General features: G+C 71.3%; 53 protein-coding genes (1 of these 53 cut by a window edge). 26 read left to right on the top strand and 27 right to left on the bottom strand.

Translation table 11 applies throughout. The annotated features are described in order from the left end of the window. Both K4S16_RS32190 and K4S16_RS32185 read right to left on the bottom strand, forming a co-directional pair. Positions 1-303 carry the 5' end (the start) of a sulfotransferase domain-containing protein gene (locus tag K4S16_RS32190; protein ID WP_149262833.1) on the bottom strand. It extends 696 nt beyond the left edge of the window, so the window shows 303 of its 999 coding nt (coding positions 1-303); it begins with the start codon at positions 301-303; the stop codon falls past the left edge of the window. Positions 304-605: 302 nt separating this feature from the next. Then, complete coding sequence (locus K4S16_RS32185) at positions 606-848, bottom strand: hypothetical protein (RefSeq protein WP_149262832.1); 243 nt, start codon at positions 846-848, stop codon at positions 606-608. 361 nt (positions 849-1,209) lie between these two features. On the opposite strand from K4S16_RS32185, the gene K4S16_RS32180 reads away from it, so the two are divergent. Genes K4S16_RS32180 through K4S16_RS32160 form a run of 5 tightly spaced genes read left to right on the top strand, consistent with a single transcriptional unit; the run spans position 1,210 to position 5,749 of the window. Beyond that, a complete protein-coding gene (locus K4S16_RS32180; protein ID WP_149262831.1) occupies positions 1,210-2,361 on the top strand; it encodes a branched-chain amino acid ABC transporter substrate-binding protein in 1,152 nt (383 codons plus the stop codon). An 8-nt stretch (positions 2,362-2,369) separates the two neighbouring features. After that, complete coding sequence (locus K4S16_RS32175) at positions 2,370-3,263, top strand: branched-chain amino acid ABC transporter permease (protein ID WP_149262830.1); 894 nt, start codon at positions 2,370-2,372, stop codon at positions 3,261-3,263. Continuing rightward, complete coding sequence (locus K4S16_RS32170; protein ID WP_149262829.1) at positions 3,263-4,258, top strand: branched-chain amino acid ABC transporter permease; 996 nt, start codon at positions 3,263-3,265, stop codon at positions 4,256-4,258. Before K4S16_RS32175 ends, K4S16_RS32170 begins: the two co-directional genes overlap by 1 nt. Continuing rightward, positions 4,258-5,055, top strand: a complete 798-nt coding sequence (locus tag K4S16_RS32165; RefSeq protein ID WP_149262828.1) for an ABC transporter ATP-binding protein — start codon at positions 4,258-4,260, stop codon at positions 5,053-5,055. The genes K4S16_RS32170 and K4S16_RS32165 overlap by 1 nt, the downstream gene beginning before the upstream one ends. Then, positions 5,039-5,749 (top strand): ABC transporter ATP-binding protein, encoded by a 711-nt coding sequence (locus K4S16_RS32160; protein WP_149262827.1) that lies wholly within the window; start codon positions 5,039-5,041, stop codon positions 5,747-5,749. Before K4S16_RS32165 ends, K4S16_RS32160 begins: the two co-directional genes overlap by 17 nt. A 64-nt stretch (positions 5,750-5,813) precedes the next feature. Here the strand turns inward: K4S16_RS32160 and phoA are convergent, their stop codons facing one another. The 4 genes from phoA to K4S16_RS32140 all read right to left on the bottom strand — a co-directional run bounded on the left by phoA (position 5,814) and on the right by K4S16_RS32140 (position 9,803). After that, positions 5,814-7,193: an alkaline phosphatase gene (gene phoA / locus K4S16_RS32155; protein WP_149262826.1), complete on the bottom strand. Its 1,380-nt coding sequence runs from the start codon at positions 7,191-7,193 to the stop codon at positions 5,814-5,816. Positions 7,194-7,381: 188 nt separating this feature from the next. Further along, entirely contained in the window at positions 7,382-8,227 is an 846-nt protein-coding gene (locus K4S16_RS32150; protein WP_149262825.1) for a hypothetical protein, read from the bottom strand. After that, complete coding sequence (locus K4S16_RS32145) at positions 8,224-8,727, bottom strand: SigE family RNA polymerase sigma factor (RefSeq protein WP_160161103.1); 504 nt, start codon at positions 8,725-8,727, stop codon at positions 8,224-8,226. The genes K4S16_RS32150 and K4S16_RS32145 overlap by 4 nt, the downstream gene beginning before the upstream one ends. Before the next feature lie 104 nt (positions 8,728-8,831). Next, entirely contained in the window at positions 8,832-9,803 is a 972-nt protein-coding gene (locus K4S16_RS32140) for a helix-turn-helix domain-containing protein (protein WP_149262823.1), read from the bottom strand. A gap of 52 nt (positions 9,804-9,855) precedes the next feature. Between K4S16_RS32140 and K4S16_RS32135 the strand changes: the two genes are divergently transcribed. Beyond that, on the top strand, positions 9,856-10,245 hold the full coding sequence (locus K4S16_RS32135; protein WP_149262822.1) for a cupin domain-containing protein: 390 nt from the start codon (positions 9,856-9,858) through the stop codon (positions 10,243-10,245). Between the two features lie 13 nt (positions 10,246-10,258). Here the strand turns inward: K4S16_RS32135 and K4S16_RS32130 are convergent, their stop codons facing one another. Together K4S16_RS32130 and K4S16_RS32125 are read right to left on the bottom strand one after the other, a co-directional pair. Beyond that, the gene (locus K4S16_RS32130) at positions 10,259-11,209 is read right to left on the bottom strand and encodes a hypothetical protein (protein ID WP_149262821.1); all 951 of its coding nucleotides are present in this window, start codon (positions 11,207-11,209) and stop codon (positions 10,259-10,261) included. A 366-nt stretch (positions 11,210-11,575) separates the two neighbouring features. Further along, positions 11,576-12,496 carry a LysR family transcriptional regulator gene (locus K4S16_RS32125; protein ID WP_149262820.1) on the bottom strand — a complete coding sequence of 307 codons (921 nt, stop codon included), beginning with the start codon at positions 12,494-12,496 and terminating at the stop codon, positions 11,576-11,578. Between the two features lie 185 nt (positions 12,497-12,681). Between K4S16_RS32125 and K4S16_RS32120 the strand changes: the two genes are divergently transcribed. Both K4S16_RS32120 and K4S16_RS32115 read left to right on the top strand, forming a co-directional pair. Next, positions 12,682-12,963 carry a hypothetical protein gene (locus K4S16_RS32120; RefSeq protein WP_149262819.1) on the top strand — a complete coding sequence of 94 codons (282 nt, stop codon included), beginning with the start codon at positions 12,682-12,684 and terminating at the stop codon, positions 12,961-12,963. A 194-nt stretch (positions 12,964-13,157) separates the two neighbouring features. Continuing rightward, the gene (locus K4S16_RS32115) at positions 13,158-13,592 is read left to right on the top strand and encodes a hypothetical protein (RefSeq protein WP_149262818.1); all 435 of its coding nucleotides are present in this window, start codon (positions 13,158-13,160) and stop codon (positions 13,590-13,592) included. On the opposite strand, the gene K4S16_RS32110 is transcribed toward K4S16_RS32115, so the two are convergent. The 4 genes from K4S16_RS32110 to K4S16_RS32095 all read right to left on the bottom strand — a co-directional run bounded on the left by K4S16_RS32110 (position 13,589) and on the right by K4S16_RS32095 (position 16,298). Continuing rightward, on the bottom strand, positions 13,589-14,017 hold the full coding sequence (locus K4S16_RS32110; protein ID WP_149262817.1) for an MmcQ/YjbR family DNA-binding protein: 429 nt from the start codon (positions 14,015-14,017) through the stop codon (positions 13,589-13,591). The two genes, K4S16_RS32115 and K4S16_RS32110, sit on opposite strands and share 4 nt — an antisense overlap. A 91-nt stretch (positions 14,018-14,108) precedes the next feature. Next, positions 14,109-15,122, bottom strand: a complete 1,014-nt coding sequence (locus K4S16_RS32105) for a CU044_5270 family protein (RefSeq protein WP_149262816.1) — start codon at positions 15,120-15,122, stop codon at positions 14,109-14,111. After that, positions 15,119-15,673 carry an RNA polymerase sigma factor gene (locus tag K4S16_RS32100; RefSeq protein WP_149262815.1) on the bottom strand — a complete coding sequence of 185 codons (555 nt, stop codon included), beginning with the start codon at positions 15,671-15,673 and terminating at the stop codon, positions 15,119-15,121. The genes K4S16_RS32105 and K4S16_RS32100 overlap by 4 nt, the downstream gene beginning before the upstream one ends. 232 nt (positions 15,674-15,905) lie before the next feature. Then, on the bottom strand, positions 15,906-16,298 hold the full coding sequence (locus K4S16_RS32095; RefSeq protein ID WP_149262814.1) for a nuclear transport factor 2 family protein: 393 nt from the start codon (positions 16,296-16,298) through the stop codon (positions 15,906-15,908). Between the two features lie 117 nt (positions 16,299-16,415). Here K4S16_RS32095 and K4S16_RS32090 point away from each other — a divergent pair, with 117 nt between their 5' ends. From K4S16_RS32090 to K4S16_RS32080, 3 genes are all read left to right on the top strand, one after another. Then, positions 16,416-16,982 (top strand): PadR family transcriptional regulator, encoded by a 567-nt coding sequence (locus K4S16_RS32090; RefSeq protein ID WP_149262813.1) that lies wholly within the window; start codon positions 16,416-16,418, stop codon positions 16,980-16,982. A gap of 358 nt (positions 16,983-17,340) precedes the next feature. Continuing rightward, positions 17,341-17,676 carry a hypothetical protein gene (locus K4S16_RS32085; protein WP_149262812.1) on the top strand — a complete coding sequence of 112 codons (336 nt, stop codon included), beginning with the start codon at positions 17,341-17,343 and terminating at the stop codon, positions 17,674-17,676. Next, positions 17,666-18,247 carry a carboxymuconolactone decarboxylase family protein gene (locus K4S16_RS32080; RefSeq protein WP_149262811.1) on the top strand — a complete coding sequence of 194 codons (582 nt, stop codon included), beginning with the start codon at positions 17,666-17,668 and terminating at the stop codon, positions 18,245-18,247. The genes K4S16_RS32085 and K4S16_RS32080 overlap by 11 nt, the downstream gene beginning before the upstream one ends. Positions 18,248-18,260: 13 nt before the next feature. Here the strand turns inward: K4S16_RS32080 and K4S16_RS32075 are convergent, their stop codons facing one another. Next, positions 18,261-18,662 carry a MerR family transcriptional regulator gene (locus tag K4S16_RS32075; RefSeq protein ID WP_149262810.1) on the bottom strand — a complete coding sequence of 134 codons (402 nt, stop codon included), beginning with the start codon at positions 18,660-18,662 and terminating at the stop codon, positions 18,261-18,263. 49 nt (positions 18,663-18,711) lie between these two features. Here K4S16_RS32075 and K4S16_RS32070 point away from each other — a divergent pair, with 49 nt between their 5' ends. Further along, positions 18,712-19,581 carry an NAD(P)-dependent oxidoreductase gene (locus K4S16_RS32070; RefSeq protein ID WP_149262809.1) on the top strand — a complete coding sequence of 290 codons (870 nt, stop codon included), beginning with the start codon at positions 18,712-18,714 and terminating at the stop codon, positions 19,579-19,581. Between the two features lie 366 nt (positions 19,582-19,947). Here the strand turns inward: K4S16_RS32070 and dnaB are convergent, their stop codons facing one another. Further along, positions 19,948-22,569 (bottom strand): replicative DNA helicase, encoded by a 2,622-nt coding sequence (dnaB, locus tag K4S16_RS32065; protein WP_200842241.1) that lies wholly within the window; start codon positions 22,567-22,569, stop codon positions 19,948-19,950. A 338-nt stretch (positions 22,570-22,907) separates the two neighbouring features. Here dnaB and K4S16_RS32060 point away from each other — a divergent pair, with 338 nt between their 5' ends. From K4S16_RS32060 to K4S16_RS32050, 3 genes are all read left to right on the top strand, one after another. Next, a complete protein-coding gene (locus tag K4S16_RS32060; RefSeq protein ID WP_149262807.1) occupies positions 22,908-24,233 on the top strand; it encodes an MATE family efflux transporter in 1,326 nt (441 codons plus the stop codon). Between the two features lie 102 nt (positions 24,234-24,335). Then, a complete protein-coding gene (locus K4S16_RS32055; protein WP_149262806.1) occupies positions 24,336-25,928 on the top strand; it encodes a hypothetical protein in 1,593 nt (530 codons plus the stop codon). 53 nt (positions 25,929-25,981) lie between these two features. Continuing rightward, a complete protein-coding gene (locus tag K4S16_RS32050; protein WP_117397984.1) occupies positions 25,982-26,170 on the top strand; it encodes a hypothetical protein in 189 nt (62 codons plus the stop codon). Positions 26,171-26,342: 172 nt separating this feature from the next. Here K4S16_RS32050 and K4S16_RS32045 read toward each other — a convergent pair whose 3' ends face one another. From K4S16_RS32045 to K4S16_RS44595, 7 genes are all read right to left on the bottom strand, one after another. After that, positions 26,343-27,215, bottom strand: coding sequence for a peptidoglycan recognition family protein (locus tag K4S16_RS32045; RefSeq protein ID WP_235037201.1), 873 nt, complete (start codon positions 27,213-27,215; stop codon positions 26,343-26,345). Positions 27,216-27,393: 178 nt separating this feature from the next. Further along, positions 27,394-27,540, bottom strand: a complete 147-nt coding sequence (locus K4S16_RS44600; protein WP_160161102.1) for a hypothetical protein — start codon at positions 27,538-27,540, stop codon at positions 27,394-27,396. Positions 27,541-27,691: 151 nt separating this feature from the next. After that, positions 27,692-28,138 carry a 50S ribosomal protein L9 gene (gene rplI / locus K4S16_RS32040; RefSeq protein WP_149262805.1) on the bottom strand — a complete coding sequence of 149 codons (447 nt, stop codon included), beginning with the start codon at positions 28,136-28,138 and terminating at the stop codon, positions 27,692-27,694. Positions 28,139-28,156: 18 nt separating this feature from the next. Next, a complete protein-coding gene (gene rpsR, locus K4S16_RS32035; protein ID WP_019631633.1) occupies positions 28,157-28,393 on the bottom strand; it encodes a 30S ribosomal protein S18 in 237 nt (78 codons plus the stop codon). A gap of 77 nt (positions 28,394-28,470) precedes the next feature. Further along, complete coding sequence (locus K4S16_RS32030) at positions 28,471-29,055, bottom strand: single-stranded DNA-binding protein (RefSeq protein ID WP_149262804.1); 585 nt, start codon at positions 29,053-29,055, stop codon at positions 28,471-28,473. 37 nt (positions 29,056-29,092) lie between these two features. After that, positions 29,093-29,383: a 30S ribosomal protein S6 gene (rpsF, locus tag K4S16_RS32025; RefSeq protein ID WP_131877633.1), complete on the bottom strand. Its 291-nt coding sequence runs from the start codon at positions 29,381-29,383 to the stop codon at positions 29,093-29,095. A 500-nt stretch (positions 29,384-29,883) separates the two neighbouring features. Further along, the gene (locus K4S16_RS44595) at positions 29,884-30,060 is read right to left on the bottom strand and encodes a hypothetical protein (RefSeq protein WP_160161101.1); all 177 of its coding nucleotides are present in this window, start codon (positions 30,058-30,060) and stop codon (positions 29,884-29,886) included. 208 nt (positions 30,061-30,268) lie between these two features. On the opposite strand from K4S16_RS44595, the gene K4S16_RS32020 reads away from it, so the two are divergent. The 3 genes from K4S16_RS32020 to K4S16_RS32010 all read left to right on the top strand — a co-directional run bounded on the left by K4S16_RS32020 (position 30,269) and on the right by K4S16_RS32010 (position 31,978). Then, positions 30,269-30,583, top strand: coding sequence for a hypothetical protein (locus K4S16_RS32020; RefSeq protein ID WP_149262803.1), 315 nt, complete (start codon positions 30,269-30,271; stop codon positions 30,581-30,583). 55 nt (positions 30,584-30,638) lie between these two features. Then, positions 30,639-31,406, top strand: a complete 768-nt coding sequence (locus K4S16_RS32015; RefSeq protein ID WP_149262802.1) for a deoxyribonuclease IV — start codon at positions 30,639-30,641, stop codon at positions 31,404-31,406. 185 nt (positions 31,407-31,591) lie between these two features. Then, positions 31,592-31,978, top strand: coding sequence for a DUF4190 domain-containing protein (locus tag K4S16_RS32010; protein ID WP_149262801.1), 387 nt, complete (start codon positions 31,592-31,594; stop codon positions 31,976-31,978). A 4-nt stretch (positions 31,979-31,982) separates the two neighbouring features. Here K4S16_RS32010 and K4S16_RS32005 read toward each other — a convergent pair whose 3' ends face one another. Beyond that, on the bottom strand, positions 31,983-32,450 hold the full coding sequence (locus K4S16_RS32005; RefSeq protein WP_149262800.1) for a barstar family protein: 468 nt from the start codon (positions 32,448-32,450) through the stop codon (positions 31,983-31,985). A 350-nt stretch (positions 32,451-32,800) separates the two neighbouring features. Here K4S16_RS32005 and K4S16_RS32000 point away from each other — a divergent pair, with 350 nt between their 5' ends. Both K4S16_RS32000 and K4S16_RS31995 read left to right on the top strand, forming a co-directional pair. After that, positions 32,801-33,268 (top strand): hypothetical protein, encoded by a 468-nt coding sequence (locus tag K4S16_RS32000; RefSeq protein WP_149262799.1) that lies wholly within the window; start codon positions 32,801-32,803, stop codon positions 33,266-33,268. Between the two features lie 152 nt (positions 33,269-33,420). Beyond that, on the top strand, positions 33,421-34,365 hold the full coding sequence (locus tag K4S16_RS31995; protein ID WP_149262798.1) for a MerR family transcriptional regulator: 945 nt from the start codon (positions 33,421-33,423) through the stop codon (positions 34,363-34,365). 34 nt (positions 34,366-34,399) lie between these two features. Here K4S16_RS31995 and K4S16_RS31990 read toward each other — a convergent pair whose 3' ends face one another. The 3 genes from K4S16_RS31990 to K4S16_RS31980 all read right to left on the bottom strand — a co-directional run bounded on the left by K4S16_RS31990 (position 34,400) and on the right by K4S16_RS31980 (position 41,405). Then, positions 34,400-35,809, bottom strand: a complete 1,410-nt coding sequence (locus tag K4S16_RS31990; RefSeq protein ID WP_149262797.1) for a glycosyltransferase family 87 protein — start codon at positions 35,807-35,809, stop codon at positions 34,400-34,402. Between the two features lie 123 nt (positions 35,810-35,932). After that, on the bottom strand, positions 35,933-38,389 hold the full coding sequence (locus tag K4S16_RS31985; protein ID WP_305790877.1) for a transglycosylase domain-containing protein: 2,457 nt from the start codon (positions 38,387-38,389) through the stop codon (positions 35,933-35,935). A gap of 436 nt (positions 38,390-38,825) precedes the next feature. After that, on the bottom strand, positions 38,826-41,405 hold the full coding sequence (locus tag K4S16_RS31980) for a transglycosylase domain-containing protein (protein WP_160161100.1): 2,580 nt from the start codon (positions 41,403-41,405) through the stop codon (positions 38,826-38,828). Positions 41,406-42,719: 1,314 nt separating this feature from the next. On the opposite strand from K4S16_RS31980, the gene K4S16_RS31975 reads away from it, so the two are divergent. From K4S16_RS31975 to K4S16_RS31960, 4 genes are all read left to right on the top strand, one after another. Further along, the gene (locus K4S16_RS31975; RefSeq protein ID WP_149262795.1) at positions 42,720-43,352 is read left to right on the top strand and encodes a PadR family transcriptional regulator; all 633 of its coding nucleotides are present in this window, start codon (positions 42,720-42,722) and stop codon (positions 43,350-43,352) included. Between the two features lie 68 nt (positions 43,353-43,420). Then, a complete protein-coding gene (locus K4S16_RS31970; protein WP_149262794.1) occupies positions 43,421-44,500 on the top strand; it encodes an inositol-3-phosphate synthase in 1,080 nt (359 codons plus the stop codon). 260 nt (positions 44,501-44,760) lie between these two features. Beyond that, positions 44,761-46,533, top strand: a complete 1,773-nt coding sequence (locus K4S16_RS31965; protein ID WP_235037200.1) for an ABC transporter substrate-binding protein — start codon at positions 44,761-44,763, stop codon at positions 46,531-46,533. Between the two features lie 378 nt (positions 46,534-46,911). Next, on the top strand, positions 46,912-48,549 hold the full coding sequence (locus K4S16_RS31960) for an MFS transporter (protein WP_149262793.1): 1,638 nt from the start codon (positions 46,912-46,914) through the stop codon (positions 48,547-48,549). On the opposite strand, the gene K4S16_RS31955 is transcribed toward K4S16_RS31960, so the two are convergent. Together K4S16_RS31955 and K4S16_RS31950 are read right to left on the bottom strand one after the other, a co-directional pair. After that, positions 48,546-49,835, bottom strand: coding sequence for an adenosylmethionine--8-amino-7-oxononanoate transaminase (locus tag K4S16_RS31955; RefSeq protein WP_149262792.1), 1,290 nt, complete (start codon positions 49,833-49,835; stop codon positions 48,546-48,548). The genes K4S16_RS31960 and K4S16_RS31955 overlap by 4 nt on opposite strands. 20 nt (positions 49,836-49,855) lie before the next feature. Then, positions 49,856-51,334: a CCA tRNA nucleotidyltransferase gene (locus tag K4S16_RS31950; RefSeq protein ID WP_149262791.1), complete on the bottom strand. Its 1,479-nt coding sequence runs from the start codon at positions 51,332-51,334 to the stop codon at positions 49,856-49,858. A gap of 381 nt (positions 51,335-51,715) precedes the next feature. Here K4S16_RS31950 and K4S16_RS31945 point away from each other — a divergent pair, with 381 nt between their 5' ends. Together K4S16_RS31945 and K4S16_RS44590 are read left to right on the top strand one after the other, a co-directional pair. Further along, a complete protein-coding gene (locus K4S16_RS31945; protein WP_149262790.1) occupies positions 51,716-52,255 on the top strand; it encodes an aminoacyl-tRNA deacylase in 540 nt (179 codons plus the stop codon). A gap of 73 nt (positions 52,256-52,328) precedes the next feature. After that, positions 52,329-54,920 (top strand): DUF6049 family protein, encoded by a 2,592-nt coding sequence (locus tag K4S16_RS44590; RefSeq protein WP_268843289.1) that lies wholly within the window; start codon positions 52,329-52,331, stop codon positions 54,918-54,920. Positions 54,921-54,940 lie beyond the last annotated feature (20 nt).

Raw genomic sequence — 54,940 nt, 5'->3', positions numbered from 1 at the left:
CCGCTCCCGCAGCGCCTCCGTGAAGTGCCGGCACTCCTTGCCGAGCAGCGAGCAGGGCCCGCAGCCCTGCCCGGCGTCCTTGTGGCTGTACTCGGGCATCTGCGTGAAGTTGTTCAGCTCGCCGACGTAGTGGGCGCCCCGGATCCGGGTGGTCATGTCGCGCCCGAGCAGGGTCGAGCCCGAGAACAGCGTGCCGACGACGAAGACCGAGGTCGGCGGGCGGTCCTGCCCCTCGCGGAACCTGGACCGGAGGTTCGCGAGCCGGCCAGGCTGAACGGGGGCCCCTTGCTTCTCAGCGTCCATGTGCATGCCCACGGGAAAGTCGAGTACCAGCCGGTCGGAACGAGATGACCGTGCAGAGCATTGTGCCCGGTACCGCCGCCCACTTCGAACGGCCGGCCACCACCGCCCCGAACACCTGGCCGCCCCCGCTGCGGCCAGTCGCGCAGGCGAAGGGGCAGTCCGCAGGTGACGGGCCTCGCAGCAACCCGCCGCTTTCGGCCCCTCGGGGTCGGCGCAATGGACCCCGACCTGAGCACAAATTGCGTGGCGAAAAGCAGTTGAAGCAGCAGCGGAGGGGCTTGTGCCGGGTAACTGATTCGTCGTCAATAGGCCTTTGCGGCAGGGTGGCCTGGATGCTCGTCCAGGTCGGGAGGGTTGCGGCGATCGCGCAGCCAAACTCGCCACGCGAGTGCGCTTGCCACTGCCATCACTGCGCTCAGGACGAGGACGAAGAACCACCGCCACCAGGTGCTCGGTCCCGCCGGGGGATAGACCGCAGCCGGTGAGCCGGTGTCGATGGCGCTCGCCGTGGCGCCCTTCGACAGGCCGTCTTTGCCGACGTCCATCAGATAGACCTCAGTGATCCTGAGACGTCGGCGGTGTCGCCGCGGTTTACCCGCGCCGTTCGGACCTGGATGCCGGAGTTATCGATATAGATAAGGCGCGCAATGCCGAGTCCTCCCGTGCGGTGCGCTCGGCGGCGGATGGGCGCGGTGGTGAGGCCCTCACCAGTTGGATGCTCCTCATCCTGAGCGGTGCGCTGAACGCATGACCCGGTGACCGGGGGTCCCGGCGGGCAGGGCTGTGACCTGGGCGTTATGTCTGGCCTGCCTCTTGACGTGGAACGTTCTGGACAGTGCAATGTCACACGTCATGTGTACAAGGTCACATCGGGGCGGCGTTCGCCGCGTCGGGAGGGGAGACCCGATGAGAAGAATCGCGCTAGGCTGCGTGCTCGGAGCGGCGGCCCTGGCGGTGTCCGCCTGCGGTCAGGGGCTGCTCGGTTCGGACGACGCCGAGGACTCCGGTCCGATCACGATCGGCATGGCCATCCCGCTCTCGGGGTCCAGCGCCGACATCGGGCCCTACATGAAGAACGGCGCCCAGATGGCGGTGGACGAGATCAACGCCAGGGGCGGCGTCGGCAAGCGCAAGCTGCGCCTCCGGGTGGAGGACGACGCCTGCGACCCGAAGACCGCGGTGGCGGCGGCCAGCAAGCTGGTGGCCGCGAAGATCGCCGTCTCGGTGGGCGGCTACTGCTCGGGGGCGACGCTGCCGACCCTGCCGGTGTTCGACCGCGCGAAGATCCCGATGATCATTCCGGCGGCCAACTCCACCGAACTGGTCGCGCAGCGGCTCAGGCACGTCTTCCTGATCAACGGGACGGGGGACCAGCAGGCCGTGGCGGCGATGAACTGGATGACCAAGAGCGGGCCGAAGAAGGTCGCGGTCCTGCACGACAACACCTCGTACTCCAAGGACATCGCGACGCGGACGGCGACGGCGCTCGACAAGCCGGGCGGCCCCGACAAGGCGACCCTGGACGCCGTCAACCCAGGCGAGAGCGACTACTCCGCCAACATCGCGAACGTCCTCAAGACCCACCCCGACTTCATCTACTGGACCGGCTACTACCAGGAGGGCGGCCTCCTGCTGCGGCAGTTCCGGCAGGCCGGGTACACGGGCGGGTTCATGGTGGGGGACGGCTCGGTGGACGCCAAGCTCATCAAGATCGCCGGAGACAGGGCGGCGGACGGCGTCTTCGCCACCATGACGCAGACCCCGGACACGATCGAGGGCGCGAGCGGCTGGATCAGCACCTACAAGAAGAAGTTCGGCAGCGATCCCGGTCCGTACTCCACCCAGTCCTATGACGCCGTCCGGGTGGCGGCCGAGGGCATCGCGAAGGCCGGCGGCACCGACGGCGACAAGATCGCGAAGGAGCTGGAGGCGGTCGACGGCTTCCCGATCTTCACCGGGCCGCTGAAGTTCACCCCGCAGCACACGCTCAGCAACGGCGGCTTCGTGATCCTCGTGGTCAAGGGCGGCGCCTTCACGCTGCGCGACGCCCTGAAGTAGGCGCGGCCATGGCACAGCTGATCTGGAACGGGCTGTTCGTCGGCTCGTTCTACGCCCTGGTCGCCCTCGGCTACAGCATGGTCTACGGGATCATCAAGCTGCTCAACTTCGCGCACGGCGACCTGTACATGCTCGGGGCCTTCACCGGGTTCGCGATGCTCGGCGCGATGGGCGGGCTGGTGCACTCCTCCTCGCTGGCGGCGCTGCTGATCGTCCTGGTCCTCACCATGGTCACCACGGGGACGGCCGGCCTGGCGGTCGAGCGGGTGGCCTACCGTCCGCTGCGCGGCATGCCCCGGCTGTCCCTGCTGATCACCGCGGTCGGCGCGTCCTTCGCGCTGGAGTACGGCACCCGGATCGCGGCCGGTCCGAACCCGCGGGTCTACCCGGTGCGCCTGGACGGGGCGTCCTTCACCGTCCTCGGTGCGCGCGTGACGATGCAGCAACTGCTGCTGATGGCCGTCTCCGTGGTGCTGATGGCGGGCCTCACGGTGCTCATCGGACGGACCCGGCAGGGCCGGGCGATGCGGGCCATCGCGCTCGACCCGAAGGCGTGCCTGCTCATGGGCGTCAACGTGGACGCCGTCATCGCCCGCACCTTCTTCATCGGCTCCGCGATGGCCGGCGCCGCGGGCGTGATGGCCGGGGGCTACTACGGAAAGATCGACTTTCTGATGGGTTTCATCATCGGGCTCAAGGCGTTCACCGCGGCCGTCATCGGCGGGATCGGGAACGTTCCCGGCACGATGCTCGGGGCGCTCGTGCTGGGACTGCTCGAATCCTTCGGCACCCACTGGGTGGGCGGCGAGTGGCGGGACGTGTTCGCGTTCGGCTTCCTCATCCTCTTCCTCACCGTGCGGCCGACCGGGCTGCTCGGCGAGCGCGTCACGGAGCGGGTGTGATGGCGGCCGTTCCCGAACGCGCGGCGAAACGCCGCGCGGCGACGCTCTCGCGTCTGCTGGAGAGCCGCCACCTCGGCTGGGCCGGCCTCGCCGTGGGGCTGGCCGCCCCGTTCGCGATCGCGACGCCGTACGCGATGAACATCATGACCAGCGCGGTGATCTTCGTGATGCTCGCGGTCGGCCTGAACATCGTGGTCGGCTACTGCGGGCTGCTCGACCTCGGATTCGCCGCGTTCTTCGCGGTCGGCGCCTACACCAGCGGCCTGCTGGCCACCCGGCTGGACTGGCCGCTGGTGGCGACCGTCCCCTTCGTCATCGCCGCCACCGTGATCGCCGGCATCGTCATCGGCGGTCCCACGCTCCGGCTGCGCAGCGACTACCTCGCGATCGTGACGCTCGGCTTCGGGGAGATCGTCCGGATCGTCGCCAACAACCTGGACGTCACCGGCGGCCCCTCCGGCATCTACGGCATCCCCGGCCTCTTCGGCGACCATGTCGCGAACCCGGTGGTGTTCTACTACGCCGCGCTGCTGATCGTCGCGGTGGCGGTGCTGCTCGCCGCCCGGCTGGGACGGTCCCGGCTCGGGCGTGCGTGGCGGTTCGTCCGGGAGGACGAGGACGCCGCCGAGGCCATGGGCGTCCACACGTACCGGGTCAAGCTGGCCGCCTACATCGCCGGCGCGGTCTGGGGCGGGCTCGCGGGCGTGCTGTTCGCCGCGCAGTTGTCGGCGATCTCCCCGGCCAGCTTCACCTTCCTCCAGTCGGCCCTGGTGCTGATGGCGGTCGTGCTCGGCGGCATGGGCTCCACCCCCGGCGTCGTCCTCGGCGCCGTCGTGATCAGCCTGCTGCCCGAGATGCTCCGCGGGCTGGCCGACTACCGGTTCTTCGTGTTCGGCGTCCTGCTGATCGCGATGATGATCGGCCGTCCGCAGGGGCTCTGGCCGCACCGGTCGCGCGAGACCGCCCGCATGGCGGCCCGGTCGGGAGGTGCCTGATGCTGGACGTGCGAGATCTCCGGCTGGCGTTCGGCGGCGTCCAGGCGGTCGGCGGGCTCAGCTTCCGCGTCGACGCGGGCGAGATCGTCTCGATCATCGGTCCGAACGGGGCGGGCAAGACCTCCGCCTTCAACTGCGTCACCGGCTTCTACAAGCCGACCGGTGGCCGGATCGTCCTGGACGGCACCGACATCACCGGGCGGCGCCCGTCCGCGATCGCCGCGCGCGGCCTGTCGCGGACCTTCCAGAACCTCCGCGTCTTCGGCGAGCTGTCGGTGCTGGACAACGTGCGGGCCGGGACCCACCTGTGGCTGCGGCAGCGGATGTTCGACGTGCTGCTGCACACGCCCCGCTACCGGCGCAGCGAGCAGGAGGCCACCGACGAGGCGCACAAGTGGCTCGACTTCGCCGGGCTCCGCGGCGACCGGACGGGCCTCGTGCGGCACCTTCCGTACGGGGAGCAGCGCCGGGTGGAGATCGCGCGGGCCCTGGCCCGCCGTCCCGCCCTCCTGCTGCTGGACGAGCCCGCCGCCGGGCTCAACCACGGGGAGAAGGCGGAGCTGCTCGACCTGATCCGGAGGATCAGGGAACTCGGCATCGCGGTCGCGCTCATCGAGCACGACATGGGCCTGGTCATGGAGATCTCCGACCGCGTGGTGGTGCTCGACCACGGCAAGGAGATCGCCGACGGCACGCCCGCCGAGGTCCGCGCCGACCCGGCGGTGATCGAGGCGTATCTCGGGCGCGACGCCGCCCCGGAGGAGACCGAGGAGGTGCGCGGTGCTCGAAGTGACTGACCTGACGGTGAAGTACGGCGGCGTGACCGCGCTGGACGGCCTGTCGCTCACAGTCGGGGAAGGCGAGACGGTCGCGCTCCTGGGCAGCAACGGGGCCGGTAAGACGACGACGCTGTCGGCGATCTCCGGCCTGGTCCGCCCGTCCGGCGGCGACATCAGGTACGAGGGCGCGTCGGTGGCGGGGGCGGCGCCGTCCGCGATCGTGGCGCGCGGCGTGGTGCACGTGCCCGAGGGGCGGCGGATCTTCAGCACCCTGACGGTCCACGAGAACCTGCTGCTCGGCGGGTACCTGGTGCGGGACGGCCGCGAGCTGGCCAGGCGCATCGACCGGGTCTACGGGCTGCTCCCCCTGCTGGCCGAACGGCGCGGGCAGGAGGGCGGGACGCTGTCGGGCGGCGAGCAGCAGATGCTGGCCATCGGCCGCGCCCTGGTCGCCGGACCCCGGCTGCTGATGCTGGACGAGCCGTCGATGGGCCTCGCCCCGCTCGTCGTGGCGGCCGTCATGGAGGTCATCCGCGACGTCGCCGCGGACGGGACGGCGGTCCTGCTGGTCGAGCAGAACGCGAGGGCGGCGCTCGGGATCGCCCGGCGCGGCTACGTGATCGAGAACGGCCGCTGCGCCCTGGAGAGGCCCGCGGCCGAACTCGCCGTAGATCCGCGCGTGGTCGAGGCCTACCTGGGCGGCGCGGCCTGAAGACGGCATCAAGGCCGGTCACACGAGTGTGACCGGCCTTGAACGCGGCGCGCCCGGGGATGGGTTACCGGATGGCGAGGGCGCGGGTGAGGGTGCGGAACAGGTCGGTCTGGTCGGTCACGCCGAGGACGCTCGCGGCCTGCGGGCCCTTGGCGGCGATCCGGACCTGGGTGCCGGTGTGCTCCTGGGACTGGCCCGGCGTGTTGGTCGCGTAGTTGAGCTTCATGGGGGCGCCGTCGGCGGTGATCAGCGTGGCGGTCTGGCCCGGGCTCTGCGCCTCCAGCGGGATGATCTGACTGGTGTGGCCGTGGTCGGCGGTCACGACCACCAGGGTGTCGGGGTGCCGGCGGGCGTAGTCGAGCGAGGCCCGCACCGCCTTGTCGAACTCGGCCGTCTCACCGATCTGGCCGCAGGGGTCGGCGGCGTGGTCGCGCTTGTCGATCGAGGCGCCCTCGATCTGCAGGAAGAAGCCCTTGCGGCTGTGCTTGGTCTGCGCGTCCAGCAGGCCGATGGCCTTGGACGCCATGGTCGACAGGTGCGGGCCGCCGAAGGAGCCGTTCGGCGTGCACCTGGACGGGTCGGTGCCGCCGACCTTGGCCGCCGGACCGGTCCACTCCTGCGGCATGTTGCCGTCGGCGAACAGACCCAGCAGCTTGCCGCCGGGCTTGGCCGCGTTCAGCCCGCCCTCGTCGGTGACGACGGTGTATCCGGCGGCCTTGGCCTGGTCGATCACGGTCTTGCCGGCGAAGGGCCCCGCCTTCACCGTCTGCGCGAAGCGGGCCTTCCCGCCGCCCAGGTAGAGGTCGGCGCCCGTCTGCACCTGCTGCTCGGCGATCGAGCCGGGCCCCCCGTTGACCTTGTCCTGCGCGGGGCACTTGGCCATGTCGGCCGGGCCCTGGCAGCCGCGGTCCGCGACGTGCGCGGCCAGCACCGCCGGGGTGGCGTCGCCCAGTTCGGCCGTGGACACGTCGCCGGTGCGCAGCCCGGCCCGCTTGGCCAGTTCCAGGACGGTCGGGACCGGCTTGCCGTCCGGCGTGACCGAGATGGCCCCGTTGTAGGTCTTGTGACCCGTCGCCCAGCCGGTGCCGCTGGCCGCCGAATCGGTCACGTAGTCGATCTGGCGCGGGTCGGCCTTGTTGACCGAGTACGTGGTGTACGCACCGGTCAGCGGCAGCGTGTCCATGGCGAGCCGCCCGGCGGCGCCCTTGACGTAGTTGCGGGCGGCGGTGATCTCCGAGTCGCCCATGCCGTCACCGATCAACAAGATGACGTTGCGCGCCTTGCCGCCCTGCACGGCCTGCCGGACCTCCTGGGTCCGGTCCCCGCCGGACGCATCCGCGAGCCCCGAGCCGAGCGCGGCGGCCACAGCCCCCGTGGTGAGGACGACCGCGGCCGTCCGCCGTATCTTCGCAGCCGGAATCATAAGGCTGGCCTCCTGGCTCATGAGTGACGAACAGGCACAGATCACCAGGTCAAGATGAGGCCGACGCCCGTCGATCACGACGAACACGTGAACGGTCGGCGAACGGTGGCGCGACGCGGTCGACAGCACCTCTCGCCGGGTGGACGCCCGAAGGCGGACCCGGGCCTTCGCGCCGGGGCCGCCTTCGTCCGGAGACGCCCGCTTCGCCGCTACAGGGGCGGACGCGTCACGTGCACCGGCGTCCCGTAGTCGGAGAACTCGGTGACCGAGGTGAATCGGACGGGGTCCCGGTCGGCGATCTCGGGGTGCGGGCTGGTGATGACGGTCGTCTGCACGATCTTCTGGATCTTGCGGGTGGCGAGCCCGACCGTGACCGTCCCGGTGACCCGCCGCCCGGCGGGCGACCCCTCGGAGGGACGGGCCACGTGGGCGAAGGCGTAGGTCTGCACCTCCGCCGCCCCGCTGCCCGTCCGGCCCTGGGACACCACCTTTCCGAACGTGGCCAGCATCCGCAGCGTCCGGCCGACGTCGGCGGTCAGCTCCTGCGGGCCGGTGGTGCCGCGCGTCAGCCCGTTCAGCCCGTGGTCGAGCTTGCGCCATGTCCTGCCGCGCTGCACGTAGGTGTCGTCGCCGATGAAGCGCTGCTCCATCGGCACCGATCCGGGGCCGCGCAGGTAGCCGCGCCGGTTGGGGGCGTCGAAGGCGCCCCGGTAGGTCTCCACGGTCTCGCGCCGGCCGCGCGAGCTGAGCGTCCAGGTCAGTTTCACGTGGAACGTCGTGCCCGCCGTGGCTTCGGTCGCCGCGGCGAGGGTGACGTCGCCGCCGGGTTCGGTGGTGATCGTACGGTCGGCGTCGTCGCCGGGGACGAGGTTCCCGCCGACGGTGGCGGCGGCCACGACCAGCGCGACCGCGCCGGTGCCGAGCGCTCCGGCGGCCGTGCGGCGCCTGCGCCTGGCGCGTCGGCCGCGGTGCATCACGGTCTCGATCGGCGCCTCGGGGATCGGGTGCCCGTCGGTCGCCGACCGCAGCATCTGGGTCAGCCGGTCCTCGCTCATCGTGTGATCTCCTCGGTCTGTGAGAGGGCGAGCGTCGAACGGAGCCGTTTCATCGCCCGGGAGTGCTGGCTCTTGACGGTGCCGACGGAGCATCCGAGAAGGTCGGCCGTCGCCGCCTCCGTCAGGTCGGCGTAGTGCCGCAGCACGACGATCGCGCGCTGCTGGCGGGGCAGGACGAGCAGCGCCCGGCGCAGCTCGTCGTCCGGCTCCCGCTGGGAACTGGAACGCGCGTCGAGCCGTTCGGGGGCGTCGGTCAGCAGCTCCCGCCGCCTGCGCCGCCACCAGCTGACGTTGCCGTTGACCAGCATCCGCTTCAGGTAGGCGTCCGGGTCGCCGTCGGCGACCCGGCGCCAGCGCACGTACAGCTTCACCAGGCAGTCCTGGAGGAGCTCCTCGGCGCGGTGGGCGTCGCCGGTCAGCAGTGTGGCCAGGCCGTAATGGCGTTTCCACGCGGCGGCCGCGAACGTGGCGTACGCGGTTTCCTGCGTCGGTTCACTCACGAGCATTGAACGCCGCAGAGCGCGCGGATGGTTGGCAGGATCGTCCGGCGAATCCGCGGGCATGATCTCGCTTCCCGGCCTCGGGGACGGGCGGGCGCCGCGGCTCAGCCCTCGGCGTTCGACGCGGCGAAGCGGGCCCGGTAGGCCGACGGGCTGAGGCCGGTCTGGCGGCGCACCTGGACGCGCAGGTTGGCGGGGGTGCCCAGGCCGCTGGCGCGCGCGACGGCCTCCAGCCGGAGCTCGCCGTTCTCGATGAGCCTGCACGCCAGCGCGGCCCGCTCGGCGTTCAACCAGGCCAGCGGGGTCGTGCCGAGCTCGGCCTGGAAGCGGCGGTGCAGCGTGGCGGCGCTGGTAGCGGCGCGGGCGGCCAGGTCGGCGACGGTCAGGGGCAGATCGAGCCGCTCCCGCGCCCAGGCCAGAACGGGCGCGAGCGAGGTGTCCGGGATCGCCGGGACGGGACGTTCGACGAACTGCCGCTGGCCGCCGTCGCGGTGCCCGGCGAAGACCAGGCGGCGGCCGACCGCGTTGGCGATCTCCGCGCCGTGGTCGCGGCGCACGAGGTGCAGGCCCAGGTCGAGCGCGGCGGCGCTGCCCGCTGCGGTCAGCACGTCGCCGTCGTCCACGAACAGCACGTCGGGTTCGAGCCGCACCGCCGGGAAGCGGGACCGGAAGAGATCGGCCCAGCGCCAGTGGGTGGTCGCCGGGCGGCCGTCGAGCACCCCGGCGGCCGCCAGCGTGAACGCGCCGGTGCAGAAGCTCACGAGCCGTGCGCCACGGCCGGCGGCCCCGCGGATCGCGGCGAGGACCCTCTCGTCGGGAGTGTTCTCGGGGTCTGGGCGATTGGGGACGATCACGGTGTCCGCGGTCTCGACCGCCTCCAGCCCCGAGATCCCCGACATCGTGAACATGCCCGCATGCATCACCACCGGGCCGGGCGCGCAGAGCGTGAAGTCGTACCACGGGACGCCCAACTCGGGCCGGCGCAGGCCGAACAACTCGGTCGTGACGCCCATCTCGAACGGGTTCGAACCCCGGTCGACCATCATGACCACGCGATGCGAGGATCCTTGCGGCATATGCGATTCCTAGCACTCACGCCGGACAGCGGCCAGCCGTGACAGTGGACGGATGAACGAACCGATCGATCTGCACTCCGCGCTAGCCTCCTTCTCCGATCTCTGGAGCCCGCGCATCGTCTCGCAGGTGAACGACTACGACGTCCGCGTCGCCAAGGTCGCCGGGGACCACGTCTGGCACGCCCACGACGACACAGACGAGTTCTTCCTGGTACTCGACGGCGAATTCGCCATCGCGCTCCGCGACGAGAGCGGCGAACGCGCCGTGACCCTTCCCAAGGGCTCGGTGTTCGTCGTGCCTCGCGGCGTGGAGCACAGGCCCTCCGCCCCGGGCGGCGCGTCGATCCTCATGTTCGAACCGGCCGGGACGCTGAGCGTCGGCGACCGGCACGACGACGTCCCGGACCACGTCGACGCGACCATCGGGCGGGCCCTCGGCTAGCACCCGGACCGGGTCACGGACCGGTTTGTGGGCTCCAGCGCGGTCCCGCGTGTCGGACCAGGGCGGCGATGAAGGCGTCGTGCTGATGCTCGTACATGGGGCCCAGGACGCAGACGGGTCTGCGCTTACCCTGGCCCTTCTCCAGGTCGGGCATCGACACGTCGAGGCCGATCCACCCGGCGGGGCGGAGCCGGGTGTGCGGGCTCCCCCTGCGAAACCGGACGCGGAGGGTGTCGCAGCGGTGGTACCGCCCGGCCGCCGTGCGTTCGAGCGAGACCGTCTCGATCTCGTTCCAGAGGAATGTGCGCCGCCCGGCGGGGCCCGTGGACGGGGTGGCGCACCGAGAATCCGTGGTGGTGATGCCGCGCGAGTCGATGCGGAGGGACCATGGGCGGCGGTGCGCCAGTCCGCGGGAATGCCGGTACCAGGCCGGAGTACGGAAGGCGAGATAGATCCCGTACAGCACGGCGCCGACCCCGCAGAAGAATGCCGGGTATGCGGCAATGAAGGCCGCGAACCCCCACGGATCGCTCGTCGAATCGTCTCCCCACTTCACTGCCAGCCAAATGATCAGCAGCGTGAGGACGACGAGCGTCCCGACAAGGATCCAGCGGGGGCCCGGAGCCTTTTTGAGTGCTTCCGTATAGGAGGAAGGGGGCTCCTCTCCGGTCCAGCCGATCTCGAACCCATCTCCGGCCTCCGGTGGAGCCTCGCGCGCGGTGACCTTTGCAGACGGCTCACCGGCGAGGAGCGCGAACAGGACGCCGCCAAGGGCGTAGAGGTCGGAGCGTTCGTCGCCGCGCTGGTCGAGGAACTGCTCCGGCGCGCCGTAAGAGGCGGTGCCCGCCGGCGCGAGCATGGTGGTCGGGGCGACGGTGAAGGTGTACGCGTGGGAGTCCCGCTCGAAGCGGTGCGGCAGGTCGGGAGAGGTGTCGGCGTCGTCGGGGAGGAACTTGACGGCCACGTCCCGGTGCAGGTCGCGGTCGCGTCCCGCCCACCTCGCCCATTCCGCCGCGACCGAGCCGCTCGACCAGCTCGTACCTGCCCGCGATCAGCGTGCCGCGATCCACCCGCCGCCCCTCACGTGCGCACCCCTGCCGTCGTGATCATTGTCACGCACCCTTCCGCTTCATGCAGACGGTTCTGTTCCTTTGTCCGTCGAGCGCACGCCTCCAGGGTCTGCCGTGGGCGGCCGCTCCATCGGCCGGAGCTGGACGCTCGCCTCGGCCTCGCCGCCGCCGGAAGGCCTGCCGCCTCTGTTGTGAGACCGCCGCCAGGTCGGGGCGCTCAGCATCACGTGATCTCGATCAGGGCACGTACCCGCGTTCCCTCAGGTCGCCGGGCCGTTGTTCGCGTCGGGCTGGCCGGGCAGGAGGCGGCGGTGGGCCATGGCGAGGAAGGCGCGGCCTGCCGGACTGGCGTGGTGGGGACGGGCGGCGAGGATGATCCGGCGTTCCAGCGAGGGGCGGGCGAGCGGCACCTGGGCCAGTGCGGGCGGCCCTTGGAGCGCGGACTGCGGGAGAACGGCCAGGCCGATCCGCTGGAGGACGAGCTGCCGGACGAGGGTGAGGTCGCGGGTCTCGGCGACCACGTTCGGGACGAACCCGAGGCGCTGGCAGGCGGCCTCGATGTTGGTCCGGAGCTTGCCGCTGCGGGGCGCGGTCACGAGAGGCTCGTCCCGCAGGTCGTGGAGGGTGAGCGAGTCCCGGGCGGCGAAGGGGTGCTCGGGGTGCAGGGCGACCACGACGTCCTCCCGGGCGATCACGTGCGGGGCCATCTCGGCGGCGAGCGGGGTGTCGGCGGGGCCCTGGCCGACGACCGCCACGTCGAGCTCACCGGTGGACAGGGCCGCGACCAGGCCGTCCGTCTCGTCCTCGCGGAGGGTGAGGCGGATCCGCGGATGACGCCGGTGGAAGGCGCCCAGCAGCGCGAGCACGCGCTGGTCGGGCAGCGGTTGCACCAGACCGACCGCGAGACTGCCGGTGAGCAGGCCCGACAACGCGGCGATCGACTCCTTCGCGTTGGCGGCCTCGGCGAGCATGGCGCGGGCGTGCGGCAGCAGCGCCTCCCCAGCGGCGGTGAGGGCGACGGAGCGGCGGTCGCGCCGGAACAGGGGCTCGCCCACCTCGGCCTCCAGCCGGCGGATCTGCTGGCTGATCGCGGGCTGCGCCACCTGGACGCGCTCGGCCGCGCGGGTGAAGTGGCGTTCCTCGGCGACGGCGACGAAGTACCCGAGCTGCCGAAGTTCCATAAACAAACGCTATTACAGCAAGCGCAAGCCTGTCTTGGACTTATCACTGCCGACCGCCTTAGCGTCGGTGTCATCGGACGAACCGACCGGAAGCGAGGTGCATGATCATGGGCAAGCTGGTGGTGTCGGAGATCCAAGGCCCCCAAGGTCCTGGCCGCGTACGCCGTCCGGCAGGGCGGGCAGCGGTGAGTCCCCCGGTCCGGGTCCGGCTCGCGATGACCCTCGCCGCGTGGCTGGTGGCGTTCGCCGTGGTCATGCTGCTGCTCGCGCTGTTCGGGGACCTGCTCGCCGCGCTGCCGATGGCCGGCCGCGCCGCGGTCATCAGCGGGGTTCTCGTCACCGTCATGGTCAACCTGGTCATGCCGAGGCTGGCCGGCCTGGTCAACCGGTGGGCCGCCTCCGGACCGGTGACGGCCCCGGCGGGCAGCGCGACCGAACCCTCCGACCGCGAGCCCGTCCACACGTGACAGGCCGGAGGACCTGGAGGTCGACCGGCCCGGGGCGGCGGTGGCCCCGGCCCACGGGCCGGGGCCGCCGCCGCCCCGACACGTCCACCGCTTCCTCGATCATCCGGAGGCGGGAAGAATGTGAGCGAAGCCGGAGGCAGCCGGTTCGAGTCCGGTCCGCGCTCCGGGAGTTCACGGGAACCGGAGGAGACGCGATGGCGACGATGCCGCCGAACCCGGCGTTGGAAGCGCTGGACGTGCTGGTCGGCGAGTGGACGGCCGAGGTTCCGCAGTTCGGTGACGCGCAGGGCAGGGTGACCATCGACCGGTCGGAAGGCGGCGCCTTCCTGCGGATCCGGTCGGAGCCGCCGGCTCCCGCACCGACCGCCGTCCAGCTGGTCGGTCCCGACGACTCGTCCGACCTCTACACCGTCCTGTACTACGACGCGCGCGGCGTGTCCCGCGTCTACCGGATGACCTTCGACGGCGGCGTCTGGAAGATGTGGCGGGACGCCCCAGGGTTCGATCAGCGCTTCACCGGGACGGTCGGCGCCGACGGCCGCACGATCCAGGCGGCCTGGGAGAAGTCCTTCGACAACCAGACCTGGGAGCACGACTTCGACATCACCTACACGAAGGTCGCCGACTAGGGCTCCAGGCCGGGACGGTCGCGCAGCCAGGCCTCCGCGCGCCTGCGCGACGCCTGCGACAGCCACGCGTCCTGGACGACCTCCGCGAGCTCCCGCCGCGTCAGCTCACCGAGGCGGCTCGCCCGGACGAGCACCGAGCGGTGGCCGTTGAAATGCGGGGTCGTGAAGAACGGCGACGCCTCGTCCTGCACGAGCGCCTCCTTGTCGGACTCGGAGGGCACCCAGAAGACGATCACGTCCGGGTAGCGCTCGCCCGTGACGGGGTCGACCGCGTCGGGGCGAGGGGTGCGGAAGAACACGAACGACTTGCGTCCCACCTGGTAGACGGGATTCCCGCTCTTGCCGTGCTCGACCGTGACATGAGGCATCGCCTGTGCCAGCTCGTGCACGTCCTCCACCCGGGCAGGACGATCGTCTGCCTGCATGCCGGGCAGCGTACTCCGGTTCACTGTCCCAGCCCTGGATTGCCCAAGCCCCGCCGCGGCGCATGCCGGTCGGCGGGGCCCACGTTGGCGGTCAGGGCGTCTGGCCGGGCTTGTCGACGATTCCGATGGCGACGCGGACCATGATGCGCTGCACGGTCCCCGCCCTCAGCGTCCTCCTGGGCTCGCCCTCGGACTCGAACGTCCGGTCCTTGATCGTCACTGCCCGTTCCCCAAGGTAGGCGTAGGTGCTCGGGTCGAGCAGCACCTCCTGGTGCAGCCAGCCGTCCACCAGCAGGCCCAGCGCGATCGCCGGACGGCCGTCGGCGTCAACCTCGCCCTCGACCAGCGTCACGCCCGGGATCCGCTTGATGGCCCGGAAGATCGCCGCCTCCTGCGCAGGGGAATGGACGCTTTCACGCAGGATGGTGGCCAGGATCTCGTAGGTCAGCTCATCGCCGCCGCCGCCCGCGCTGATCTTCCGCAGGAGCGCATCGGGATCGCTGGGCAGCGGGTCGTACCTGGCCGCGGCGGCCGAGTCCACCGTTTCGTGCCCGAGCCGCACCCTGCCGTCCTTGAGCGCCGCGTTCTGCCTGCCGTCGACCCGCCGCCAGGAATCCCAGGTATCCGTCTTGTACGGACCGCCCCAGGCGGCCCCGCCCGCATTGGCCGACGTCGTCAGCCGCATCCTCGTGTAGATCCACTGGTGGGGGCGGGGTGTGCGGAAGTGCCCCTTCTCGGCGGCCGCGGCGGCCCGGTCGAGCACGTGCGCCGCCTCGGCGACCGAGCTCAGCGAGACGGCAGGGGATGGCGGACCGGGAGGTTCCTCCTCGCCGCCTCCGAGGACGCCCGCACCGGCGACGGCGGCCACCGCCAGTGCGCCTACGGCGGCGAGCCGGACACCCGGCCCCGGCAGTGAGAACCGGCGGCGCTGCCGCTCCGGGTCCCTCCGGGCCGACGGCCCGGCGTCCACGACATCGGACGGGTCCAGTGCCGTGACGGCCTCCGCCAGGCGGCGCGCGCCCGGTCGGTCGGCGAACCCGGCCAGCGTCTCGTCGTGCACGCGGGCCATCGACCGCACGAGGCCATCGGTGGAGTGGTGCTTCATGCCAGGGACCTCCGTTCGCCGGTGGGACGCTTGGTGACCGCGGGCGCCACCTCGGCCTGGGCCGAGCGCAGCGCGCGGGAGAAGCGCTTGCGCGCCCGGTGCAACCGGACGCGCGCGGCCCCGACCGAGCAGCCGAGGACCGCGGCGACGGCGGAGTGGTCGAGTCCCTCCCAGGCGACCAGGCCGAGCACCTCGCGGTCGTCGTCCGACAGGTGGCCGAACGCCTCGGCGATGGCCGACGCCTCGGCCGGATCCGAACCGACCGCGGCGATCTCGTCGCGGAGGTCGTGGCGCAGGCTCGTGGTGCGCCGCCGGCGCTGCGCCTCCCCGCGCCAGTGGTTGGCCAGCACCCGGCGCGCGACGCCGTACATCCACAGGCGCGCCCGGCCGCCGGGCGGGATGTCGTCCAGCCGCCTCCACGCGATCGTGAAGGTCTCCGCGACGACGTCGGCGGCGTCGTCCGGGGACGGGCACCGGCGCAGCACGTACCCCAGGATCGGTTCGTACGTGGCGGCATAGACGGCCTCGAACCTGGCCTTGCGGTCATCCATCGAAGCCCCGATGGCGTGGTCTCTCCAGTCGCACGTGGCCCTCCTTGACTGCGGGAACACCCCGTACGTGTCGAGAGGGACGCCGGTGTTACCGCCCAGGGGGCCGCGGCTCGGGCACCGGCCCTGCCGCCGGTTCGCGCGGGCCCGCGGACGTCTTCGACCGAGCAGGACGAGCTTCTGCCCGGATGCCCGCAGCGTAACGCCGGGATCATCGGCCGCGCCCGCGAGACGTTCAGGAGCTGAGGGCCTCGCGCTCGATCCGCTCGAACTGCGCGGCCATCGCCTCGGCCAGCGCGGTGGCCCCCGACAGCGGGCGCACCATCACGGTCAGGTCGTCGATCAGCCCGTCCTCGTCCATGTGGAGGAAGTCGCACCCGTGCACCTGGCGCCCGTTCACGGTCGCCTCGAACATGAGCGCGTGGTCGCGGCCATCGGCGCTGGCGATCTCCCGCACATAGCGGAGGTCCTGGAACACCCGCGCCGCGCCCCGCACGATCGCCGCCGTGATCGCCTTCCCGTGGTACGGCTTGAACGCGACCGGGCTGGTGAACACGGCGTCGTCGGCCAGCAGCCCCTCGATCGCCGCCGTGTCCCCGGCCTCCACCGCTCGCCGGAACGGATGCATCCGACACCCCCGAATATCCAACTTGTTGATTAGGTGCAAATTACACTAGCCATGTCGTGGGAGGTCGTCCACCGGTCGGGGACGTGGCGGCGATCACGGGCCGATACGCTCGGGACCATGTCGTTGCGGAACGCGGTGCTGGCCACGCTTCTGGAAGGCGAAGCGTCCGGGTACGACCTGTCCAAGAGCTTCGACGCCGGCGTGGCCAACTTCTGGATGGCCACCCCGCAGCAGCTCTACCGGGAGCTCGACAAGATGGCCGCCGAGGGCCTGATCCAGGCGCGGGTCGTCCAGCAGGAACGCCGTCCCAACAAGCGCCTGTTCTCCCTCACCGACGCCGGCCGCCGCGCCCTGCACGACTTCACCGCGAGGCCCCCGCGCCCCGGCGCGATGCGCGAGGAGCTGATGGTCCAGGTCCAGGCGGTGGACGCCGGGGACGTCGAGGCCGTCATGTCCGCCCTCCGCGAGCGCCGCACCTGGGCCGAATCCAAGATCGCCCGCTTCGAGCGGCTCCAGGCGCGCTTCCTGAACGGCCGCTCCGAAGAGGAGTACCTGGCCACCGCCGACCGGATCGGCCCCTACCTCACCCTGATGCGCGGCCTGGCCTTCGAGCGCGAGAACCTCCGCTGGTGCGAGGAGACCCTGACCGTCCTCGACCGCCGCACCAGCTCCCTCAAGCCCTGATCTCAGCACCCCGGAGACCGCACCCAGCGCCGGCGGCCGCCTTGCGGCACGCGGAGCGGAATGCCTCGGGCCGGGCCGGCAGTCATCAGGCTGGTCGGCAGTGGAGCAGGACGTACGGGGAAAGTGGTGAAGGAATCCTTGCGGGCGTGGACGGGGTGCAGCGCGGCGCCGACGGGAATGCCTGTGTGGGCGTCCAGAGGCAGGGACGCCAGGCCGCGCTCGGCCTCGGCTCGGCGACCGCCCGGACGTCGGATCGGGACACATCTCGATGCTCAGTTCTTCGGCCGCATGTCTTGTTCGGCGGGGCGCCGATCGTCTTGTAGATGAGGGCGGACGAACCGGCTGCGAAGGAGGAGCCATGCCGGACGAGGACGTGAAGCGGGCAGCGCACCGAGCCCTGGTGGATCGCGTGCTGAAAGGGGAGGGCCGGGCGCCTGCGGACCAGCGGGCACGCGCCTTCGGCAACGATGGGCTCGCCCCGCCGCTTGACACATTGATCGGCAAGGTCGTCGACACCCCGGCCCAGGTCACCGAGGCGGACCTTGCCGCGGCGAAGGCGTCGGGCTGCACGGAGGACCAGGTGTTCGAGCTGGTGGTCTGCGCCGCGGTCGGCCAGTCCGACCGGCTGTACGAAGCCGGGCTGGCCGCCCTGGCCGAAGCTACCGGCGAAGGGAGGCCGGGCCATGCGTCTTGACATCCTCGACCACGGCTACGACCGGCGAACCAAGCTGCTGTTCGCGCTCATCCGGCTGCTCTCCAGGCATCCGGTGCCGGACGCCGCCAAGCTGGTCTTCTACCGGCCCGACTTCTACGGCACCCGGGCGAAGGAGTTCACCCACGAGGCGATGCGCGGGCCGTCCGACTGGTCGGTGGGCGACCGGGAGTTGATGGCGGCCTACGTGTCCAAGGTGAACGAGTCGGCATTCTGCGTCGCCGCGCACACTGCGACAGCGAGCCGGGCATACCAGGACGAGTCCCGGGTCGCGGCGGTGCTGGCCGACCTGGACTCGGCCCCCGTCGAGGAGCCGCTGCGGGCGACGCTGCGAATGCTCGGCAAGCTGACCCGGGAGGGCGAGGTCGGCGCCGACGACATGCGGGACGTGCTGGCCGCCGGTGTCTCACCCCGGCAGGTCGAGGACGCGCTCGCGGTCTGCGCCGCGTTCACCGTCACCGCCCGCCTCGCCAACGCCTTCGGATTCGAGTTGCTCACCCCGGAGGACTTCGAAGCCGGAGCCGGCTACCTGCTCAAGCGCGGCTACCGGTAACCCGGCGGGCGCCTCAGGCGGGAAGCGGCTCCACGCAGGCAAAGAGGGGAGGGCTCTCGCCGTCCGTCCGCTCGGCCGCATCGATGTAGTCGGCGAGAGCGCCGCGGGACCGAGCCAGCCTCTCCATCTGATCGTCGATGCGCCGCAACCGCGTCCGCATCGCGGCCAGCAACTCGGGACACCCGAGCAGTTCCGGGGCCTCCCCGACCGCGCAAGGCAGCAGGTATGCGATGTCCTCAGAGGACAGACCCGCGTCGAGCAGGTGCCGGATCTGCTTCACCCGGACCACGGCGCCCTCGTCGTACTCGCGGTAGCCGTTCGCGCCGCGGTCCGCCTCCAGCAGGCCCTGCGCCTCGTAGTAGCGCAGCTGATGGGCCTTGACGCCCGTCCGGCGGCTCAGCTCTCCGATCCGCATCGCATCCTCACTTGACCTTCAGACCGGTATCAACGTTGACGATGCTGCCATGAGCGACAACACCGACATCCCTGTGACGGTCCTCGGGCTCGGCCTGATGGGCCGGGCTCTCGCCGGCGCGTTCCTGAAGGCCGGGCTTCCCACGACCGTGTGGAACCGCACGGCCTCCAAGGCCGACCGGTTGGCGGCCGAAGGCGCACGACCGGCGCCGACGGTCGGCGACGCACTCAAGGCGGGCCCGCTGACGATCATCTGCCTCACCGACTACCAGGCCGTGCACGAGGTGCTCGACGCTAACGAGCTGGACGGCACGACCCTGGTCAACCTCACCTCCGGCAGCTCGGCCCAGGCTCGCGAAACCGCCCGATGGGCCGAGCAGCGCGGCGCCCGCTACCTGGACGGCGCGATCATGGCCGTCCCGCCGGCCATCGGGACCGCCGAAGCGCTGATCCTCTACAGCGGGCCGCGAGCGGACTTCGAGGCGCACGAGCCGACACTCGGCGCGCTCGGCACCGCCACCCACCTCGGCGCGGACCACGGGTTGGCGTCCCTGTACGACGTGGCGGGCCTGGCGATGATGTGGAGCGTGCTGAACGCCTGGCTCCAGGGCACCGCCCTGCTCAGGACGGCTCGTGTCGACGCCGTGACGTACGCGCCGTTCGCACAGCAGATCGCCACCGTCGTGGCCGGGTGGCTCCCCGGGTATGCCGCGCAGGTCGACCAGGGCTCCTTCCCCGCCGAGGTGTCGGCCCTGGAGACCGACGCGCGGGCGATGGCGCACCTCGTCGAGGAGTGCGAGGCGGCAGGCGTCAACGCCGAACTCCCCAAGCTGTTCAAGGCAATGGCCGACCGCTCCATCGCCGCCGGACACGGCCACGAGCAGTACCCCGTCCTGATCAAGGAGTTCACCACCCCCTGACCGACCTCCACCACCGTTCGCGGCCCGCCGGCCCGCTCAAGGCCGGCCCGCCCCCGCCTCACCGCCGAACAATCCCCGCGCCTGAAGCAACTGGAGCGCTTGGACAACGAAAGGCGGAACCCGCAGCCGCACCAGACAAGGCCGCGGACAGAACTCCAACCGCAGATCGCCGACGCCCACCAGCCCCCACCCCCGTCAACGGATCGGAAGTCTCATCCCAGGAGAGCACGCCACCGCTGTGAGCGACATCGCCACCAGGGAGAGGTCGCCGGGCTACGCGACGGTGAGCCAGGCCTCGCTACGGCAGGCGTCGGGATTCGGCTTCCCGGGCGTTCGCGTGGAGCGCACCTGTGCTGCTGGATCGTGTTACTGGGCCATGTCCACGAAGCGGCTGTAGTGGCCCTGGAAGGCGACCGTGACGGTGGCGGTGGGGCCGTTGCGGTGCTTGGCGACGATCAGGTCGGCCTCGCCGGCGCGCGGCGACTCCTTCTCGTAGGCGTCCTCGCGGTGCAGCAGGATCACCATGTCCGCATCTTGCTCGATACTGCCCGATTCGCGAAGGTCGGACACCATGGGCTTTTTGTCGGTTCGCTGTTCGGGGCCTCGGTTGAGCTGGGAGAGCGCGATGACCGGGACGCCCAGTTCCTTGGCGAGGAGCTTCAGCGAGCGGGAGAACTCCGACACCTCGACCTGGCGGCTCTCGACGCGCTTGCCCGAGGTCATCAGCTGCAGGTAGTCGATGATCACCAGGCGAAGGTCGTGCTGCTGCTTCAGGCGCCGGCACTTCGCGCGGATCTCCATCATCGACATGTTCGGCGAGTCGTCGATGAACAGCGGCGCCTCGGCGACCTCGCTCATGCGCCGGGCGAGGCGCGTCCAGTCCTCGTCCTGCATGGTGCCGGACCGCATCGCGTGCAGCGCCACCCGCGCCTCCGCGGACAGCAGGCGCATCGTGATCTCGTTGCGGCCCATCTCCAGGCTGAAGAACGCCGAGGTCAGCCCGTGCTTGATGGACGCGGCACGGGCGAAGTCGAGGGCGAGCGTCGAGTTGTGCGTGGGGATGCAGGAGCGCCCCGCCAGGTACATGTGGTCGGCGTTGTCGACCTGGACGCACCGGACGGGCACGCTCTCTACGGGCCGCACGTCCACGATGTACCGCACCTGCGCCTTCGGATGGACGGACTGCCGCTGCCGAGCCGCCTTGCGCGGCAACCGGAACACCGTCTCCGCAGGTGTGAAGTTGATCCGGTAGAACGTCGATGTCTCCTCGGACCGCCCCTTCACACGCCTGGTCCGCATCGTCGCGCGGTAGCCGAGGCTGAGGATCAGCTCGTGCGCGTCATCGGCGAGCCGCTTGTTCACGAAGCCGAGTTGGACCTGCCCGATCTCCGAGACATAGCCGTCCGTGTCGAGCATCCCCGCGAGCAGCGCCCGCCGTTGCGCCTCCGAAGCCCGCAGGTATGGCGCAGGAATGTGCTTGTTCCGCCAGAGCCCGAGGGCCTTGATCTTTGTGGTGACGCCGGGCAGACCGAACCGCCCAGACGTCTTGCGTCGCACGACCGGCTGCCCTGCCGCTTCGATCTCCTTGAGGATCTCCTCGTCGAAACAGGTGAGAGAGCCACTCCGGCTGTCTCCGTCACCGAGCCACGCGCCCAGGACATACGGGGCTATGGGCAGGTCCACATTCGGGAGTTGGAACGGTGCGGCGACCTCGACCGCATGGTTGGGGCGGTTGTCACCGTCACAGCGCAGCGTCGCGGCGATCTCTTCGGTGGTCTTGATGGGACGGTGCTGCGCCGTGGTCGTGGCATTCTTCGGGCGCACCGCGCGCCCGAGCAGCCCTCGGTAGAGACTCGTGCACTCGTAGCGGGGCCGGCGCTTGGAGAGGCTCACGTCGGCTTCGCCGCGATGCCCCAGCTCACGCGTGACCGCGTAGAGCGCATGCTTGAACTCGGCGCCGACCTTGGCCACCGCTTCACCATGGGTGATGAGTTGACGAGGCCCCTCGTTGGCATCCGCCGTCGCCCAGCGGACGCGGTCGACGGCCTCCCGCGGCCAGTAGTAGGCCGTGCTGTTCCCGCTCTTCTGGCGACGGGCAGCACGGGTCGTCGTCCGCCACTGATGCTGGGCGTCCGCGACGATCACTTCGCCGTCGGAGAACTCGATCTCGTAGCACGGACGGCCGTGCATGACGTCGGTTGCGGCCACGACACGAGTCGGCTTCCCATCGGCTCCGATCAGATAGTCACCAACGGACACTTCGCCCATCGTGGTCCAGCCAAATGGGGTCGGAAGAGGCGTATCTAGACTAGTCGCCTTGCCCATCGCGGGCCGGGCAGCGACCACTACCATCTGGCCGGGGTGCAGGCCGTTGGTCAGGGCGTCGAGGTCGGCGAAGCCGGTGGGGCAGCCGACCATCTGGCCGCCGCGGCTGCCGATCGCCTCGATCTCGTCCAGGGCGCCGGGCATGATCTCGCTGAGCGCGACGTAGTCCTCGCCGGCGCGCTTCTCGGCGATGGCGAAGACCTCGGCCTGGGCGCGGTCGAGGACCTCGTCGGCGTCGGCGCCGTCGGCGGCGTAGCCCATCTGGACGATGCGGGTGCCGGCCTCGACCAGGCGGCGCAGGACCGCGCGCTCGTGGACGATCTTGGCGTAGTACCCGGCGTTGGCCGCGGTGGGCACCAGGGAGATCAGGGTGTGCAGGTAGGGCGCGCCGCCGATGCGGCCGATCTCGCCGTTCTTGGTGAGCTCGCCGGCGACGGTGACCGCGTCGGCGGGGTCGCCGCGGCCGTAGAGATCGAGGATGACGTCGTAGATGATCTGGTGGGCGGGGCGGTAGAAGTCGGGGGTGCGCAGCATCTCCACGACCTCGGCGATGGCGTCCTGGGAGAGCAGCATGCCGCCGAGGACGCCCTGCTCGGCCGAGATGTCGTGCGGGGGGGTGCGCTCGAACTCATGCTCCTGCGGCCCGATATCCGCCACGCTCACCGCCGACACCCCCTTCATCTGGCCCGCCGGCGGCCCCGTCCGCCCATCGCCGACCGTTCACCTCACGTCTATCTGACGCGTCGGACATTCTCCCGAGCCCGCGCCGCCGCGGGCAAAGCGAGCTGTGGACAAGCCTGTGGACGGCCTGTGCAGACACGCGGGTCAGGTTGTGCACGACCTGTGGACAACTCTGTGGATTCGTCGTGGACGAGGCCCGATCAACCCCGCTGAACTGCGGTAACGTCGTCCACCGGGTGTGCGGGAAAGAAAGTCGGCCGAGTGGGGCGATGTAAGGCTCTTATTTTATTTGTGAGTTACACGCTGGTACCCTCGGCGCGGTGACGACTCCCCGGCGGCTCGCGTCCGCGCACGACCGCGAGATCCTGCGCCTCGCCGTGCCGGCCTTCGGCGCGCTCGTCGCGGAACCCCTCTTCCTGCTCTCGGACTCGGCCATCGTCGGGCATCTCGGCACCGCCCAACTGGGCGGGCTCGGTGTCGCCGGGCAGGCCCTGAACACGCTCGTCTACCTCTGCGTCTTCCTCGCCTACGGGACGACCGCGGGCGTGGCGCGCCAGGTCGGGGCGGGCGACCTGCGGGCGGCGATCAGGCAGGGCATCGACGGCATGTGGCTCGCGATCGCCATCGGCGCCGCGCTGATCGCGGTGGGCTGGCCGCTGATCCCCTGGATCGTGGACGCCTTCGGCGCGTCCCCGGGCGTGGCGCCCTACGCCGCGACGTACCTGCGGGTCAGCCTGTTCGGGATCCCGTCGATGCTGGTCGTCCTGGCCGGGACGGGCGTGCTGCGCGGCCTCCAGGACACACGCACCCCGCTGCTCGTGTCGATCGGCGGCTTCTCGCTGAACCTGCTGCTCAACATGGTGTTCGTGATCGTGCTCGGGTGGGGCATCGCCGGATCCGCGTGGGGCACCGTCGTCGCGCAGACCGGCAGCGCCGCCGTGTACGTGGCCGTGGTGCTGCGCGCGGCCCGCCGGCACGGCGCCCAGGTCCGTCCTGACCTGGACGGGTTGCGCACCTCCGCCACGGCGGGTCTCGGGCTGCTCGTCCGGACGGCGGCGCTGCGCGTCGTCCTCATCGTCGGGACGTCGATCGCGGCGCGCATGGGGGACCCGGAGATCGCCGCCTATCAGGTCGGGTTCCAGGTGTGGACGCTGCTGGCGTTCGCGCTCGACGCCATCGCGATCGCCGGCCAGGCCATCACCGGGCGGTATCTGGGCGCGTCCGACATCACCGCCACGCGGGCCGTCACGCGCCGGATGGTGTGGTGGGGCGTCGGCTGCGGCGTCGTGTTCGGCCTGGCCATCCTGGTGGTCCGGCCGTGGCTGCCCGCCCTGTTCACCGCCGACGGCGACGTCCGGGACCTCCTGCTCGCCTCACTGCTCGTCGTGGCGGTGCTGCAACCGGTCGCCGGTGTGGTGTTCGTCCTGGACGGCATCCTGATCGGGGCCGGCGACGGCGCCTACCTCGCCGTGACGACGCTGGTCGCGACCGCGGTCTTCCTGCCCGCCGCCATCGCCGTCTTCCGGACGGACACGGGCCTGGTCGGCCTCTGGTTCGCGATCGGGCTGTGGATGCTCACCCGGATGGTCACGCTGGGCCTGCGGGCCCGCGGCGACCGCTGGATGGTCACCGGCGCCGTCCGCTGACACCGGAAAGATCATCCGATGCCGAAATGCTCGCCGTCCTGCGGACATGCGGAGGTAGACGCCCGAGCAGGAGGTATCCCCTTGTCCCTGAAGAAGACGGCCGTGGGAATCGGTCTCGCGCTCACGCTGGCCGGCACGGCGGCCGCCGCCATGGCCCCGGCCCACGCCGATCCCGGCCCTGCGCGGCCGCGGGATGCCCGCGCCACCCCGCATGACGGTTATCGCGCCACGCAGATCCACGGCGAGCGGCCCCGTCCCGTCCGTCCGCTCGCTTCGGCGCGGTTGGCCAAGGGGGAGCAGGTCTCCATCACGGTCCTGGACCGCGTCGGGAAGGCCCCCGAGGAAGTGTTCGTCACGCTGGCCCCGCTGGACGGCGGCGACTGGCTGGGCGGCACGGTGGTGAACGGACGCCTGGAGAGCGAGGTGCCCGCCGGCCGTTACGCGGTGATGGCCTGGGTTCCGACCGGCACGTCCAACACCCTCGTCTACCTGCCGGACGTCCAGCCCGGCGACCTCGTCCTGGACGCCCGCGAAGGCCGCCCCATCCTGCCCCGGATCGACCGCGCGGACGCCGGGCTGGCCTCCGCGGGCATCACGGTGACGCAGCGGATCGGCGGCGAGCAGTCCCTCATGACCTTCAATGACGGCCTGGACCTCTACGTGACGCCCACCGGCTCCGCACCCGGACTCGCCCTGCGCGCGCAGGCCATCATGACCAAGCAGGGTTCCACCGAATCCAGCCCCTACGTCTACAGTCTCGCGAGCCTCACCGAAGGACGCCTGGACGAGCCGTTCGCCCAGCCGATCCGTACGGGCGACCTCGCGGCGGTCCGCACCAGGTACGGCGCCGAAGGACGTCCCGCATGCGGCGGCGGGCACGTCGGCGTCGACTGGGGCGACGTCGGCATCGGCGCCTGGGTCGGCGTCGGCTCGCTGCCCACGACCCGCACCGAGTACTTCACCCCGGGCTTCACCTGGTCGCTCGACTCGGGCGTCACCACGCCGGACTGCTCGTACGACAGCATCGACGAGCGCTCCCGGTCGCTGATGCCGCCGCGTGCCGGGGAGTACACCCAGGAGTGGAACATCGGGCCGTTCACGTCCGGCCAAGGCACGGCCATCTGGTCGACCGCAGGCCAAGAGCCCTCGATCGCGGTCCCGATGCTCTCGACCTGGGACAGCCGGAGCGCGCTCGGGCCCTACGCCGGGACGACCGGCCGCTCGGTGCTGCGGGACGCCCAGGACCGCGCCGTCTACCAGAGCGACGAGCCCGGCGCCGCCTACGACTGGCCGGCACCGCCTCCCGGCGACTACTCGCTCACCTTGGACGCGACCCGGCAGGCTCCCTGGTCGGACCACAGCTCGACCGAGCACACCGTCCTGCGCTTCACGGTCCGTGACGACAAGCCGGTGTCGCTGCCGGGGATCCGCCTCCGCACCCCGCTGGACGACCAGAACCACGCGCGGCCGGGAGCCCGGCAGCCGATCACGCTGAACGTCCCCGGCTCGACCGCGGCTCCCTCGCTCCAGTTCTCGGTCGACGAGGGTCGCGCGTGGCGGAAGGTCGCCGTCCGCAAGTCCGGTGCGAACTGGACGGCGACGATCCGCAACCCTTCGGCCGGGCAGGTCTCCCTCCGCATGACCGTCCCAGGCCTGGTCGACCAGACCGTGATCGGTGCGTACACGATCGGTTAGCGCGTTTCCCGGATCGCCCCCGCCTCGCCGGCCACTCCCGCTACTATTCGAACATGTGTTCCACACACGGCGAGCGGATGGCCCGGCTGACTCAGGCGATCGACGACCTGGCGGCGGAGGGCCTCACCGGTCTGCCCCCGGAGACCCTGGTCGAACGGGTGGCGGGCATCTGGTCGCTCGTCGAGGGCATCGACCCCGAGATCGCCCGCCGACGCACCCGTTATACGACCCCCGAGACCTAGCGCCTGTCTCGAAGTGTTCTCGGCCACGCGCGAACGCGTGACCTGCCCGGTGCAGTGAAGCCGAAGGCGAGTGAAACCGGGCAGGTCACGAAGCGGTGCCGCGTTCGCCCAGGCCCGGTCACGCAGAGCCGCCAGGCGAGCGAAGTGGGCCGGGACTTTGAAACCCAGACGCTCAGTCCAGGTCGTCGAGGGACGGCAGCAGGGGCGGCAGGATCAATCCGCCGTCGGAGTCGTTCGGGCCCGTGGAGTCCTCGCCCGTCGTGTCGGGGCTCGTCGAGTGATGGCTCGACGAGCCCTCCAGGCGGTAGGCCACCGAGCGCCGCAACGCGGGCAGTCGCGCGTAGAGGGCATCGCCGGGGCACAGGGTCCTGTTGTAGTCGCGGTGCCCGACGATGGCCTTGGCCGGGTCGAGATCGTACTTCCGGCACAGCCAGACGCAGACCTCGACCAGCGACTTCCACAGGGCGCCCGGCACCCGGCCGGACATGTAGGTGCCCTCGTTCTCGATGCCGATCGTGTGCTGGTTGTGGTGCAGGACCTGGGCGCCGATGGCGAGGTCGCCCGACCGGATGGCCCGCAGGCTCCGGTTCCGGCCCTCCATCACGATGCCGCCCCGGCTGATCGTGAGCTGCTGGCCCGCGTCGTCCCAGCGGTTCCGGTTCATGTGGATGTTCTGGATGGTCCGCGACAGGGCGAACGCATGGGCGAGCGAGCGGCCCCGCGAGTTCGTCGTCGCCGTGTGGTGCACGACGATGTGGTCCGGTGCCCTGTCGACGACCTTGGCCGGGCGCCTGGGCGGCCTCGCATGCCACTGCGCCCGCGTGTACACGTGCGGAGCGTCGGCCGTGAAAAGAACGCGCTGGTCGACCCCGCCGTACGGCCCGGCTGCAAGCTCCTCCGCCATGGCTTCATTCTGGCGGGACGTCCCGAGGGGCAGCATCTCCACCAGGCCGGCCCCCATGACGCCGCCGATCAGCGCCCGGCGCGTCAGGGCCCCGGCCCTGCGATGCGGCTCGTCCGCGCCCTCCCCCGAATGCGTGCTCACCACCGCCCCCTTCGTCCCGCGACATCGTGGTCACGGAACGTAATCGCCGCAAAGGCGATCACTCAAACGCACGCCGGTTCACGGACGTTTCACGGGAAACCCAAACATCAGCGGCCACGCGAAACGTGGACAGACTCCGCATCCAGGGACCCGCCACGGCACCAACGTCCCGCGCGGATCACCCACCGCCGCATCGGCGGTCCCGCCACGTGCGCCACAGCAGCAGGATGATCGACGAGAGCACCGGCCCGGCGGTGCCGAGCGGCACGTCGCCCAACGCGATCACGGCGGCGCACGCCGTGGCGGTCAGCCCCGCGACCAGCACCAGCCCGCGGCCCCCGGAGGGCGCGACTCGGCCGCGGGAGGGGCGGCTCGGGGCCCGTCGGCGGCGGGGGCGCGCACGAGGGTGGGAGCTTCCGGGGGTACGACGACGACCCCCGGCCCTGGCGGGCTCGGGGGTCGTCGGGTGGTGCGTGTCAGGCCTCGAGGACGTTGACGTCGATCGTGGCGTTGACGTCGCTGTGCAGGCGCACGCTGACCCGGTGGGTGCCGACGGTCTTGATCGGGTTGCCGATCTCGATGCGGCGGCGGTCCAGGTCGGGGCCGTCGGCGGCGCGGACCGCCTCGGCGATGTCGGCGGCGGTGACGGCGCCGAACAGGCGGCCGTTGCTGCCGGTGCGGGTGCGCAGCGTGACGCGCAGGCCGCCGAGGCGGTCGGCGACCTCACGGGCGTGCTCGACGGTCGCGATCTCGCGGGCCGAGCGCGCCTTCTTGATCGACTCGACCTCCTTCTCGGCACCCCGGGTCCACTTGATCGCGAACCCGCGGGGGACGAGGTAGTTGCGGCCGTAGCCGTCGCGGACGTCGATGACGTCACCGGGCTCGCCGAGCCCGGAGACCTGCTGGGTCAGGATGAGCTTCATGATTCTTTACCCCCTGCCTCAGCGCGCGGTGCTGGTGTACGGCAGCAGCGCCATCTCACGGGCGTTCTTGATCGCCGTGGCGACGTCCCGCTGGTGCTGGGTGCAGTTGCCGGTCACCCGCCGGGCACGGATCTTGCCGCGGTCGGAGATGAACTTCCGCAGCAGGCCCGTGTCCTTGTAGTCGACGTAGGAGATCTTCTCCTGGCAGAAAACGCAAACCTTCTTCTTCGGCTTGCGGGGAGGTGGCTTCGCCATCGTGGTGCTCCTTTGGGAGAGCCCCGCTCACGCGGGAATGGACGTGTACTCGTTGTTGCGTGGTCGTGCCGGAGGCCTTAGAAGGGCGGGTCGTCGGAGAATCCGCCGCCGCCACCGCCACCGCCGGTGGCCCAGGGGTCGTCGGCCGGAGCGCCGCCCTGCTGGCCGCCGCCGAAGCCGCCGCCCTGCTGGCCGCCCCCGAAACCGCCGCCGCCCTGGCCGCCGCCGCCGAAGCCGCCGCCGCCCTGGCCGCCGCCGCCGCCGAAGCCGCCGCCGCCTTGACCGCCACCGCCCTGCCGCTGGGTCTTGTTGACCTTGGCGGTGGCGTTGCGCAGCGACGGGCCGACCTCGTCGACCTCGACCTCGAAGACGGTGCGCTTCTCACCCTCGCGGGTCTCGTAGGAGCGCTGCTTGAGGCGTCCCTGCACGATCACCCGCATGCCGCGCTGCAGGGTCTCGGCCACGTTCTCGGCGGCCTGCCGCCAGACGTTGCAGGTCAGGAACAGCGCCTCCCCGTCCTTCCAGTCGCCCGACTGGCGGTCGAAGAACCGCGGGGTCGAGGCGAGGCGGAACGACGCGACCGCCTGGCCGCTCGGGGTGAAGCGCAGATTCGGGTCCTCGACGAGGTTCCCGACGATCGTGATTACGGTGTCGCCTGCCATGGGGCTCGCTCCGGCTGGTGTGAGGGCTGAGCCGGGCTCAGTGGACCTCGGGGCGGATGACCTTGGTGCGGAGGATGGACTCGCTCAGGTTGAGCTGCCGGTCGAGCTCCTTGACCGTGGCAGGCTCAGCCGACAGGTCGACCACCGCGTAGATGCCTTCGGACTTCTTCTGGATGTCGTACGCCAGGCGCCGGCGGCCCCAGACGTCGACCTTCTCCACGCTGCCGCCGCCGTCCTTGACGACCTTCAGGAACGGGTCGAGCGCCGCACCCGCGGTGCGCTCGTCGATGGCGGGGTCGAGAATGGTCATGAGTTCGTAACGACGCATGCTGTGTCCCTACCTCCTCTGGACTGATGCGGTCACGGTCTCTCCGTGACAGGAGGGCTCTTGCGTCCGCCGCGGCGGCACCGGCCCGGATCGCCGGGCGGACCTGCCGCGAGACCGATACAGGCTACCAACACTGAGACGTGCGCAAGCCGGTTCCTGCAGCGGAGCGCAGGGAATCGGCTCGTACCCCGCCCTTCCCGGGGTGTGGGGATCGACCCACAGGCAGCTCGTGCCGGTTCCCGGAGCAGAACGCACGCCGCCGGTGTGCGCCATGGGCTTCCAGTGCCTGTCTCGAAGTGGCCTCGGCCACGCGCGCGAACGCGTGACCTGCCCGGTGGAGCGAAGCCGGAGGCGAGCGGAACCGGGCAGATCGCGAAGCGATGCCGCGTTCGCCCAGGCCCGGTCACGTAGCGAGCCGCCAGGCGAGCTACGTGGGCCGGGACTGTGGCAAACACAGCCGCCAGGCGAGCGAAGTGGGCCGGGACTGTGGAAAACACAGCTCAGTGCCTCGCCTTGGGTTGGGCGGCCCGGGCGGTACAGCGGCGGCGTTCCAGTTCGGCCATGATGTCCGCCATGCGGGCTCGCATGCGGGCGGCCTGGGTCGTCAGCATCGACAGCTCCTCGACGAGCTCCGCGTCACCGATGAGCCCCAACTCCGCTTCCCTCACGGTCTGCACCTCCTGCTCCTCCCCGCTTCCCCTCGGGGGCGGACCCGAGCCGGTGTTCTCGAATCCGTGTTCGACCGTACCGGGTGCCGCCGACATTCCGTGCCCGGCCCCGATTGATCTTCGTCTCGGCTGGGCATTCCTTTACCCGCATGGTCCGTCCGGTCCCGCGCGCACCGTCTGGCCCGAGGCGCGGGAGCTGAGCTGGAGGAGGATCCCGATGTCCCAGCAGGCGACCGGCAGCGGCGCGCAGCGCGAGCGCGCCTCCCGCGCACAGAGCGAGGCCGGCCCGCACCGGCGGCAGGACGTGCTGGCGGTGGCCGCGCTCACGCTCGGCATCGCGGCGCTGATCCTCGGCTGGATCCCCGCGACCCACTTCGCCGGGGCGCTCCTCGGCGTGATCGGCCTGCCGGTCGCCCTGTACTCCCAGATGATCTCCGCGACGACGAACGAGCGGTGGCTGAACGTGATCGGCATGGTCGCCGCGTTCGTCGGCGCCGGCTTCGCGCTGAGCCACGGGGGCTTCTCGCTCTGACCGCCGGCCCGGGATCCCGCCCGCCCTGTCCGAGGGCGCGGCTAGTCTCGTGAGCATGCGCATCGGAGCCCACGTCGACCAGACCAACCCGCTCGACAACGCCCGCGCGGTCGGCGCCGACGTCGTCCAGTTCTTCCTCGGCGACCCGCAGGGGTGGAAGAAGCCGGTCCTGCCCGAGGGCGTGGAGGCGCTGGAGGGCTCCGGCGTGGACGTGTACGTGCACGCCCCGTACACGATCAACGTGGCGACGTCCAACAACCGGATCCGGATCCCGAGCCGCAAGAACCTCACCCAGCAGCTGGAGGCGGCCGCGTCGATCGGCGCCAAGGCGCTGATCGTGCACGGCGGGCACGTGCTGAAGGACGACGACCCGGAGACCGGCTTCGAGAACTGGCGCAAGGTGTTCGAGCGGGTCGAGTGTCCGATTCCGGTCTACATCGAGAACACCGCGGGCGGCGGGAACGCGATGGCGCGCAAGTTCGACCGGATCGCGCGGCTGTGGGAGGTGCTGTCGGGCGTCCCGGGGCTGGAGTCCAAGCTCGGTTTCTGCCTCGACACCTGCCACGCGCACGCGGCGGGGGAGGAACTGGTCGACGCCGTCGACCGGATCAAGGCCATAACCGGCCGCATCGACCTGGTGCACTGCAACGACAGCCGCGATTCGTTCGGGTCGGGGGCCGACCGGCACGCCAACCTGGGCAGTGGCAGCATCGACCCCGAGCTGATCCTCGGCGTGGTCCGGGCGGCGGGCGCCCCGGTCGTGGTGGAGACGCCCTCTGAGGGCCAGGCCGACGACATTTCCTGGTTGCGTTCCAAGCTCTGACGAAGCAGAGTCGGGATCGTCGCCGGAGTCCGGGAACCGCGGTGGCGGGCGCGGCATCTAAACGCGCGTAGGCCCAGCCTGACGACAAAGTCCGAAGATCACGTCACACTGGCATAATCCGGAACCAGCCCTCAGCGCACGCGTGCTCTCTCCGGCGGCGGGCGCGCGAACCGATCGGGAAGCACATGGCACAGCCCCCTTACGACCCCTACGGCTACGGAGCGCAGGACCCCTACGCCCAGTCCTACTCCCAGCAGCCCGCGGTCCAGCACCACTACTACGGGTCGTCGACCCCGGTCACCGCGCCGACCAACGGGATGGCGACCGCGTCGCTGGTGTGCGGGCTCATCGGCTTCTTCGCCTGCGGGCTGACGTCGATCCTGGCGATCATCTTCGGGCACGTCTCGCTGAACCAGATCAAGCGGACGCGCGAGGGCGGCCACGGCATGGCCGTCGCCGGTCTCGTCCTCGGCTACATCGTGTCCGCCGGGTGGCTGATCTTCTGGATCTTCTACATCGGCCTGTGGGCGATGATCGTGGGCAGCGGCGCCACGTCCGGCAGCACGTACTGACCGTTCAGACGAGCCGGGGCACGCCCGCCACCTCCACGCCGACGCTCGACATCAGCACCGTCATGGGGGTGGGGGTGTCCCGCCACGTCTTCACCGCCGCGGCGAAAACGTCCAGGACGGCGCGCAGCGACGCCGGGTCCGTCTCGGCCAGGTCGGCCCACGACTCGTACAGCACCATGTAGCCGTGTTTCGCCGGCGCCCACGACAGGTCCCTGAGGTACCTGCCGAGATCGTCCCAGCCGGCGCCCGCTCCCTCCGGCGGATCGAAGACGCCGGCGCACAGCCGCAGGAACGCCTCCTCCGTCCGCGCGCGGCGCCCATCGAGGTAGAAGCCCCGCCAGCCGGCCTCCTCGGCCCGCTCCATCCAGTTCGTGTCACCGACCGCGCCCGGCACCGGCGGCATCCGCCACTGGTAGACGCCCGGTTCCAGCCGTCCGGCCAGCAGCTCGGTCAGCGCTTGGTCCGCGTTCACGTCATCTCCCGGGAGTTCCGGCGTCCCCGCAGGTCCGCGGGGAGCGGGCGGCCAGCCCCACCCGCCGCCTTCCGTTCCCCCACATAAGCCGCAGAACCTCCGATATCGGCAGATTTACGGCCATGGTCACACCTCCTTCAACGGAGGAGTGCGGCGGCGGCGTTCAACGTCCAGGGCGTCCATCGCGCGTCCGCGCATGCCGCCGAGGCCGCGGCCAAGGCGTTCCCTACCGCTCCGAGCGTCCCTTGACACGCCTTTCGCCGTTCCCTATTCTCTCGAATAGAGAGATGCTCAGTAAGCGAGCAGCTCTTAGAGCGAGGTAGTTGCCCGATTCCGAGAGGAACACAGAGATGAACACCGCGCCCACCACCGCCGGCACCGCGACCCGCGTCCAGGCCCACTACGAGACCGTCAAGAAGCTCGGCCACTGGACGACCGGCCGCCGCTTCGAGGTCCGCGCCCGCCGCGGCATGGTCGTGCTGGACCTGCGCTCGCCGCGGATCCCGGACGGCGACATCGAGATCGCGGTCGACCTCGACCACTCGATGGTGAAGCTGCTGGTCCCGCAGGACGCCCGGATCGACCACTGGGACCTGCGCTACACCGGCCGCGGCCGCGTCAAGGACTGGACGGGCGAGAACGGCGGCGGCCGCGCGATCCGCGTCACCGGGGAGATCCGGCACGGGGAGATCCGCGTCCACCGCGGCGGCGTCGCCACCCTGTCCGCGATGTTCTCCCGCGAGTTCGTCGAGGACGTCCGCCGCGCCCGCCGCGAAGGCACCACCCCCACCGTCGCCGATCCCGCTCACGAGGACTGAGCCCGACCCCAGAAGGACCCCGAAGGCCCGTCCCGGCGAACCCGCCCGGACGGGCCTTTCCCTACCCGCGCCCTTGGCGGCGCACGGAATTGTGAGAGCGTGCGAAGTCCGGGGTTGAGTCTCCACCGGCTGGAGGCCTCAGGGTGAGGGGCATGGACGGCGACACCATGTACACGATCGGCGAACTGGCACGCCGCACCGGGCTCTCGGTGCGGACGATCCGGTTCTACTCCGACGCCGGTGTCGTCCCGCCCACCCGCCGTACCGAGGCCGGCTACCGGCTCTACGACGCGGACGCCGCCGCGCGCCTCGACCTGGTGCGCACGCTGCGCGACCTCGGCGTCGACCTCGCCACCGTCCAGCGGCTGCTGGACCGGGAGGTCGGCGTCGGGCAGGTCGCGGCGGCGCACGCGGACGCGCTGGACGTGCAGATCCGCACGCTCAGGCTGCGCCGGGCCGTGCTGCGGGCGGTGGCGAAACGCGGATCGACCCCGGAGGAGATAGAACTCATGCACAGGCTCGCCCGGCTTTCCGACGAGGAGCGGCGCCGGATCATCACCGACTTCATCGACGAGTCCTTCGCGGGGCTCGACGTCCACCCCGGCTTCGCGGAGAAGATGCGCGCCGCGCTGCCGGAGCTGCCCGACGACCCCGAGCCCGAGCAGGTCGACGCCTGGGTCGAGCTGGCCGAACTGGTCGGCGACTCCGGCTTCCGGGCCTCGGTGCGGCGGATGGCCGAGTTCCAGGCGGCCGAGGTCGCGGACGGCGGCCTCCCGGACGGCGCCGCCGCCCTCGCCGACCTGACCCGCCAGAAGGTCGAGCAGGCCGTCGCGGACGGCGTCGACCCGCGCTCGGACGACGCCCGTCCCGTGGTGGACGAGCTGGTCCGCGCCTTCGCCGAGACGTGGGACGCCGCCGACGGCGCCGCGTTCCGGCGCGACCTGCTGCACCGGCTGGATATCGGCACCGACCGCCGCGCCGAGCGGTACTGGCAGCTGCTCGCCGTCATCAACGGCTGGCCCGTCCCGCCGACGCTGACGCCGCTGTTCGAATGGTTCATCGACGCGCTGCGGCCGCGGGTCGGGGAAGGCGGCTGACCCCGGGAGGGCCGAGGTTCGGAAAGGCTGATCCTCAGGAGGGCTGGGGGACGCTGACGTGGTGGTCGCCGCGCCGGCGTCCCAGGGCCACCACATCGGGCGCGCCGTCGAGGACGCCGCCCGCCGGGTCGTCGTCCCCGTCCGACCGGACGACGTCGGCGGACGGGACCAGGACGTCCCGCACCACCAGCACTGCCAGTGCGAGGACGGTCACGAAGCGGGCGAGCAGCGCCAGCGAGTAGACGTCCTTGCCGATCCCGCCGTCCGGAGCGTCGAGGCTCAGGACCGCCGACAGCGTCCCGGACAGGTCGGCGCCCTGGGTCTGGGCGGACACCGACAGCAGGTACCACCAGATGCCGAAGAAGTAGGCGATCTCGCCGAGCTGCCAGGCGACGAACGCCGGCAGCTTCGGGCGGGCCAGCACCGCGAGCGGCAGCAGCCACAGGACGTACTGCGGCGACCAGACCTTGTTCGGCAGCATGAACGCGACCAGCACGAGGAACATCAGCTGCGGCAGCCGCGGGCGGCGCGGGGCGGCCAAGGCCAGCACGGCGATTCCGGCGGCGAGGAAGAGGAACGTTCCCGTGCCGATCAGGTTGAGCAGGTCGGTGTCGGAGGCGGGCTTCTCGAGCCCGTGGTCCTGCAGGACGAAGAAGATCGAGCCCCAGTCGATGCCGCGCTTCTGGCTGAAGGTGTAGAACTCCTTCCACCCGTCCCACGCGAAGAGCATCACGGGCAGGTTCACGGCCAGCCACCCGGCGGCCGTGCCGGCGAGCATCCGGCCCATGGCGCGCCACTGCCCGGCCCGGACGCACAGCAGGACGAGCGGCCCGAGGAACAGCAGCGGATAGAACTTCGCCGCGATCGCCAGACCGAGGAGCGCCCCTGCCAGGGCGGGCCGGCGCGCCGACCAGGCGGCCAGCGCCAGCGCCGACAGCGCCACCGCCAGCAGGTCCCAGTTGATGTAGGCGGTGAGCAGCAGCGCGGGGGACAGCGCCACCATCAGGCCGGTGCGCAGGGAGCGGCGTCCGGCCGCGTACGCGGTGGCGAGGACGGCGACGACCGCGAGGACGGCGAGGAGCAGGACGGTGACGTTGTAGAACGCGAGCCCGCGCCCGTCCGCTCCGAACGGCTCGACCAGCCACGCGACGAGCTGCATGAAGCCGCCGCTCAGCACCGGGTACTCGACGTGGCGGATGTCGGAGCCGGCGAACGCGTCGAAGTACGGGATCTTCCCGTCGTTGAGCCCGCGCACGTAGTAGAGCGGGTAGACGTCGGTGTAGCAGGCGTTCGCCGTCGTCTTGAGGAAGTCGAACCGCACCGACGCGCACGGCTGCTTCTGCAGCCAGCCGAGTGCGCACACCAGGGCGGTGAGCCCTGTCAGCACCGGCGCGAGGCGCCTCAGCCGTCCGGGAGCGTCCGTCCCGTCACTGTCGGCGGGCATCCCGAGCCTCTCCGTAGACGACGACATGGACAGCAAGCCTATTCGTCCAGGAGACGCGCGCGGCCGGAAACGGAACGGCCCGGAGCCGCCGGGGCTCCGGGCCGTCGCGTCACGGACGTACCGCTAGTTGCCGGCGTTGGGGTCGGTCTGGCGGCAGGCCGGGTCGTTCTTGTGCTGCGGTTTCGCGCACCACCAGCCCTTGTCGCCTTCCGGAGGAAGGTTCGGGTTGCAGCCGAGCGGCATGTTGTACTGGTCGCACGGCACGTCTCCCGAACCCGGCGGGGTGATGGTCGGCGTGTTCGTCGGCTTGGTCGTCTGCGGCTGGCAGCCGGGCTGCGGGTTCTGCTGCCCCGGCTGGCACGTCGGCGTGTTGGACGGCGTCGGGGTCGCGGACGTGGTGGGCGTCGGCTTCGCCTTGGCCCACGGGGCGACCTGGCCGCCGTTCACCGGCGGCGGGAACTGCGAGATGTCCTTGCCCTCCAAGGCCTTCAGCATGAAGATCTTGAACAGCTCGGCCGGGACCGTACCACCGTAGACCTGGCTGTAGCTGCCGACGCCGATCAGCGACTTGCGGTTGCCGTTCTTGTCCTGCCGCCACATCGCCGCCGACGTCGCGAGCTCCGGCGTGTAGCCGACGAACCAGGCCGACTTGTTCTCGTCGGTGGTACCGGTCTTGCCGGCCACCGGACGGGCGCCGAGGCTGGCGCGGGTACCGGTACCGCTGGTGACGACCGCCCGCATCGCGGACGTGGCGTCGGCCGCGACGCCCTCGTCGAAGGCCGTCGTGGGCTTCTCCCAGGGCAGCTTCTTCAGCAGCTTGTGCTCGTTGTTCATGATGGGGCGGCCGCGGTTGTCAGTGATCTTGGCGATCACGTGCGCCTCCCGGTGCTTGCCGCCCGCCGCGAACGTCGAGTACACCGACGCCATCGTGACCGGGGTCGCGTCGATGACGCCCAGCGGCAGCGACGTGATGTCGGGCTTGAGGTCCGGGGTCCCCTTCGGGATGCCCATCTTCTCGGCCATGTCCACGACGTTGGACAACTGGACCTTCTGCCCGAGGTCGACATACGCCGTGTTGATCGACATCGCCGTCATCTGCTTGAGGTTGTAGACGCCGTTCTCCGAGCGGCTGTCGTTGGTGAACGACGCGCCGGCGATCGTCCGCTTGTAGCTGCCGTCCATCGTCGTCCGCAGGCTGATGCCCTGGTCGAGCGCCGTGGCGAGCACGATCGGCTTGAACGACGAACCCGGCTGCACCTTGCCCTGGAAGGAGTTGTCGAACTGCTGCTTGGCGTAGCTCGGACCGCCGTAGGCGGCCACCACCCCGCCGGTCTTCGGATCGACCGCCGCGAGCCCGAACTGGATGTCGCTCTTCAGCCCGTTCTGCTTGCGGATCTGCGAGACGGCCTTGTTGGTGTAGTCCTGCAGGTCCTTGCGGAACGTGGTAGTGATCTTCAGACCGCCGGTGTCCAGGTCCTGCTCGGTGATGCCGAGCGTCTTCAGCTCGTTGAGGACGCGGTCGCGGAGGTAGCCGGAGTTCGGGTCGTCCGGGACGTCGCTCCAGTTCTTCTGCGTCTGGGGGAACTTCGCCTGGGCGCGCTTGGCCGAGTCGAGCCAGCCCTTCTCGACCATGCCGTCGAGGACGTAGTTCCAGCGGCTGATCAGCGCCCGCTTGGCCGGGTTGGAGTCCGGCCCGTAGGTGGCGAAGTAGCCCGGCCGCTGGATCAACGCCGCGAGCATCGCCGCTTCCGACTCGTTGATCTCCGTGACGGGCTTGTGGAAGAAGGCGCGGGACGCGGCCTGGACGCCGTAGGCGTGCCGCCCGAACGGGACGGTGTTCAGGTACAGCTCAAGGACCCGCGACTTGGGCATCTCCTTGCCCATGCGGATGGAAATGAGGATCTCCTTGAACTTGCGGCTGGCCGTGCGGTCCGTGCTGAGGTTCGCCCAGTAGTTGCGGGCCAGCTGCTGCGTGATCGTCGAGGCGCCGGCGACGTCGCCGCCCGTCCCGGCCCGGTACATCGCGCCCACGATGCCCATCGGCGAGATCCCCGGCTCGTGCCAGAAGTTGCGGTCCTCCGCGGCGAGGACGGCGTTCTGGACGTGCTTCGGCACCTTGGCCAGCGGGAGGTTCTCGCGGTGGGTGCCGATGCGGGCCAGCGGCGACCCGTCGGCGTAGGTGATCACCGACTCCTGGGCCTTCGCGGCGTCCTGCGCTTCGCTCGGCATCGGGGTGTTGGCGTAGGCGACGACGACGAGGATCGCCAGGCCGAGGATCATCACGCTGACGACCGCGACGACGATCTTCCAGTTGGGGATGTAGCGCTTCCAACCGGTCTTCTGGCTCGCCTCGTCGGTGCGCTTGCGCTCGCGGCGCCCCCCGCCGCGGCCGGCGCCCCGGCCCTCGTCGCCCCAGAAGCCGTCGTCCCCGCCGCCTCCGGAACCACCGCGTCCGCCCGGGCCGCCGGGCCCGCCGGGACCACCCGGCCCGCCCGGGCCACCGGGACCGCCAGGGCCGCCGGGACCACCTGGACCGCCGGGGCCGCGCCGCGTCGGGCGGCCGCCGCCGCCCGACGGCATGGCCGCGGGCGCGCCTCGGCGACGGGTGCCTCCAGGGGCGCCCGAGCGCGGGGGACCGCCCGCCCGTCCGCCCGGCCTGCCTCCGGGGCGCGGTGCCCGGCCCGGCGTCGGCGAGCCGCCCGGCCCGCCGCGCTGCGCGCCCGAGGGCATGCCGGAAGAGCCGGGGCGGGGGGAGCCCCTCCGGCCAGAGCCCTCTCCGAATTCCGGTCCGTATCGGCTTGGGTTACTCACGCGGCCTCATCAACTGGGGGACGGCTGTGCGTCGTCCGAGCGTACTGTGCCCCCGGCGCGGAAGGGGCCGCCAAGGAAGGGCTCACCTTCGTCGGGACGGATCGACGCACGCGGACAAGGACGCCGGCGTGCGGCAATTCGCAAGGATGCTTCATGTCACACCCCTATCTCCAGTGGACGGTTCGGTTCGGAAGGGCCGGCCGGTTCATTCGGGCGGCCTCGTCAGCAACTGCAGAGGGTTCAGGGTCTCGGTCTGCGGCTGGGCGCCCCGGCCGCCCCTCTTGTTGCGGCAGGCGGGGTCGCCCTGGTGGATCTGGCACCACCACCGCGGCGGCGGGTTGCTCGGCGGCTTGTTCGGGTCGCAGTTGGCGTTCTGGAACGGGGACTGGCACGGCGGCAGGTTGCCCTGGCCACCGTCGCCGCCGTCCTGGCAGCGCGGGTCGAACTTGCCGACCGGGGTGTTGCACCACGGCGGCTTGCCGTCGTCTTCCTTCTTCTTCTCCGGCGGCTTCGCCCACTTCTGCACGATCCCGCCCCACGCGGGCGGCGGGAACGCCTGCGGGTCCATGCCCTGCACCGCGTTCGACATGTAGGACCGCCAGATGCGGGCGGGGATCGTGCCGCCCTGCACCTCGCCGACCCCCGGCAGGATGACCGACTTCTTCTTGCCGTCCGGGCCCACCGCGTCGTTGTAGATCGTCACCGCGGTCGACATCTGCGGGACGTACCCGACGAACCACGACGAGACGTTGCGGTCCGTCGTACCGGTCTTGCCCGCGGCCTGGCGCCCGTCCGGCAGCGCCGCCGCCGTCGCGGTCCCGCTCTTGATGACCTGCTGCATCGCGTACGTCGCGTCCGCGGCGACCTTCGGGCTGAAGACCCGCCGCTTCTCGTACGTGGGCCGCAGCCGCACCGTCTTGCCGTCCGACTTCTTGACCACGCGGATCACGTGCGGCTGGTGGTACATCCCGCCGTTGGCGAACACCGCGTATCCCGCCGCCTGCTCGATCGGCCGGATGTTGTTGACGCCCAGCGCGAGGTTCAGGCAGCACTTGTGCGGCTCCAGGAGGTCGGACGCGATTCCGGCGTCGGTCTCGGTCTTGATCGCCTCCTCGATCCCGACCTTGCCCATCAGCTGGATGAACGCGGTGTTGACCGAGTCCTTCGTCGCGGTGATCAGGTTGATCGCCGGGCCCACGTCATGGCTGTTCGGGACGATCGAGGCTTTCGGGTCGTCCTTGGACACCACGCTGCCGTCCGGGCCGATCGGCGTCTTCGACCGCCCCTCGACGAGGCTCTTCAGGCTGTAGTTCTGCTTCAGCGCCGTCGCGAGCACGTACGGCTTCATCGCCGACCCGGCCTGCGCCGAGCCCTGCCACACGTTGTCGAAGGACTGGTCCAGGTAGTCGGGACCGCCGTAGAACGCGACGACCTCGCCGTTCGCGGAGTTCACCGACACCAGGCCCACGCGGATCTTCTTCTTCGCGAGCTTCTTCGGGTTCACCTGCGGGACGGTGTGCTCGGCCGCGCGCTTGGCCATCGCCATCTTCTTGCGGTCGAACGTCGTGTAGACCCGCAGGCCCTGGGTCGTCAGCTCCTTGGTGTCGATTTTCATCCGGCCCAGCTCCAGCTTGGCGCGCATCAGCATGTAGCCGCGCTGGCCGCCGTAGAGCTGGTCGCTGGTGCCCGCCTTCCGCATCTTGGGCACGCCCTGCTTGATGTACTTGTCGGCCTCGGCCCGGCTGAGCTTGCCCATCGAGACCATGCCGTTGAGCGTGTACTGGTACCTGCCGGTCACCCACGCCTGGTTGGCCTTGTCCCCCGGGTCCCGGTTCGGGTTCTGGATGATGCCGCCGAGGAGGGCCGCCTGGTCGGGCGTCAGCTTCCACACGTCCGTCCCGAAGTACTCGCGGGACGCGGCCTGGATGCCGTAGGTGTCGCGGCCGAAGTAGATCGTGTTCAGGTAGAGCTTGAGGATCTCGTCCTTGGAGTGCTCGTCCTCCAGCTTCAGCGAGATGAACAGCTCCTGGAACTTCCGGCTGACCGTCCGGTTGTTCGGGTCGGAGTAGTAGTTCTTCGCGAGCTGCTGGGTGATCGTGGAACCGCCGCCGGACCCGCCGGTCAGGTTGTCCCACACCGCCCGCGTCGTGCCCTTGATCGAGAAGCCCGGGTCGGTGCGGAAGCTGCGGTTCTCCGCCGCCAGCACCGCGTTCTGGACGTTCGGCGGGATCTTGGCCAGCTCGACGCTCTGCCGCTTCTTGCCGATCCGGCCGATCTCCGTGCCGTCGGTGTAGTAGAAGATCGACGCCTGGTCCTCGACGCCCGCGACCGTCGGCTCCTTCGGGGTCGGGGTGTTGGCGTAGGCGACCCAGATCAGCGTGACGAACGCCGCGAGGCCGAGGCCGCAGACCCCTCCCACGACCTTCCAGGACGGGATGAACCGCCGCCAGCCCGTCTCGCGGGACCGCAGGTGGCCGAGGAACCCCTTCTTCCCGGGCGGTCCCTGCCGTCCTGGGCCACCGGGGCCTCCCGGCCCGCCGGGACCCCCAGGCCCGCCCGGGCCGCCGGGTCCGCCCGTGCGGTTGGGTCCGCCCGTGCGGTTGGGTCCGCCCGTGCGGTTGGGTCCGCCCGTGCGGTTGGGTACGCCGGGTCCGCCCGTGCGGTTGGCGGCGCGCGTGCCGGTACTGCGGAACCTCGCGGTCACCTTCGCGCCGAGTTCCTGCCCGGCCTTGCCGAGCTCGCCGAGCTTCTCGCGCACGCCCGGCTTCGGGGCCGCGCCGGGCATCCCCGGCGTCCCGAATCCGGCGGGCGGCCCCATTCCGCCCGCACCGGGCGCACCCGGAACCCCTCGCCCGGGCATGCCGGACGGGTTCGGGAACCCGGGACCTCCGGGACCGGTCCCCGGAGCCGCGGGAAGGCCGGGAGGACTGCCCATCGCATGGCGACCGCCGCCCATGCCCGGCCCGGCCGGCATGCCTTGGCCGACCGGAGGCGAAGCGCCGGGCGCGTTGCCCATACCGGGACCGCCGCCCGACGGCGGGAGTCCCCCGGATCCGCTGCTCCCACCGGGTCCACCGGGTCCGCTGGGTCCGCCGAATCCACCCTGGCCGGACACCCCGCCAGGACCAGCGTTGCCGCCAGGGCCGCTGAAACCGCCAGGGCCGGGCGTCCCGCCGGGGCCGCCGCTGCCGCCGAACCCGCCTTGACCAGACGTCCCGGCGAGCCCGCCGTTGCCGCCAGGGCCGAGGCCGCCTTGGCCGGGCGTCCCGCCTGGACCGCCGTTGCCGCCGGGGCCGCCGAACGTGCCCTGACCGGGCATCCCACCTGGGCCGCCCTGACCGCTCGGGGCGGCATGGCGTCCAGCGGACGGCGGGACCGGGTTCGACGGGACCGCGGGCATGGAGGCGGCCGGCGCCGCGCCGCCCAACGGCCCGGGGCTCGCGCCCGGGCCGCCCATGAAACCGGGTCCTTCCGCCGTTCCCGGCGGGGCGGGGTTCTGAGGCGTGCCGGGTGCGCCCGCGGGGTTCGTTCCGGCGGGCTCGCGGGGGACGCTCGGGAAGCCGGGGTCGCCGGAGTCACCGGGGCGGGGGTTCTGGTGCCCGCCCGGCCTCTGCGACCCGGGTTCCGGTCGGGGCTGGCTTGGATTACTCACGCGACCTCATCAACAGGGGACAACGGTTGTTGCCGAGGGCCGGGTGGCTCCCGGCCCTTGTTGCGGCTCGTGCGCCGTCCGAAGATTACTGTGCGGGCTGGTGAGCGGGGGGAGCGTGTGCTCGGCGAGGGACATCCCGGCCGCTCAGCGCCCCCCGAGGGGTCGGCGGATCCTCCTCACTCGGTTGCCGTCCCGGGGCCGTCCCGGGATCGGGGTCGTGCGACACGGCCAGGTGGTTCCAGGACGCAACTTTGACACATTTCCACCACATACACCCTGAAATCTCCGCATTCGCGCTACGGGCCTGCGGGGACGCCCCGCGGCGGCCCAGGTAGATCGCCACTTGCCAGCGGGCCCCCCGGGTACGTATCTTGTCGATGTATCGAGCCGATACATTCGCTCGATACATCGGATCGAGACATCGGCTTCTGCGGAAGAGGGTTCGGGATGGCGGCCAAGAAGGGCGCGGGCGTGCTGGAGCTCGCCGTGCTCGGCCTGCTGCACGAGTCCCCGATGCACGGTTACGAACTGCGCAAGCGGCTCAACACCCTGCTGGGCATGTTCCGCGCGTTCTCGTACGGCTCGCTCTACCCGTGCCTCAAGCAGCTCCTGGCCAACGGGCTGATCATGGAGGACCGGCCGGAGGAGCCGAACACGCCGCTGGCGCTGCAGAGCCGCCGGTCGAAGATCGTTTACAAGCTCACCGCCGACGGCAAGGAGCGCCTTCAGCAGCTCCTCACCGAGGCCGGCCCGGCTTCGTGGGAGGACGAGGGGTTCGGCGTGCACTTCGCCTTCTTCTCGCACACCCGCGCCGACGTCCGGCTGCGGATCCTCGAAGGCCGGCGCAGCCGGCTGGAGGAGCGCCTGGAGAGCGTCCGCGCCGCCCTGGCGCGCACCCGCGAGCGTGTCGACTCCTACACCCTGGAGCTGCAGAACCACGGGCTGGAGTCGGTCGAGCGCGAGGTCCGGTGGCTCAACGAGCTCATCGGGCGCGAGCGGGCCGAGCAGGAACAGCAAGCACAGCAAGCACAGTCAGCTAAGCGAATTGACCAGGACATGCCTCGGGACGAGGGCCGCTGACCAGTGGCCCGGCGCCTTCGGGGGCGGGTGAAACACCACATGTTCCGCAAAAGAGAAGGAGCAACCGGATGGGTTCGGTGCGCGTAGCCATCGTGGGTGTGGGCAACTGCGCCTCTTCGCTCGTCCAGGGCGTCGAGTTCTACAAGGACGCGGCCCCCGACACGCGAGTTCCCGGCCTGATGCACGTCCAGTTCGGCGACTACCACGTGGGCGACGTCGAGTTCGTGGCGGCGTTCGACGTGGACGCCAAGAAGGTCGGGATGGACCTGTCCGAGGCCATCCACGCCAGCGAGAACAACACCATCAAGTTCGCCGACGTGCCTCCGACCGGGGTGACCGTCCAGCGCGGGCACACTTTCGACGGCCTTGGCGAGTACTACCTGGACATGGTCGAGGAGTCGGACGCCGAGCCGGTCGACGTCGTGCAGGCCCTGAAGGACGCCGAGGTCGACGTCCTGGTGTCGTACCTGCCGGTGGGCTCCGAGGAGGCCGACCGCTTCTACGCCCAGTGCGCGATCGACGCCAAGGTCGCGTTCGTGAACGCGCTGCCGGTGTTCATCGCCAGCGACCCCGAGTGGGCGCAGAAGTTCACCGACGCGGGCGTCCCGATCGTCGGCGACGACATCAAGTCGCAGGTCGGCGCCACCATCACGCACCGCGTCATGGCCCGCCTGTTCGAGGACCGCGGGGTCGAGCTGCTGCGCACGTACCAGCTCAACTTCGGCGGCAACATGGACTTCATGAACATGCTGGAGCGCAAGCGGCTCCAGTCCAAGAAGATCTCCAAGACGCAGTCGGTCACCTCGCAGATCCCGCACGAGATGGCGAAGGCGGACGTGCACATCGGCCCGTCCGACCACGTGCCGTGGCTGGACGACCGCAAGTGGGCCTACGTCCGGCTCGAGGGCCGCTCGTTCGGCGACACCCCCCTCAACCTGGAGTACAAGCTCGAGGTCTGGGACTCCCCGAACTCCGCCGGCGTCATCATCGACGCCGTCCGCGCCGCGAAGATCGCCAAGGACCGCGGCATCGGCGGCCCGATCCTGTCGGCCAGCTCCTACTTCATGAAGTCGCCCCCGGAGCAGTACAACGACGACCAGGCGCACGACGCGGTGGAGAAGTTCATCCGCGGCGAGGTCGAGCGCTAGAGCACGGCGGGACAACGCGCCGGTCAGCGCCTCCCCATCAGCGGTTCAAGGGCCCGTCTCCCAGGTGGGACGCGGTTTCCGGAACGTTGAGAGCCTGATCACAAAGTCGCCAAAGGACGCCCTGGCAGTGGACACCCCACTGTCAGGGCGTCCTTACTTCTGTAGAGAAACGGTGATGTACCGGCCCTTTGTCACGCTCTGGCCCTACTGTGACACCGCCGGTTACTGCGCGCCAGGTTCCGAGTCAGTGAGGTGACACCGTGACGGCACGCGAGATGATCAAGGTGACGGCGGGGCTGACGGGCCTTGTGATGGGGCTCGCCGGATGCGCCGGAGGGGGTGACGGTGCGACGGCGGAGGGCGCCTCCCGCGAGGGCGGCACGCTGCGGATCGTCGGCTCGTCCGACGTCGAGCACCTCGACCCCGCGTCCGTGGCCAGCGTCGGCGCGTACGGGCTCGCCCGCACGTTCGCCCGCACGCTGTTCGGGAACCGGGCGTCCAACGACTTCCAGGAGACGGTCCCCGTACGGCCCGACGTCGCCGAGCGGATCCCGACGCGCGAGAACGGCGACATCGGCAAGGACCGCCGCACGTACACGGTCCGGCTGCGCGAGGGCGTCCGGTGGAACACCAACCCGCCCCGCCCGGTGACCGCACAGGACTTCGTCCGCGGCTTCGAGCGCCTCTGCAACCCCGCGTCGCCGTCCTCCGCCAAGGGCTACTTCATCTCCACGCTCAAGGGCATGGACGCGTTCTGCCGCGGCTACGGCTCCGTCGACGCGAAGAACGCCCGGGCGATCGCGGCCTACCAGCGCGAGCACGGGTTCGAGGGCGTCCGCGCCAAGGACGAGCGGACGCTGGTGTTCAAGCTGAAGCGGCCCGCCAGCGACTTCCTCAACCTGCTGTCGCTGCCCGTCGCCGCGGCCGCACCGCAGGAGTACGACCGGTACGTCCCGGACAGCGCCGAGTTCCGGCAGCACACGGTCTCCGACGGCCCGTACCAGATCACCGACTACAAGCCGGGCATCTCCTACGTCCTCACCCACAACCCGGCATGGCAGGCGGGCTCGGACCCGCTCCGCGAGCGGCATGTCGCGAAGATCCAGATCACGCTGGGCCAGGACTCGCCGGAGACCGTCCAGCAGCAGATCGAGCAGGGCACCGCCGACCTCGCGTGGGACCAGCCCGTCCCGACGTCGGCGCTCCCGCGGCTGCGGGACGACCCGCGCTTCGCGATCAGGGAGACCCCGAACAACAGCCCGTACCTGGTGTTCAACACGCGCAGCCCCCGCAACGGCGGCGCGCTCGGCGACCGCGCGGTCCGGCAGGCGCTGGAGTACGCCGTCGACCGCAGCGCCCTCATCAAGATCGTCGGCGGGCCGTCGGTGGCGAAGCCGCTGCACACGGTGATCCCGCCCGGGAACTCCGGATACGCGCCCCTCGACATCTACCCCACGCCCAACGAGTCCGGCGACCCCGCCAAGTGCCGCGAGCTGCTCGGCAAGGCCGACCGCGTCGGGATCACGCTGAAGTTCCCGTACCGGACGAACAGCGTCCACAAGCTCATCGCCCAGTCCATCGCCGAGAACCTCGACGCCTGCGGGGTCAAGACGGAACTGACCCCCGACTCGGGCGGCTCCTTCTACTCCAGCACCCTCACCACGCCCGCCCGCGCCCGCGAGGGCAAGTGGGACATCGCCGCCCCCGGCTGGGTCCCCGACTGGTACGGCAACAACGGCCGCTCGATCATCCAACCGCTCTTCGACGGGCGCGCCTACGGCCCCGGCTCCACCAACTACGGCGGCTACGACAACCCGCAGGTCAACGCGCTCATCGACGCCGCCCTCACGGCCCCCGACGCGCAGCGCGCGGCCGGCTACTGGCAGCAGGCCGACCGGAAGATCATGGAAGACGCCGCGATCGTCCCCCTCCTCGACCGCGCCCAGACCATCTTCCGCTCCTCCCGCGTCCACGGCGCCTACTTCCTCCCCACCACCGCCGGCTACGACCTCACGCGGGTTTTCCTTGCGTAGTTGTGGGGGGCGGAGCGCTCTAGCGCTCCGCCCCCCACAACTACGCGTGCGATCGCTGGCATCGCTCCGGCTCGCCTTGCGGCTCGCTGCGCGATCAGATTCTCGCTTCGCTCGAATCTGCCTTCGGACGCGATCGCGATCACCGAGGTCGTCGCGTGGTTGCGGCGTCGGCTGGGGTCGGCGCGGCCGCACGGGCAGCGGGCCGAGGCGGGTGGTCGGGTGACGGTGGGGCCCGGTGACACTGGTGGCTGCGATCCGCGCGTCCCTGCGGCCGCGATCGGAGGGCCGTGTCATCGATGGCCGCGTTTCTCGGCGCTGGAGGGCGCAAGGCCCGAAGGAGCAGAGAAATGCATAGAAGACAGCACATAGTCTGATCTGATGCGGGCGGGTGAGTTGCGGGGGATCTTGGGAGGGCGGGATTTTCGGCGTCTCTACGGGACCCGGCTCGCCTCGCAGCTGACCGACGGCGTATTCCAGGTGGCGCTCGCCGGATACGTGTTCTTCTCGCCCGAGCGGCAGGCCACGGCGGCCAAGGCGGCGGCCGCGTTCGCGGTGACGCTGCTGCCCTACTCGGCGCTCGGGCCGTTCGCCGGGGTGTTCATCGACCGGTGGCGGCGGCGGCAGATCCTCGTCTGGACGCCGGTGCTGCGCGCGCTGCTCGTGCTGCTCGTCGCCGGGCTCGTGGCGGGCGGGCAGGACGGGCTCGGCTTCTTCCTCGGCGTGCTCGTCGTGCTGGGCGTGAACCGCTTCTTCCTCGCCGCGCTGTCGGCGGCGCTCCCGCACGTGGTGCGTCGCGACCAGCTGGTCACGGCGAACGCGTTCACGGTCACGTCCGGGACGATCATCGCGTTCGCGGGGGCGGGCGCCGGCTACGGCCTCCGGCGGGTGTTCGGCGCCGGGCACGACGGGACGGCGCTGATCCTCGTGGTCGCGGCGGCGCTGTTCCTGCTGGCGGGGCTGATCGCGACGACCCTGCCGAAGGGCCTCCTCGGTCCGCACCGGACTTCCGAGGACGTCGCGCCCCGAGCGACTGCCCTAGCGGTGGCGGAGGCGACCCCAGCGACCGTGCCCGGGGTGGCGATGTCGGACACGTCACCCGCGTCGGAGACGGCCATGCCGGACGCGACGCCCGGCTCCGCGACGCCCGTGTCGGATGCCTCGCCCGGGCACGCGACGCCCGTGTCGGCCGCGTCGCCCATCCCAGGCGCACCCATGTCGAACGGCGCGGCTGGGGCGGGGACGCCCATGTCGGACGGGGCGGAAGTGCCGGGCCTGGCAGACGTGTCCGGTCGGGCGGAAGCGTCGGGCCGGGCGGACGTGTCGGAGGGGTCCGGCGGGGTCGGGGCGGGCGGGTCCGAGGCGCCGCGGGTCGTCGAGGTGCTGGGTGGTGTGCTGGGCGGGCTCGCGGACGGGGCCCGGCACATCGCGCGGCGGCCGCAGGCGGCGCTGGCGCTCGGCGCGATCTCGTTCCACCGGTTCCTGTACGGCGTCGTCCTGATCATGACGCTGCTGCTGTGCCGCAACCACTTCGCCGGCGACCCCGACCGCGGGCTGGAGACGTTCGCGCTGATGCTGGGGGTGTCCGGCGCCGGGTACTTCGCGGCGGCGCTGATCACCCCGCCGGTGGTGCGGCGCATCAGCAAGCAGGCGTGGGTGGCGTGGCAGCTCGGCGGGGCGGCGGTGGGCCTGCTCGTGCTGGGCATGCCGTTCGCGGAGCGCCCCTGGGCGGCCGGCGCCTTCCTCCTCGGCGTCGTGTCGCAGGGCGTCAAGCTGTGCGTCGACACGACGTTGCAGGAGACGATCGAGGACGCCTACCGGGGACGGGTCTTCGCCGTCTACGACATGCTGTTCAACGCGACGTTCGCCGCTGCCGCCGCCGCTGCCGCGACATGGCTGCCCGCTGACGGCCGCGCCACCGTCACCCTCCTCGCGGTGGTAGCCGCCTACGGGATGGGCGCGGTCGCCTACTGGACGGCGGCGTCCCGCATGCGCGGCCCCGCATACGCCCTGCGTTAGAGCGACTCCGCGATGGCCTGGAGGGCGGCGGCGATGTGGTGGACCTCGTCCTCGGTGCACACGTACGGCGGCATCGTGTAGACGAGCTTGCCGAAGGGCCGCAGCCACACGCCGTGCGCCATGGCGATCTCCTGCACGGACTGGACGTCCACCGGCTCGCGCGCCTCGACCACGCCGATCGCGCCGAGGACGCGGACGTCCGCCACTCCGGGGAAGTCGGCCGCGCCGTCGAGCTCGCTGGTCAGGACCGCCTCGATGGCGTCGACCTCGTCCCGCCAGTCGCGCGACAGCAGCAGGTCGATGGACGCGGACGCGACGGCCGCGGCCAGCGGGTTGGCCATGTAGGTGGGGCCGTGCATCAGCACGCCCGCCTCGCCGGAGGTGATGCCGTCGGCGACGCGGTCGGTGCACAGGGTCGCGGCCATCGTCATGTAGCCGCCGGTCAGGGCCTTGCCGAGGCACATGATGTCGGGGACGACCTCGGCGTGGTCGCAGCCCCACAGCTCGCCCGTCCGGCCGAAGCCGGTGGCGATCTCGTCGAGGATCAGCAGCAGGCCGTGCTCGTCGGCGATGTCGCGCAGGGCCTGGAGGTACTCGGGGGCGTAGAAGCGCATGCCGCCGGCACCCTGGACGATCGGCTCCGCGATGATCGCGGCGAGTTCGCCGGCGTGCTCGGCGGCCAGCTCCGCGAGCCCGCCCAGGTACGCCTCGTCGGGGTCGGCGCTGTAGCCGAGCGGGGGCGGGGGCGCGAAGACGTGCTGGGCGAGGACGTCGGTGAACATGTGGTGCATCCCGTTCACCGGGTCGCAGACGGCCATGTCGCCGAACGTGTCGCCGTGGTAGCCGCCCCGGACGGTGAGGAGCCGGCGCCGCTCGGGACGCCCCTGCGAGCGCCAGAACTGCAGCGCCATCTTGATCGCGACCTCGACCCCGACGGATCCGGAGTCGGCGAAGAACACCTTGGTCAGCGGCTCGGGGGTGATCTCGACCAGCCGCTCGGCGAGCCGCACGGCGGGCGGGTGCGTGAGCCCGCCGAACATCACGTGCGCCATCTTGCCGAGCTGCCCGGTGACGGCCGCGTTCAGCTTCGGGTGGTTGTAGCCGTGCACGGCCGCCCACCACGACGACATGCCGTCGATCAGCTCGGTGCCGTCCGCGAGGGTGAGCCGCACACCGCTCGCCGACACGACCGGCAGCGCGGACACCGCCGCCGGCATCGGCGCGTACGGGTGCCAGATGTGCTCCCGGTCGAACTCCAGCATCCGCTCGGTCTCGCGGGGGCTCATCCGGCCCAGTTGAAGCGGGATCACTCGCCGTCCCCCTCGCGATCGGCGGCCGGGGCGCCGACGCCCTCGGCGGCGGCCCAGCGGCGCAGCTCCTCGGCCGCCGCCTCCTTGCCGATCATGCCGCGGTCCAGGCGGAGTTCGAGGAGGAACTTGTAGGCGCGGCCGACGAGCGGGCCGGGGGCGATGCCGAGGATCTCCTGGATCTCGTTGCCGTCGATCTCCGGGCGGATCGCGGCCAGCTCCTCCTCTTCGGCCAGCCGCTCGATCCGCACCTCCAGGTCGTCGTAGGTGCGGCGCAGCCGGTCGGCCTTGCGCTTGTTGCGGGTCGTGCAGTCGGCGCGCGTCAGCTTGTGGAGGCGGGACAGGAGGGGTCCGGCGTCGCGGACGTACCGGCGGACGGCCGAGTCCGTCCACTCGCCGGTGCCGTAGCCGTGGAACCGCAGGTGCAGCTCCACCAGGCGGGAGACGTCGGAGATGACGTCCTTCGGGTAGCGCAGGGCGGTCAGCCGCTTGCGGGTCATCTTCGCGCCGACGACCTCGTGGTGGTGGAACGATACGCGCCCGCCCGGCTCGAACCGGCGGGTCTTCGGCTTGCCGATGTCGTGCAGCAGCGCCGCGAGCCGCAGCACGAGGTCGGGGCCCTCCTTCTCCTGCGCGATCGCCTGCTCCAGGACGATCAGCGAGTGCTCGTAGACGTCCTTGTGCCGGTGGTGCTCGTCGATCTCCAGCCGCAGCTTCGGCAGCTCGGGCAGGACGTGCGCGGCGAGACCGGTGTCGACCAGCAGCGCCAGGCCCTGCCGCGGGTACCGGCCGCAGAGCAGCTTGGACAGCTCGTCGCGGACGCGCTCGGCCGACACGATCTCGATGCGGCCGGCCATGTCCTTCATCGCGCGGACGACGTCGGGCGCGACGGTGAAGCCGAGCTGCGAGGTGAACCGGGCGGCGCGCATCATCCGGAGCGGGTCGTCGCTGAAGGAGTCCTCCGGGCGGCCGGGCGTCCGCAGCACCTTGCGCTGCAGGTCGGCCAGGCCGCCGAACGGGTCGACGAACTCGTGGCCGGGCAGCCGGGCCGCCATCGCGTTGACGGCGAAGTCGCGGCGGCGCAGGTCCTCCACCAAGGAGGTGCCGTAGGAGACCTCCGGCTTGCGGGACTTCGGGTCGTAGGACTCGCTGCGGTAGGTGGTGATCTCCAGCTCGACGCCGTCCTTGCGCAGGCCGACCGTGCCGAACTCGATCCCGATCGTCCAGTGCGCGTCCGCCCAGCCGCGGATGATCTCCAGGGTGCGCTCGGGCGGGGCGTCGGTGGTCAGGTCCACGTCCTTGGTGGGACGGCGCAGCAGCGCGTCCCGGACGGGCCCGCCGACCAGCGCCAGCTCGTGACCGGCCGCCGCGAACCGGGCGCCGAGCTCGTCGGCGACGGGCGCGATCCCGCGCAGCAGCTCGGCGATCGCGGTGCGCCGCGAGGACTCTGGGGTCACGTTCTGGTCAGGCACGGCCATCGAGCGTATTTCCTTGGTTGACGGGCTGACAAAGGACTTTCTGGCGAGCGCCGGGGTCCGCGCGGAAGTCTTTTCGGGGCCGAAGAAGGACAGGGCCCTTCACGTGCCGCGATCCCCGGGTTACGTTTCGGGCACCCCGATGACGCCCTGCGCGACCCGGTGAGCCTCCCGTACGACAACGGTAGCGGGATCCAAAAGGGCCACGGTCCGCCGCACGTGCGGTTGAGGCGCGTCGAGAGGGTCCGCGTGCCGTGCGCCAGGGATGAGACCGGCCGTTCCGGGTATGTGGGGGCTTTCCCCACTAAGTGTGCGAAGCACGAGGCCACAGGGATACCAGATCCGGGGATGAGCGGGGTCGACCCCCGCGGGACGGAGCCGAACATGAAGGACGCTCTCACCATCCACCGCGCGCTGCTCGGGTGGGAGACGGCGCATGAGATCGTGCGGCTGCCCCTCTCGATGACCTGGGCCGACGAACTGCCCAGGGCCCTCGGCCTGCCGCCGGACCGGTGCCTGGTGACGCGCGTCTACTCCTGCGAGGGCGATGGGCGCGGCCGGTCCTTCCTGGCCGGGGCGATCGTCCCGGCGGGGCGGTGGCCGTCCGCCGAGGCGGTGCGGCGCGGCGTCGGCGCCCGCAGCGTCCGGCACGCGCACGCGGACGTGGTCAACGCCGTCACCGAGTACGCCGCGGGCCTGGTCTGCCCGCTGCTCCTGCCCGACTCGATGCCCCTGCTGATCGACCGCGGCCTCGTGAACGGGCCCCACGCGAGCGACATCGTCTACACCGCGACCGGGGAGGCGTCCACGGCGCTCGGCATCAAGGCCGACGTCCTCTACTCCCTCTGCCGCGCGGAGCCCGCCGACCTGCTGGCCCCGCGGGGCGCCGCGCCCGCGCCGGGCCTGGACCACGCGACGACCTGAGCCGCCCGTCAGGCGCGGCGGCGCCGGACGCCCCCTCCGGGACCGCCGCGGGCGGGCCGCGCCGGGCAACGCCATGAACATCGACGGACTACCATCGGGGCCGTGGTGCGGGAAATCAACGCCCGCCGTCCGCAGCCTGTCCTCGTGTCGCCGGACGGTTCGTGGACGGGCCCGGCGTGAGGGCGGACACGGCGTGAAAGCGGTCGGACGCGCGTTGGCGCTGGCCGCGCTAATGCCCTGTCTCGCGATGGCGGCCTCCCCGGCCATGGCGTCCCCCGCCGCCGTCCGGGCGCGGACCCCCGCCAAGGCCCCGGCCGGCGCCCCCGCGGCGACCCAGGCGCGCGCGCAGGTGGCGCTCGCGCTCACCAAGATCACCCCAAAGACCGTCACCGCGAAGTCGAAGATCGAGATTTCCGGAGCGGCGCGGAACCGTACCGAGCACGCGCTGGCCGGCCTCACCATGCGGCTGCGCTACAGCGCCCAGCCCGTGACCAGCCGGAGCCAGCTCGACCAGCTCGCGACCGGGCAGCAGACCGCGCTGCCCAACGTCGCCCCGCAGCAGCAGCCGCTCGCGCAGGCGTCCAGGCCCGGCGTGACCCAGGGCTGGAGCTTCCGGACCACGGCGCGGCAGCTGGGCCTCCGCGAACCCGTCGGCACCCCCGGCGTCTACCCGATGCGCGTCGAGGTGGTGAACTCCGCGCAGCAGGTCGTCGGCGGCCTCACGACCTTCCTCACGCTGATGCCGAAGCAGCGCAGCTTCAAGCCGGTGGCGGTCGGCTGGGTGCTGCCGCTGATCGACCGGATGCACCGTGCCAACGACCGCACGTTCATCGACGACGACCTCGGCAAGGAGCTGGCGCCCGGCGGCCGGCTCCGCAGGCTCGTGGACGCGGCCGCCGCCACCAACACGCCCGTCACGTGGGCCATCGACCCGGCGCTTCTGGACGACGTGAGGCAGATGGCGTCCGGCGCCTACTACGTGAAGGCGCCCGGGGCCAAGAAGGCCGTCCGCAAGGAGAAGAGCACTGTCGCGGCGACGTGGCTGACGGCCCTGAAGAGCGCCTCCAAGGGCGATCCCTACTTCGTCCTCCCGTACGGCGACGCCGACATCACGGCGCTCGTCCGGCACAAGATGAACCGCGACGTCCGCATCGCGTTCGACGCGCGGAACACGAGCCTCGTGGCGGAGATCCTCGGCCGCCGGCCCGACGCGCGCATCGCCTGGCCGGCGTCCGGCCTCGGCGGGCCGGACACGCTCGGGGCGCTCGCCAGGTACCCGCTGAAGGACGGCGGGTCGCTGCTGATGAGCAGCGCGCAGTTCGACAACCCCCCGTCGGGCGCGCAGCCGAACGCGACCACCGCGCTCCAGACGCAGCTCGGGGTCAGGAAGGCGCTCGTCTACGACCAGGCGGTCACCCAGATCCTCGGCGAGGGGTCGCGGTCGGCGTCCCGGGCGCTGCTGAGCGAGCAGCGCTTCCTCGCCGAGACCGCGATGATCGCCGCGGAGGCGCCGAGCGTCCCGCGGACGCTCGTCGTCGCGCCCGACCGGCACTGGGACCCCGCCGACGGGCTCGCCAAGAACCTGCTCACCTACACCAAGGGCGCGGGCTGGCTGCGCGAGGTCCCGCTGCGCTCGGTCGAGGCCGCCCAGCCGCAGGACCGCCCTCTCCGCGCCTACTCCGACAGCGACGAGAAGTACGAGCTCGGCGACGTCCACCTCCGCCAGACCGGGGCCATCGCGACGCGGGCGGCGACGTTCCAGGCCGTGATGACCGGCCCGGTCAAGATCTCCTACGAGCGCGCCGTGCTGCGGCTGGAATCGGTCGCCTGGAGGTCCTCGCAAGGGCGCGCCAAACGGGCCCGCAGGGAGCTGGAGGACGAGCTCAGGGCCGACATGCAGCTCGTCCGCGTCGTCCCGCCGAAGAACAGGCGCGTGCTCATGGGGGGCAGCTCGGGCAGGCTCCCCGTCCTGGTCGAGAACCGGCTGACCGGCCAGGCGGTGAAGGTCAGGCTCGTCGTGACCTCGAAGAACACCGCCAAGCTCCAGCTGGGAGGGCTGGAACCCGACGACGCGGTCATCGAGCTCGGGCCCGGGGAGCGGGCCCAGCGGTGGATCCCGGCGCAGGCGGCCGGAAACGGCAACTTCGACGTCCGCCTCGATCTGCAGATTCCCGACGCGGGCGGCCGGACGTACGGTGACGGCGAGACCATCACGGTCACCGTGACCGGGTACGGGCGGCTCGCCCTGCTCATCACCGGCGGCGGACTTGCCGTACTCTTCGTGGGCGTCGGAGTGCGGGGCATCAGAGCGAGGCGCCGCCGGAAAGCGGAGGCAGCCGGTGACGGGTCGACCGGAATGGGATCGACAGGGACAGGGGAACCAGGGAGCGGGCTCCCCGGCCCCGGGTTCTCAGGGTCCGGCATACCCACCGCCGAGTACTCCGGGTCCCCAGGGGCAGGGATACCGGGCGCAGGGGTACCCGCAGGGCCGTCCGCCCCAGGGTCCGGGCCCTCAGGGGCCGCAGGGACCGGCGCCGACGGGCGGACCGGGCGCGGGGCAGGGCCCGCAGGCGCCCGTCCCGAGGACCCCGCCGCAGTACCCGGGACCGCCACCGACGGGCAGGCCGCCGGGCGCGGCGAACATCGCCGCCGAGACGGCGGTTGACATCCCCCTCCCAGGCGGAG

Source organism: Actinomadura sp. K4S16, assembly GCF_008327685.1.
In the GTDB taxonomy this organism is placed as follows: Bacteria; Actinomycetota; Actinomycetes; order Streptosporangiales; family Streptosporangiaceae; genus Spirillospora.
The sequence above is the reverse complement of the archived record's forward strand: the minus strand, read 5'-3'. Positions and strand labels throughout refer to the sequence as shown.

Excerpts from the sequence above, each read along its gene's own strand:
- rpsR (WP_019631633.1), bottom strand. The coding sequence starts at position 28,393 with ATGGCGAAGCCACCTCCCCGCAAGCCGAAGAAGAAGGTTTGCGTTTTC.
- K4S16_RS31980 (WP_160161100.1), bottom strand. The coding sequence starts at position 41,405 with ATGCCCGGCGCGGCCCCGAAGCCGGGCGTGCGCGAGAAGCTCGGCGAG.
- K4S16_RS32150 (WP_149262825.1), bottom strand. The coding sequence starts at position 8,227 with ATGAGCGAGGACCGGCTGACCCAGATGCTGCGGTCGGCGACCGACGGG.
- K4S16_RS32080 (WP_149262811.1), top strand. The coding sequence starts at position 17,666 with ATGCGTCTTGACATCCTCGACCACGGCTACGACCGGCGAACCAAGCTG.
- K4S16_RS31975 (WP_149262795.1), top strand. The coding sequence starts at position 42,720 with ATGGCGGCCAAGAAGGGCGCGGGCGTGCTGGAGCTCGCCGTGCTCGGC.
- K4S16_RS32090 (WP_149262813.1), top strand. The coding sequence starts at position 16,416 with ATGTCGTTGCGGAACGCGGTGCTGGCCACGCTTCTGGAAGGCGAAGCG.
- K4S16_RS44590 (WP_268843289.1), top strand. The coding sequence starts at position 52,329 with ATGAACATCGACGGACTACCATCGGGGCCGTGGTGCGGGAAATCAACG.
- K4S16_RS31985 (WP_305790877.1), bottom strand. The coding sequence starts at position 38,389 with ATGCCGTCGGGCGGCGGCGGCCGCCCGACGCGGCGCGGCCCCGGCGGT.
- K4S16_RS32030 (WP_149262804.1), bottom strand. The coding sequence starts at position 29,055 with ATGGCAGGCGACACCGTAATCACGATCGTCGGGAACCTCGTCGAGGAC.
- K4S16_RS31995 (WP_149262798.1), top strand. The coding sequence starts at position 33,421 with ATGGACGGCGACACCATGTACACGATCGGCGAACTGGCACGCCGCACC.
- K4S16_RS32110 (WP_149262817.1), bottom strand. The coding sequence starts at position 14,017 with ATGCAGGCAGACGATCGTCCTGCCCGGGTGGAGGACGTGCACGAGCTG.
- rpsF (WP_131877633.1), bottom strand. The coding sequence starts at position 29,383 with ATGCGTCGTTACGAACTCATGACCATTCTCGACCCCGCCATCGACGAG.
- K4S16_RS32015 (WP_149262802.1), top strand. The coding sequence starts at position 30,639 with ATGCGCATCGGAGCCCACGTCGACCAGACCAACCCGCTCGACAACGCC.
- K4S16_RS32175 (WP_149262830.1), top strand. The coding sequence starts at position 2,370 with ATGGCACAGCTGATCTGGAACGGGCTGTTCGTCGGCTCGTTCTACGCC.
- K4S16_RS32180 (WP_149262831.1), top strand. The coding sequence starts at position 1,210 with ATGAGAAGAATCGCGCTAGGCTGCGTGCTCGGAGCGGCGGCCCTGGCG.
- K4S16_RS32020 (WP_149262803.1), top strand. The coding sequence starts at position 30,269 with ATGTCCCAGCAGGCGACCGGCAGCGGCGCGCAGCGCGAGCGCGCCTCC.
- K4S16_RS32070 (WP_149262809.1), top strand. The coding sequence starts at position 18,712 with ATGAGCGACAACACCGACATCCCTGTGACGGTCCTCGGGCTCGGCCTG.
- K4S16_RS32165 (WP_149262828.1), top strand. The coding sequence starts at position 4,258 with ATGCTGGACGTGCGAGATCTCCGGCTGGCGTTCGGCGGCGTCCAGGCG.
- K4S16_RS32135 (WP_149262822.1), top strand. The coding sequence starts at position 9,856 with ATGAACGAACCGATCGATCTGCACTCCGCGCTAGCCTCCTTCTCCGAT.
- K4S16_RS32170 (WP_149262829.1), top strand. The coding sequence starts at position 3,263 with ATGGCGGCCGTTCCCGAACGCGCGGCGAAACGCCGCGCGGCGACGCTC.
- rplI (WP_149262805.1), bottom strand. The coding sequence starts at position 28,138 with ATGAAGCTCATCCTGACCCAGCAGGTCTCCGGGCTCGGCGAGCCCGGT.
- K4S16_RS32095 (WP_149262814.1), bottom strand. The coding sequence starts at position 16,298 with ATGCATCCGTTCCGGCGAGCGGTGGAGGCCGGGGACACGGCGGCGATC.
- K4S16_RS32000 (WP_149262799.1), top strand. The coding sequence starts at position 32,801 with ATGAACACCGCGCCCACCACCGCCGGCACCGCGACCCGCGTCCAGGCC.
- K4S16_RS31955 (WP_149262792.1), bottom strand. The coding sequence starts at position 49,835 with ATGAGCCCCCGCGAGACCGAGCGGATGCTGGAGTTCGACCGGGAGCAC.
- K4S16_RS32010 (WP_149262801.1), top strand. The coding sequence starts at position 31,592 with ATGGCACAGCCCCCTTACGACCCCTACGGCTACGGAGCGCAGGACCCC.
- K4S16_RS32085 (WP_149262812.1), top strand. The coding sequence starts at position 17,341 with ATGCCGGACGAGGACGTGAAGCGGGCAGCGCACCGAGCCCTGGTGGAT.
- K4S16_RS31990 (WP_149262797.1), bottom strand. The coding sequence starts at position 35,809 with ATGCCCGCCGACAGTGACGGGACGGACGCTCCCGGACGGCTGAGGCGC.
- K4S16_RS32115 (WP_149262818.1), top strand. The coding sequence starts at position 13,158 with ATGGCGACGATGCCGCCGAACCCGGCGTTGGAAGCGCTGGACGTGCTG.
- K4S16_RS32125 (WP_149262820.1), bottom strand. The coding sequence starts at position 12,496 with ATGGAACTTCGGCAGCTCGGGTACTTCGTCGCCGTCGCCGAGGAACGC.
- K4S16_RS32100 (WP_149262815.1), bottom strand. The coding sequence starts at position 15,673 with ATGGATGACCGCAAGGCCAGGTTCGAGGCCGTCTATGCCGCCACGTAC.
- K4S16_RS31950 (WP_149262791.1), bottom strand. The coding sequence starts at position 51,334 with ATGGCCGTGCCTGACCAGAACGTGACCCCAGAGTCCTCGCGGCGCACC.
- K4S16_RS32050 (WP_117397984.1), top strand. The coding sequence starts at position 25,982 with ATGTGTTCCACACACGGCGAGCGGATGGCCCGGCTGACTCAGGCGATC.
- K4S16_RS32140 (WP_149262823.1), bottom strand. The coding sequence starts at position 9,803 with ATGCCGCAAGGATCCTCGCATCGCGTGGTCATGATGGTCGACCGGGGT.
- K4S16_RS31970 (WP_149262794.1), top strand. The coding sequence starts at position 43,421 with ATGGGTTCGGTGCGCGTAGCCATCGTGGGTGTGGGCAACTGCGCCTCT.
- phoA (WP_149262826.1), bottom strand. The coding sequence starts at position 7,193 with ATGAGCCAGGAGGCCAGCCTTATGATTCCGGCTGCGAAGATACGGCGG.
- K4S16_RS32105 (WP_149262816.1), bottom strand. The coding sequence starts at position 15,122 with ATGAAGCACCACTCCACCGATGGCCTCGTGCGGTCGATGGCCCGCGTG.
- K4S16_RS31960 (WP_149262793.1), top strand. The coding sequence starts at position 46,912 with ATGCGGGCGGGTGAGTTGCGGGGGATCTTGGGAGGGCGGGATTTTCGG.
- K4S16_RS32185 (WP_149262832.1), bottom strand. The coding sequence starts at position 848 with ATGGACGTCGGCAAAGACGGCCTGTCGAAGGGCGCCACGGCGAGCGCC.
- K4S16_RS32075 (WP_149262810.1), bottom strand. The coding sequence starts at position 18,662 with ATGCGGATCGGAGAGCTGAGCCGCCGGACGGGCGTCAAGGCCCATCAG.
- K4S16_RS31945 (WP_149262790.1), top strand. The coding sequence starts at position 51,716 with ATGAAGGACGCTCTCACCATCCACCGCGCGCTGCTCGGGTGGGAGACG.